General features: G+C 44.5%; 43 protein-coding genes (2 of these 43 running past the window's edge). 30 read left to right on the forward strand and 13 right to left on the reverse strand.

All coding sequences use genetic code 11. The features are described 5' to 3' along the window. The 4 genes from EL162_RS06105 to EL162_RS06120 form a co-directional block, all read left to right on the forward strand. Positions 1–477: the 3' portion of a hypothetical protein gene (locus tag EL162_RS06105; protein ID WP_126330823.1), read on the forward strand. 69 nt of this gene lie to the left of the window's left edge; only the last 477 of its 546 coding nucleotides appear in the window; its start codon lies beyond the left edge, outside the window; the stop codon is at positions 475–477. 4 nt (positions 478–481) lie between these two features. Further along, the gene (locus EL162_RS06110) at positions 482–787 is read left to right on the forward strand and encodes a hypothetical protein (protein ID WP_126330825.1); all 306 of its coding nucleotides are present in this window, start codon (positions 482–484) and stop codon (positions 785–787) included. Between the two features lie 481 nt (positions 788–1268). Next, the gene (gene glnA / locus EL162_RS06115) at positions 1269–2681 is read left to right on the forward strand and encodes a type I glutamate--ammonia ligase (RefSeq protein ID WP_126331690.1); all 1413 of its coding nucleotides are present in this window, start codon (positions 1269–1271) and stop codon (positions 2679–2681) included. A gap of 143 nt (positions 2682–2824) precedes the next feature. Next, positions 2825–4126: an FAD-dependent oxidoreductase gene (locus EL162_RS06120; RefSeq protein ID WP_126330827.1), complete on the forward strand. Its 1302-nt coding sequence runs from the start codon at positions 2825–2827 to the stop codon at positions 4124–4126. Between the two features lie 295 nt (positions 4127–4421). Here EL162_RS06120 and EL162_RS06125 read toward each other — a convergent pair whose 3' ends face one another. After that, the gene (locus tag EL162_RS06125) at positions 4422–5336 is read right to left on the reverse strand and encodes a LysO family transporter (protein ID WP_126330829.1); all 915 of its coding nucleotides are present in this window, start codon (positions 5334–5336) and stop codon (positions 4422–4424) included. Positions 5337–5631: 295 nt separating this feature from the next. Here EL162_RS06125 and rpiA point away from each other — a divergent pair, with 295 nt between their 5' ends. Beyond that, entirely contained in the window at positions 5632–6291 is a 660-nt protein-coding gene (gene rpiA, locus EL162_RS06130; RefSeq protein WP_126330831.1) for a ribose-5-phosphate isomerase RpiA, read from the forward strand. A 108-nt stretch (positions 6292–6399) separates the two neighbouring features. Here rpiA and EL162_RS06135 read toward each other — a convergent pair whose 3' ends face one another. The 3 genes from EL162_RS06135 to folE all read right to left on the reverse strand — a co-directional run bounded on the left by EL162_RS06135 (position 6400) and on the right by folE (position 10292). Continuing rightward, positions 6400–7800: an MFS transporter gene (locus EL162_RS06135; RefSeq protein WP_126330832.1), complete on the reverse strand. Its 1401-nt coding sequence runs from the start codon at positions 7798–7800 to the stop codon at positions 6400–6402. 187 nt (positions 7801–7987) lie between these two features. Next, on the reverse strand, positions 7988–9613 hold the full coding sequence (locus EL162_RS06140) for a phospholipase D family protein (protein WP_126330834.1): 1626 nt from the start codon (positions 9611–9613) through the stop codon (positions 7988–7990). Positions 9614–9686: 73 nt separating this feature from the next. Continuing rightward, complete coding sequence (gene folE / locus EL162_RS06145; RefSeq protein WP_126330836.1) at positions 9687–10292, reverse strand: GTP cyclohydrolase I FolE; 606 nt, start codon at positions 10290–10292, stop codon at positions 9687–9689. 257 nt (positions 10293–10549) lie between these two features. Here folE and EL162_RS06150 point away from each other — a divergent pair, with 257 nt between their 5' ends. The 5 genes from EL162_RS06150 (at position 10550) to EL162_RS06170 (ending at position 13673) form a co-directional block, all read left to right on the forward strand. Further along, the gene (locus EL162_RS06150; protein WP_126330838.1) at positions 10550–11371 is read left to right on the forward strand and encodes an enoyl-ACP reductase FabI; all 822 of its coding nucleotides are present in this window, start codon (positions 10550–10552) and stop codon (positions 11369–11371) included. A gap of 145 nt (positions 11372–11516) precedes the next feature. Beyond that, on the forward strand, positions 11517–12197 hold the full coding sequence (rpe, locus tag EL162_RS06155) for a ribulose-phosphate 3-epimerase (RefSeq protein ID WP_076555761.1): 681 nt from the start codon (positions 11517–11519) through the stop codon (positions 12195–12197). A 10-nt stretch (positions 12198–12207) separates the two neighbouring features. Further along, a complete protein-coding gene (locus EL162_RS06160) occupies positions 12208–12549 on the forward strand; it encodes a hypothetical protein (RefSeq protein WP_126330840.1) in 342 nt (113 codons plus the stop codon). After that, complete coding sequence (locus EL162_RS06165) at positions 12549–12851, forward strand: hypothetical protein (protein WP_076555760.1); 303 nt, start codon at positions 12549–12551, stop codon at positions 12849–12851. Before EL162_RS06160 ends, EL162_RS06165 begins: the two co-directional genes overlap by 1 nt. 186 nt (positions 12852–13037) lie before the next feature. Next, complete coding sequence (locus tag EL162_RS06170) at positions 13038–13673, forward strand: hypothetical protein (protein WP_227543386.1); 636 nt, start codon at positions 13038–13040, stop codon at positions 13671–13673. A 220-nt stretch (positions 13674–13893) separates the two neighbouring features. Here the strand turns inward: EL162_RS06170 and EL162_RS06175 are convergent, their stop codons facing one another. Next, complete coding sequence (locus EL162_RS06175; RefSeq protein ID WP_126330842.1) at positions 13894–14481, reverse strand: 5-formyltetrahydrofolate cyclo-ligase; 588 nt, start codon at positions 14479–14481, stop codon at positions 13894–13896. Positions 14482–14624: 143 nt separating this feature from the next. On the opposite strand from EL162_RS06175, the gene fumC reads away from it, so the two are divergent. The 3 genes from fumC to EL162_RS06190 all read left to right on the forward strand — a co-directional run bounded on the left by fumC (position 14625) and on the right by EL162_RS06190 (position 19602). Next, positions 14625–16013 carry a class II fumarate hydratase gene (gene fumC / locus EL162_RS06180; protein ID WP_126330844.1) on the forward strand — a complete coding sequence of 463 codons (1389 nt, stop codon included), beginning with the start codon at positions 14625–14627 and terminating at the stop codon, positions 16011–16013. Between the two features lie 97 nt (positions 16014–16110). Continuing rightward, on the forward strand, positions 16111–17880 hold the full coding sequence (gene cydD, locus EL162_RS06185; protein WP_126330846.1) for a thiol reductant ABC exporter subunit CydD: 1770 nt from the start codon (positions 16111–16113) through the stop codon (positions 17878–17880). Between the two features lie 9 nt (positions 17881–17889). After that, positions 17890–19602 carry an amino acid ABC transporter ATP-binding/permease protein gene (locus tag EL162_RS06190; RefSeq protein ID WP_126330848.1) on the forward strand — a complete coding sequence of 571 codons (1713 nt, stop codon included), beginning with the start codon at positions 17890–17892 and terminating at the stop codon, positions 19600–19602. Positions 19603–19854: 252 nt separating this feature from the next. Here EL162_RS06190 and EL162_RS06195 read toward each other — a convergent pair whose 3' ends face one another. After that, on the reverse strand, positions 19855–21030 hold the full coding sequence (locus tag EL162_RS06195) for a glycosyltransferase (RefSeq protein ID WP_126331692.1): 1176 nt from the start codon (positions 21028–21030) through the stop codon (positions 19855–19857). A gap of 6 nt (positions 21031–21036) precedes the next feature. After that, a complete protein-coding gene (locus tag EL162_RS06200; protein ID WP_126330850.1) occupies positions 21037–21525 on the reverse strand; it encodes a peroxiredoxin in 489 nt (162 codons plus the stop codon). A 244-nt stretch (positions 21526–21769) separates the two neighbouring features. On the opposite strand from EL162_RS06200, the gene EL162_RS06205 reads away from it, so the two are divergent. The 3 genes from EL162_RS06205 (at position 21770) to EL162_RS06215 (ending at position 24445) form a co-directional block, all read left to right on the forward strand. Then, positions 21770–23083, forward strand: coding sequence for an NCS2 family permease (locus EL162_RS06205; protein WP_126330852.1), 1314 nt, complete (start codon positions 21770–21772; stop codon positions 23081–23083). Positions 23084–23255: 172 nt separating this feature from the next. Further along, positions 23256–23828 (forward strand): hypothetical protein, encoded by a 573-nt coding sequence (locus EL162_RS06210; protein WP_126330854.1) that lies wholly within the window; start codon positions 23256–23258, stop codon positions 23826–23828. A gap of 65 nt (positions 23829–23893) precedes the next feature. Continuing rightward, on the forward strand, positions 23894–24445 hold the full coding sequence (locus tag EL162_RS06215; protein ID WP_126330856.1) for a hypothetical protein: 552 nt from the start codon (positions 23894–23896) through the stop codon (positions 24443–24445). A 34-nt stretch (positions 24446–24479) separates the two neighbouring features. Here the strand turns inward: EL162_RS06215 and EL162_RS06220 are convergent, their stop codons facing one another. Next, on the reverse strand, positions 24480–25073 hold the full coding sequence (locus EL162_RS06220) for a TetR/AcrR family transcriptional regulator (protein ID WP_126330858.1): 594 nt from the start codon (positions 25071–25073) through the stop codon (positions 24480–24482). A gap of 335 nt (positions 25074–25408) precedes the next feature. Here EL162_RS06220 and gpmI point away from each other — a divergent pair, with 335 nt between their 5' ends. Then, complete coding sequence (gene gpmI, locus EL162_RS06225) at positions 25409–26977, forward strand: 2,3-bisphosphoglycerate-independent phosphoglycerate mutase (RefSeq protein WP_126330860.1); 1569 nt, start codon at positions 25409–25411, stop codon at positions 26975–26977. A 74-nt stretch (positions 26978–27051) separates the two neighbouring features. Then, on the forward strand, positions 27052–28308 hold the full coding sequence (locus tag EL162_RS06230) for a S41 family peptidase (RefSeq protein WP_126330862.1): 1257 nt from the start codon (positions 27052–27054) through the stop codon (positions 28306–28308). 72 nt (positions 28309–28380) lie between these two features. Here EL162_RS06230 and EL162_RS06235 read toward each other — a convergent pair whose 3' ends face one another. Then, positions 28381–29022, reverse strand: coding sequence for a response regulator (locus EL162_RS06235; protein ID WP_076555747.1), 642 nt, complete (start codon positions 29020–29022; stop codon positions 28381–28383). A 217-nt stretch (positions 29023–29239) separates the two neighbouring features. Then, positions 29240–29506 carry a 30S ribosomal protein S20 gene (gene rpsT, locus EL162_RS06240; RefSeq protein ID WP_076555746.1) on the reverse strand — a complete coding sequence of 89 codons (267 nt, stop codon included), beginning with the start codon at positions 29504–29506 and terminating at the stop codon, positions 29240–29242. 284 nt (positions 29507–29790) lie between these two features. Here rpsT and EL162_RS06245 point away from each other — a divergent pair, with 284 nt between their 5' ends. From EL162_RS06245 to EL162_RS06260, 4 genes are all read left to right on the forward strand, one after another. Further along, a complete protein-coding gene (locus EL162_RS06245; RefSeq protein WP_126330864.1) occupies positions 29791–30501 on the forward strand; it encodes an NAD-dependent epimerase/dehydratase family protein in 711 nt (236 codons plus the stop codon). A 278-nt stretch (positions 30502–30779) separates the two neighbouring features. Beyond that, a complete protein-coding gene (gene gyrA, locus EL162_RS06250) occupies positions 30780–33458 on the forward strand; it encodes a DNA gyrase subunit A (protein ID WP_126330865.1) in 2679 nt (892 codons plus the stop codon). A gap of 92 nt (positions 33459–33550) precedes the next feature. Beyond that, entirely contained in the window at positions 33551–34234 is a 684-nt protein-coding gene (locus EL162_RS06255; protein ID WP_076555743.1) for a glutathione S-transferase family protein, read from the forward strand. Positions 34235–34262: 28 nt separating this feature from the next. Beyond that, positions 34263–34490 carry a hypothetical protein gene (locus EL162_RS06260; RefSeq protein ID WP_227543387.1) on the forward strand — a complete coding sequence of 76 codons (228 nt, stop codon included), beginning with the start codon at positions 34263–34265 and terminating at the stop codon, positions 34488–34490. A 152-nt stretch (positions 34491–34642) separates the two neighbouring features. Here the strand turns inward: EL162_RS06260 and dnaG are convergent, their stop codons facing one another. Then, on the reverse strand, positions 34643–36631 hold the full coding sequence (gene dnaG / locus EL162_RS06265) for a DNA primase (RefSeq protein WP_126330867.1): 1989 nt from the start codon (positions 36629–36631) through the stop codon (positions 34643–34645). A 91-nt stretch (positions 36632–36722) separates the two neighbouring features. Beyond that, positions 36723–37691 carry an outer membrane protein assembly factor BamD gene (locus EL162_RS06270; RefSeq protein ID WP_126330869.1) on the reverse strand — a complete coding sequence of 323 codons (969 nt, stop codon included), beginning with the start codon at positions 37689–37691 and terminating at the stop codon, positions 36723–36725. A 234-nt stretch (positions 37692–37925) separates the two neighbouring features. On the opposite strand from EL162_RS06270, the gene uvrB reads away from it, so the two are divergent. The 8 genes from uvrB (at position 37926) to EL162_RS06310 (ending at position 56738) form a co-directional block, all read left to right on the forward strand. Beyond that, entirely contained in the window at positions 37926–40037 is a 2112-nt protein-coding gene (gene uvrB / locus EL162_RS06275) for an excinuclease ABC subunit UvrB (RefSeq protein ID WP_126330871.1), read from the forward strand. A gap of 183 nt (positions 40038–40220) precedes the next feature. Further along, on the forward strand, positions 40221–40814 hold the full coding sequence (locus EL162_RS06280) for a uracil-DNA glycosylase family protein (protein WP_126330873.1): 594 nt from the start codon (positions 40221–40223) through the stop codon (positions 40812–40814). Between the two features lie 114 nt (positions 40815–40928). Beyond that, positions 40929–44840, forward strand: coding sequence for a UvrD-helicase domain-containing protein (locus EL162_RS06285; protein ID WP_126330875.1), 3912 nt, complete (start codon positions 40929–40931; stop codon positions 44838–44840). An 11-nt stretch (positions 44841–44851) separates the two neighbouring features. Further along, the gene (recD, locus tag EL162_RS06290) at positions 44852–46918 is read left to right on the forward strand and encodes an exodeoxyribonuclease V subunit alpha (protein ID WP_126330877.1); all 2067 of its coding nucleotides are present in this window, start codon (positions 44852–44854) and stop codon (positions 46916–46918) included. Between the two features lie 290 nt (positions 46919–47208). After that, entirely contained in the window at positions 47209–48615 is a 1407-nt protein-coding gene (locus tag EL162_RS06295; protein WP_126330879.1) for a restriction endonuclease subunit M, read from the forward strand. After that, the gene (locus tag EL162_RS06300; protein ID WP_126330881.1) at positions 48560–50515 is read left to right on the forward strand and encodes a site-specific DNA-methyltransferase; all 1956 of its coding nucleotides are present in this window, start codon (positions 48560–48562) and stop codon (positions 50513–50515) included. Before EL162_RS06295 ends, EL162_RS06300 begins: the two co-directional genes overlap by 56 nt. Continuing rightward, positions 50515–53892: a DEAD/DEAH box helicase family protein gene (locus EL162_RS06305; RefSeq protein WP_126330883.1), complete on the forward strand. Its 3378-nt coding sequence runs from the start codon at positions 50515–50517 to the stop codon at positions 53890–53892. Before EL162_RS06300 ends, EL162_RS06305 begins: the two co-directional genes overlap by 1 nt. Before the next feature lie 2 nt (positions 53893–53894). Then, positions 53895–56738, forward strand: a complete 2844-nt coding sequence (locus EL162_RS06310) for an SNF2-related protein (RefSeq protein ID WP_126330885.1) — start codon at positions 53895–53897, stop codon at positions 56736–56738. A gap of 151 nt (positions 56739–56889) precedes the next feature. On the opposite strand, the gene EL162_RS06315 is transcribed toward EL162_RS06310, so the two are convergent. Next, a protein-coding gene (locus tag EL162_RS06315) for a LysR family transcriptional regulator (RefSeq protein WP_126330887.1) crosses the window boundary here: on the reverse strand, positions 56890–57671 show its 3' portion. The gene runs 64 nt beyond the window's last position; 782 of the gene's 846 nt are visible here — the last part of the coding sequence; the start codon falls outside the window, past its right edge; its stop codon occupies positions 56890–56892.

Genomic DNA, 57671 nt, shown 5'->3' on the forward strand with positions numbered 1-57671 from the left:
GAAAAATCCCAAAAAACAGCCGAAAATGCACAAAAGAACAAGCAGTTTGGCGTGGCGGCAGAAGAGACAGTATTTGATGGGTGCTATACCATCGACAAAGACACACCTGCAACCATCAAGATTAGCCAGCAAAATGGCGGTTATGTCATGCAAATGAAAGAACCAAAAGGCAGTCAGGCAATTTGGGACAATCCTGAAAAGCTGGAAGTGTTGCCTCTGGCACAGGGCTGGCAATATTTTTCAACCAACAGCATTGATTTGTCATCAGCCGATGCAGCGGGTGATGTGATTGCACGGGCTGATAAGATGCTAATTTTGCTACAAACTCGCCAAGCCAGTGCCAATACCAATCCAATGCTTGACAGTCGCTATGTCGTATCGCTGATGGGTGCGGTCAATACCATCTACCAAGTGCCATGCGATGATACGCCTGTTGATTTGATAAACAATTTCCATAAAAATTCACAAAAGGGCTAGAACAATGGGATTTTTGGGCTATTTATTGATGGGTTCGGTGGTGTATGTTGTTGCATTTATGATAAATATCAAACTGCTCCGCCAAAAACGCCAAACAGGCAAAATAGACAGCATGACACACCCTGTGATGATAGCATATCTGCTTGGCTGCTTTGTGGTGATGCTTGGAGTGTCGATGTTATTGGGCAGATTTGTGCTGAATCATCAAGGCTTTGACTGGGCATTTATCGGTGTCAATAGTTTGGTGGCGACGGTGATTTTTTATTTTGGGCTAAATCCTGATACCAGTCAGATGGATTTGCCTGATTGAGTTGATTGATGGACTGACAGATTGGCAAAGGCCACCATCAAAGCAAAAGCGAAATCACACCACAAGCACCCAAAACTTTGCAAATTGCCATGTAAATGTAAAAAGGTGATGATTATCTGATTTATTCATTGGTTAAACTGATATAACCATTTTATTTACCAATAAATTAATATATTTAAAATAAACAATCATAATAAACTAAATAATAAAATTCACCTTATTTTATCATAGATATAAAAATATAATAAAATCAGTATTTTATGATAAAAATTTTCTATGCTAATGATATTATATTGATATATTGATGAATTTATTATTATTTATTATTTTTATTAATAATTGGTAAATGTGCGATTATCCAAGTTTACCTTTATCAAAAAAAGGCGTATCATGATAGGCATAAATTTGACAGTAGTGCGATTGAGCAAGTTTGCTTAATTTGCCGCTTAGGTTGATTGGTTTGTTAATATTTGGAGCGATGATGAGTAATAAATTGTTTGACTTAATTGAGTCGTCAGGTGCAAAATGGGTGGATTTTCGTTTTACTGATACGCATGGCAAGGAGCTGCATTTGACTTTTCCTGCCTCAAGCATTGATGAGGATACGCTCGAGGACGGTAAGATGTTTGATGGCTCATCAGTTGCAGGCTGGAAGGGCATCGAGGCTTCGGACATGATTTTGTTGCCTGATCCAGATTCAGCTTATTTGGATCCGTTTTTTGAATCCAGACCGACAGTGGTGGTATCTTGTGATGTTATCGAACCTGCCACTTTGCAAGGCTACGAAAAAGATCCGCGTTCCATCGCTCGCCGTGCCGAAACTTATCTTAAATCAACAGGAATTGGCGATACGGCATTTTTTGGCCCTGAGCCTGAATTTTTTGTATTTGACGAGGTAAAATGGGATATTGACCAGTCAGGTGCAAGAAATGTCATCGTTGCCGAAGCGGCTGCATGGTCAACCAACAAAGACTATCCATGGGGCAACAATGGTCAGCGTCCCCATGTCAAAGGTGCGTATGCAGTAACACCGCCTGTGGATCATTATCATGAAATGCGTGCAGTGATGTGCGATCGCCTTGAAGATATCATGGGCGAGGGGCGTGTTGAGGTGCATCATCACGAAGTTGCTTCAGGGCAGTTGGAGATTGGTGTGTCATTTAACACCTTAGTAAAAAAAGCCGACGAAGTGCAGCAGTTTAAGTATGTGATACAAAATGTTGCCAATCAATTTGGCAAAACTGCCACTTTTATGCCCAAGCCAATCGTTGGTGATAATGGCTCTGGTATGCATGTGCATATCTCTATCGCCAAAGACGGTGTTAATACTTTCTCTGGCGATGAATATGCAGGTCTATCAACCACTGCACTACATTTTATCGGTGGTGTCATCAAGCATGCTCGTGCATTAAACGCCATCACCAACCCAACTGTCAATAGCTACAAGCGACTTGTGCCACACTTTGAGGCACCGATCAAACTTGCGTATTCGGCATCAAACCGCTCGGCATCGATTCGTATTCCTCATGTCTCAAGCCCAAAAGCTGTGCGTATTGAGGTGCGTTTCCCTGACCCTGCAGCAAACCCATATTTGTGCTTTGCGGCATTGTTGATGGCGGGAATTGACGGTATCGAAAATAAAATCAATCCGGGCGAGGCAGCGGATAAAAACCTATATGATTTGCCACCTGAAGAAGAGGCACAAATTCCAACTGTCGCCGAAAATCTTGAGACAGCTCTAAATGCTCTAAAAGATGACCATGCGTTTTTGTTAAAAGGCGATGTGTTCAGCAAAGAGATGATTGATGCTTATATTGAGCTAAAAATGCAAGAAGTGCAAAAATTAAACGAAGCGGTGCATCCGTTGGAGTTTGATTTGTATTATCGCTGCTAATGCAGACAGTCTGTACCCCAAGCCTTGTGTTTGGGGTATTTTTTAAGATTTTTCTGCAAAATTTGCCAATTTCGGCTACAATGCAGCTTGTGGCAATGTTGATTGATCATTGCCAAATCATCATGAAAATTAAACCGATAAGTATGACAGACAGTATGCACACCAAGCCTAACATTGCAAAAGCAGCAACTTTACAAGCATCAGAACAGCTGTATGATGTCATCATCATTGGTGCAGGCGTGGTTGGCATGGTGGCTGCCATTGCATTGGTGCAGCGTGGCTATCAGGTACTGCTGCTGGACAATAAACCATTGCCAGATGAGGCGGCTTTACAGCAGCGACTTAGGGTACGAGATGCTCGTGTTTATGCAATGAATCGTGCCAGTATTGCATTATTAAAAACGCTGGGTGCTTGGCAGTTTATCAAACGCAAAGCTGACTTTGACAAAATGCAGGTCTGGGGTCGTGATGATTTTGGGGAGTTGATATTTTGTGATGATGATAAGCAAGGGCGTTGTCAGCCGCTTGGTTCGATGGTGGAACCATCTGTGCTTGATGAGGCATTGTGGCAGTGTGCCAAATTGGCAGATCGGCTTGATTTGGCATTTGCTGCAACGCTACTTGGTGATGGCATGGCGATTGATGAACGAAGCGATAGGGTGATTGTTCGCTATCAGCAGCATGGCACGCATAAGGTGGCACAGGCAAAGCTACTTTTGGGTGCTGATGGTCGGCATTCGCTGGTGCGTCAAGCGATGGCGGTGGGGGCGGCGACACTTGATTATCATCAAAAGGCGATTTGTTGTGCTATTTATACCGACAAACCGCATGATAATACAGCACGGCAGGTAATGCTGCCGACTGGTACACTTGCGATGTTGCCGATGGCACATTTGCCAACTGATGACAAAACAAATCGCTGGCATTCGGTTGTGTGGAGCTTGCCGACAGCGTTGGCGGATACTTATCTTGCCGAGTATCAGCGTGATGAATCATTGCTAAAAAATCGGCTGGCTCTTGCAAGCGGCTATGAACTGGGCATGGTGGCAAAACTTGAATCGCTGGCAAGTTTTCCACTGTCTGCACAAGCTGCCAAACGCTATTATAAAGGTCGGCTGGCACTGCTTGGCGATGCAGCACATGGCGTGCATCCATTGGCAGGGCAAGGGCTAAACTTGGGTTTGTCTGATGTGGCACAGTTTTTGACATTGGTGGACAAATATCATCACAAATCACCTCTGCACCCACAGCTGCTGCACGATTATCAGCGAGCGACAAAGAGCCATAATGAGCTGATGATGCACAGCTTTTCTTTGATTCATTTTGCCTACGCATCAGGCTTGGCTGATGTTGCCATGCTGCGTTATTTGCGTAGTGAATGCAGCCATCAGATTGCCAAAATGCCCTTTGTGATAAGGCAGTTTATCAAGCGAGCCAATCGCTAGCTGCAAAGCCAAGTTTCGGCAAAAGACAACACCACCTATGGATTTTGGCAGTTTTATCACAAGACGATTGGCAAAATTTTACGAGCTGGGTTTATGGCAGCAAGATGGAATATAAAAGCTGGACAATGTCAATCGTCATAGGTTTAATTAACTAAATAAATTATTAAGTTAATTATCAATATGTCAAGCCTTGAGCTTGTTATTGTGTGGCTTGTGTTTAACCATGCCTTTGTTGCCTGTGGGCTTACAATCAGGTATTTTGGCAGATGGTATCAGCCATATCGTGATGAAAAACTTAGCCAAATGAGCTAAAAAACACCATCAAAACAGGGGCGGCGACATTGGTAATAAAGCCAAAGCTGATGACCGTTGGCATAATGCGTGTACCACCTGCTTGCAAGATGGTTGGCAGGGCAAAATCAAGGCTGGTAACACCACCCAGTCCAATCGCCGCCGAAGCTGAATGACGCATCACCAGTGGAATAAAAATCAGGGCGATAATCTCGCGTGCCAGGTCATTTAGCAGGGCAACACTGCCCCAAATCGCCCCATAAGCGTCCGTGATGATTGTCCCTGACATTGAATACCAGCCATAGCCTGATGCCACTGCCAAGCCTTGCATTACGCCAACTTCATCAAACATTAAGGAAAAAATCGCACCGCTGATACTGGTAAAAATCATAAATATTGCACTGATTTGTAAGCCTAATTTATTAATCAATGCTTGCCGTAGGCTGATACCAGAGCTTTTTAGCCCAATACCGACCAAAAATAACAGCAGCATAAGCAGTACCGTGGTGGTCTTGTCAGGGGGTAGAAAATTTGCTGGTAAAACTCTACCCATGACAAAGCCCAGCACCAGACAGACAAGCTGAACCAGACTGCCGTGTAGGCTGATTTTTGGTTTGTTTGTAGGGTTTGTTGGGTTTTGGGCGTTGTGATGGGTGTGCAATTTGTCAAATATCACCAAGCTAATCAGTCCAGCACTGATGGTCAGCCCAATGAGTGCAAACAGATATTTGGCAATATCATCAACTTTTTTTGCCAAGTCATCAACCAGCCCAAGCTCGATGCCGATGACGATGAGAATAAGATACACCAAGCCGTTCAATGCCTGCTCGCTTGTTTTTGCCCATGATTTGGATATCGGCAGCATAAATCCAATAAACATTGGACTTAAAATCAGCAGCAGTGTTACTATCCCTTGCATAATGACTCCACAGTGGCTTGGTTGCTAAAAACGATATATTATAACACTTTTAAGCAAAAATACCACAATTTATGGCATTAATTTTGCCAAGATTGTGGCGAAGTTTGCCTATTTTGGCAATTGTTTTATCAAAATCATCACTTGGGGCAAAATACATTTGGATTTTTGTCCATTTTGGCGTAAAATTGACAGTTTGTGCTGCCAAATTTGACAGCAAAAATAAACCAAATCAATGAGCATAAGCTGGAATTGTCAGCGATGGCAGTTTGTGCTTTTAAGTCCAAAAAGGTGTGTTATGACAGATCCAAAACTTGCCCAAAAACAAGCCGCCGCCAAAGCTGCCCTTTCTTATATTGATGATGGGATTATTTTGGGCGTGGGGACGGGCAGTACGGTTAATTGTTTGATTGACTTGTTGCCACAGGTGCGTATCAAAGGGGCTATCGCAAGCTCTGAAATTACCGAGAGTCGCTTAAAGGCATTGGGCATTGAGATTTTTGATCTTAACCAAGTTGGCGAGCTGGATTTGTACATTGATGGGGCGGACGAAATCGATGCTCATGGCAATATGATCAAAGGTGGCGGCGGTGCGTTGACGCGTGAGAAAATTGTTGCTGCAGCTTGTAGGCGTTTTATTTGCATGGTTGATGACTCAAAAGTTGTCAGCAGTCTGGGCAAATTCCCTGTGGCGATTGAGGTTTTGCCGCAGGCTCGCTCTTATGTGGCACGCCAGCTGGTGAAATTGGGTGGCGAGCCTGTGTATCGTGAGGGCTTTGTTACTGATTATGGCAATGTTATTTTGGATACTTATGATTTGATTATTGATAATCCTGCCGAATTTGAGCAACGGTTAAATAACATTGTTGGTGTTGTTTGTAATGGTATTTTTGCCGCCCAGTCAGCAACACTGATGCTAAAAGCACACGAAGGTGGTGTGCAGACGGTGCAATTTTAGCAAGATTTTGTTTGGGCTGGCAAAGTGGATGCCGAGCGGTGTTGGTGATTGAATTGATGCCTTGTTAGCACAATCACCAACCGCCAAGTGGCAATAAATTTGGGTAATTTAACGCCACATATCCTCATCACTGCGTGGCAAATAATAAATATAAAAGCTAACAAACATCACAAGCAGCGATAGGGTGCTGATAAATATCACAGGGGCAAAGGAGAGATAAACCGTTGCCAAGCCAAGAACAAAGGGCAAAAATCCTGCAATGATGGCGATGGCAAAGTTTAGAATAACTGCAACGCTACTTAGGCGAATTTTGCGAGAAAATAACCGCACAATGACCGAAGGCATCGCCCCGATAATGCCTGACGCCACCCCAAAACTGGCAAAATACCAAAGTGGGTTATCGCCATCGGTACGCAGGTGATTAAATAATAGCACCGCTTGCAATGCCAAGAATAAACTGCCCAGTATCAAGACAACCCCTGCATTAAATCTATCAACCAACAGTCCAAAGACAACAGCACCCATCGCCATGCTGATGGCAATCACCAGATTGGCACGCCACAGCAGTGCTTCGGAGATGCCAAAACTTAGGTCGATTAATGAACTAAGCAAAGTTGGGGTGAATATCAGCAGGCTAATAATCGCAGCAGTGAGCGTGCTGGCAATGATTAGACCGATAAACATTGTTTTGGTAATGAGCTGGTGAAATAGCCAACTGGCAACTTGGCAGATGGTATCAAATGCCCAGCCGATACGCTTGGTTGTGGGTAATTTGGCGATGGTGAGAGCATCAGGGTGATGATTGGTTGCCAAATCAGACAACCGCACCGTGCTGATTGTGCTTGGTTGCTGATTTTTATTACCAACAAAGATGGGGCTTTCTTGTAGTTGGTTGATAAGAGGTAGCACAAGCAGGCTTGCCATGGCACCGCACAGCAATGCCACTCGCCAGCCGTAGCTGAACATCTGCTCATAGCTTAGCGTGCTATCAAGCCAGCTGATTAGCATAATGACGCACGGCATGGCAAGCACGCAACCTGCCAGCACACTGCCACAGCCCAGCCCCAGATTGCGTGTGGGCAATCGCTCGGTGATATACACCCAGACGGTAGGCATGATGGCAGCAGTGGCGATGCTTTGGGCAAGTCGCACCACAACAAACAGTATCGCTGCAAGCCAGCCAATATTGGCATAAGTGGGCAAAATAGCCATCAGTACCGTAGTTGCTATCAAGGCAAGCAGGCTTGGCTTAAGTATCGCTTGCCGTCCATGATGATCGCCATAACACCCAATCAGCAATCCTGCCAGTGGTCTTAGCACATATCCTGCTGCAAGTAATACGAATAATTGTCCATACGCCAGCCACGACTCTTGGCTATTGCCAAAAAATACAGGCAGTAGCAACTCTGATAAATACAATACAATGGCAAAATTAAAAAACTCGGTAGCCAAAATCAGGCTGGTGATGCAGATGGCTTGCAGATGCTGACGGGTCAGTTGTGTTGGCATGGCATTCTTCCATTATCAAACCGCTTACAAAACAAGAAAGCATCGTGCAATGTTTGGAGGTTGGTAAAATTGATAAATTGTTATTATTGTACCTGAAAGTTTACAAAAAAACAGCATTTTTTATACAATATTTCTTATTCATTGGTAAATATTGCAACAATCAACTCCAAGCTGATATATTGCCACATTATAATAGCCAATCAATCGGCAATAGGCTTGCGATATTGATAATCACACGGTCTTTGCGATCCATATTTGGCTCGCTGTCATAGATAACTGCTTTGCCGTTTTCGATGGTGTGCCATTGAATATCACCTGTATCAGACAGCTTTAATTCATAGGCTTGATTGGCAAGCGTGCCGTTATTGGATAGGGCGTTGTGCAGTTGCTTGGCAAGTTTTGGGTCTTGGATTAATACGCCAAGCTCGGTGTTGATATTTGCTGAGCGAGGATCGACATTGTATGAGCCGATAAATACTTTGTCATCATCGACCGCAAATGCTTTGGCGTGTAGACTGGTGGTGCTTTGTTCTCGTGTACGCCAAAAACGATTTTCGTTTTCTTCGACACTTTGGGCGGTGGATTTGATTTCAAACAATCGCACGCCAGCAGCCAGCAGCTGTTTTCGCCAATGAGCATAGCCTGCATGGACAATACCAACATCGGTGGCATCAAACGAATTGGTCAAAATCGTAACTTGCACGCCCATTTTGGCAAGTTTGGTCAAAGTGTCAACGCCTTGTTTGGTTGGCACAAAATACGAGGAAATGATACTAAGCTGGCTGTTTGGTTGCCCCAGCCTGCGTTGTAATTTGCTCACCAAAAAATCATCAAGACTTGCCTGATTGCTTAGTTTTTTGACATCGTCAGCCAACAAATCAATCGTTGTCCAAAAAAACGGCACTTGCTTATCCAGTAGTTTTTGTCCAATGGTAGAGTTTTGCATGGCATGGCGATAAGTGCGTAAGATGCGTTCGCTTTCGGCGACGGTTTTTGATTGCTGAATGTCATCAATCACGCTTGGCTTGACAATATCCGTAAAGCTTTGTTGGTCATCACGAACCAAAGTCTCAATATCAAATGACAGTGGCGATGACCAATAGCTCTCAAAACTATCGGTAATGCGACCGACCACTTCGCCAACCAGCATGACATCAAGGTCGGCAAAGTTATTCTCGGGGGCATTGTTGAGATATTCATTGCCAATGTTGCGACCGCCAATGACACTGATTTTGTTGTCAAAAGTCATGCTTTTGTTGTGCATTCGCTTATTGCTGCGGGCAGGGTGTGCTAGGTAGTTGATGCTTCTTAGTTTGCGATAGGGCAATGGATTCATCAGACGCACGGCAATGTTTGGGTGCTTGGCAAAACGCACAAGCAGCTGATCTAGATCGCTTGAGCTATTAAAATCATCAAGCAGCAATCGGATAATCACCCCTCGCTGTGCCGCCTCCCAGAGGTCTTTTAGCATGAGCTGGCCTGCCTCATCGTTATGCCAAATGTAGTATTGTACATCGATGGTTTGGCTGGATAAATTTGTCAAAGTGCTGCGAGAGGCAAAGGCATTGGCACCTGTGGCAATCGGATAATAGCCTGACAAATTGGGATAGTATTGGCTTTGTTCATTGATGGCGGTAATTAAATTGCCCACGCCACCGCCTTGCTTGATTAGTTGATGCCGCTTTTGGGCTTGGCTGGTAAGCAGCTGGCTTTTTGGCAAATGTGGTGATTTTGGCAGACTGGCACACCCTGCCAATAGGGCAACAATCAGCACGGTGGCAATATTTGCCAACAATCGGCGATAATGAACCATATTTAATCCACCCAAAATACAATGCGTGCAGCGTACGGCAAATTTGGCACAATTATAATACAATAAGCCAGTCTTAGCCAAAGGCAGGTTTGCGGCGTGGCAGAGCCTCCAAAAATTCTTGGCGTGCTTGGGTGTTTTGTGCAAATTCACCAAGCATACTGGTGGTGCGTGTGGTTGATTGTTGTTTGCCAACGCCACGCATCATCATGCACATATGGCTTGCGTCCATGACGACAGCAACGCCGCGACAACCTGTCAAAGATTCGATGGCGGTGGCGATTTGCTTGGTAAGATTTTCTTGGATTTGTAGGCGGCGAGCATACATATCGACAATGCGTGCAACTTTGGACAGTCCTAAAACCTTGCCATTGGGCAAATAGCCAACATGAGCCACGCCATAAAACGGCAACAGATGATGTTCGCACAATGAATAAAATTCGATATTTTGCACCAAAACCAGCTCTGGATTGTCCGAATCAAAGATGGCATCATTGGCAACCGTTGCCAAATCTTGATGATAACCGCGTGTCAGATAGCCAAATGCTTTGGCAGCACGCATGGGTGTATCAAGCAGTCCATCGCGTGTCAGATCTTCGCCTGCCTTGGCGATAATCTGGGCATAATGCTCTGCCACAGCGTTATAATCAGGGATAAAATTTGCAGTATCAGAATTTGACATGGCTTTCACAAAATAAAATAAAATTACAAAAAAGCTATAGCTTAGCATAAATTTGGATTTTATAAAGCAAAATCGGCAAATTTATTTGATTTTTCGATGATTTTGGACAAATTAGCAGTGTTTGTGGCAATCAGGCAGGCTTTGCTGTTGTTTGCCATGCCAAATATTTGACTGGGTTTACATTTGTACCAGATTTTGTCGCACAATTTTATTTTCCGTGTTATAATGCCCAAAACTTTCTTACAAAAGGACAGATTATGCTACTTAAAGGTCAGCGTTTTTTGGTAACTGGCATTGCCAGTAAATTATCCATCGCTTGGGCAATTGCTGAGAGCTTGCACCGCGAGGGTGCTGAGCTGATTTTGACTTATCCGAATGACAAAATCAAAAAACGAGTTGAAATGGCAGCCGAGGCATTTAACGCAACTGCTGTCATTGAGTGCGATGTGGCATCTGATGCCTCAATCGATGCGTGTTTTGCCGAAGTTGCTAAGCACTGGGGCGATGGCGAAAATCGCGGACTAAACGGCATCGTACACGCCATCGGCTTTGCTCCTGCCGACCAGTTGGACGGCGATTTTACCAACGCTACCACGCGTGAGGGCAGTCAAATCGCCCACGATATTTCAAGCTATAGCTTTGTGGCACTTGCCAAGGCAGGTCGTGAACTGCTGGCAGCCAGACAAGGTTCGTTATTGACCTTGACTTATGAGGGCAGTATTTCGGTGTTGCCAAATTATAATGTCATGGGCATGGCAAAGGCAAGTCTTGAGGCATCGGTGCGTTATTTGGCATCGTCATTGGGCGGTGAGGGTATCCGTGTCAATGCCATCAGTGCAGGGCCGATTCGTACGCTGGCAGCCAGTGGTATCAAGTCATTCCGCCGTATGCTTGATGTCAGCGAAAAAATCGCTCCACTGCAACGCAATGTCAGCCAAGAAGAAGTTGGCAATGCGGCATTGTTTTTGTTGTCGCCATGGGCAAGTGGTGTAACAGGTGAGATTTTGTTTGTTGATGCAGGGTTTAACACCGTTGCCATCAGCGAGCAAATCATGGCAATGGCAGCAGACGAAGAATAAGCTGTGATTTTATAAACCACAAAAACCAAACTTGCTAAGCTGGGTTTGGTTTTTTTTGTGGAAGCTACTAAGCGTGTTTTTGCTTTTCGTTTGTTGGCTTTTTTGATATGATAATGGCAATTATGTGTTAATATTGGAAATGATGATGACAAAGCCTTTTTTGATTGCTCCTTCTATTTTGTCGGCGGATTTTGCACGCTTGGGCGAAGAGGTACAAGCGGTACTTGATGCTGGTGCTGATGTGGTGCATTTTGATGTGATGGATAATCACTATGTGCCAAACTTAAGTTTTGGCCCGATGGTTTGCCAAGCACTAAAAAACTACGGCATCACAGCACCGATTGATGTGCATTTGATGGTTTCGCCTGTTGATGGCATGATTGAGAGTTTTATTCAGGCGGGGGCGGATATCATTACTTTTCACCCTGAGGCAACACAGCACATTGATCGCAGCTTGCAATTGATAAAAGATGGCGGTGCCAAATGTGGCTTGGTGTTTAACCCTGCAACACCGCTGCATTATTTGGATCATACCATTGATAAAATTGATCAGATTTTGATCATGAGCGTAAACCCAGGGTTTGGCGGTCAAAAATTCATCGAAAGCACCTTGCCAAAGCTGCGTGCGGTGCGTCAGCGTATCAATGACAGTGGCAGAGATATCCGCTTGGAGATTGATGGTGGGGTTAATGTGGATAATATTGCCGCCATTGCCGAAGCGGGGGCGGATATGTTTGTGGCAGGTTCAGCGATTTTTAATCAGCCCGATTATCGTGCTGTGATTGATGCGATGCGTAACAGACTTGCTGCATTTGCCAGCAAATAAGGGGATTGCTATGAATCATGATACTCAGCGAACAAATCCGCCAGCCAAGCAAGGGGGAGCTATTGGTGTTGTGCCGATGGTGTTTAGTGTTGGTTTGTGCCTTGCGACGATTGTCTTGAGTGCGGCAGGATTTGGCTTTCGGTTGATGTTTGGCGATCCGCCAGAGCAGGTATTTAGACAGGCTGCTGTGATTGTGCCTGCATTTGTCGTGGTATTGCCGATGATGGTTTGGCTTGGTAGCATTGGGCTAAATAAGCTGGGCAAGGCACACATTCACCCACGCAACGCATGGACTTTGGGCTGGTTATTATCCACGGTTGCGTTATTGTCCATCATGGGGGTATATAGCTGATGCTGGATAAACTAATTCCTGATGCCATCACCCCTGATGGCATTCCCAAGGGCTTAATTTTGTTGCTTGTGGTCGCTTGCTTGCTGATTGGCTTGGCAGGACTGCGTTATGGTGGCTGGGAGGGCTGGCTGCATACTTTTGAGAATTGGCTCATCTGTCTGATTATTATCCCTGCTTGTACCGCCTTGGTTGCCGCACCGTTAAAATGGCGTGATGACAGCTTTGATATAAAGATGGCTTATTATCTGGGTATGTTTGTGGCGTTATTATTTATGATTGCCAAGCTGCGATACTGGCGGTGATATTCTTTGGACAAACAAACCTTGAAAAATTATAAAACAATGCCATAAAGACCGTATATGGGCTTGCCCCAATCTTAAAATCACAAGCACCATGTGGCAGACAACCATCATTGAACAAGTGGTTGTTTTGTATTGGTTAAAAATGCCACAGGTGCCAGCTGATTGCTCAAATATAAAAGTAGGTTTATGATGACGGATTTGACTTCTTCGACCATTAGCGATGCTGTTGAAAATTGGCAAGAGATGAGCAGTGATGAGTGTTTGGCATTTTTAGAGCAGCTTGAGCAGCTTGAGCTGGATCTTGACAGGGCGTTTGAGCTTGTGCTAGAGCTGATGTCCAAAGAAATTGACAACAGTCGCAATGATGTCATGAAGGCACTGTGGGATAAGGCTGCCAATCTAAGACATGCTCAAATACAGGCCAATCCAAAGGCAAATCGCCTGATGAAATCGTATCGAGAGCTAAAGGAGAGATTGCAGCAGATGACAAACAAGCAAGACAAGCCCAAGAGCGATACACAAGAGGACATGGAGGCGACCAAAGATACTGCCAAATCCAAACCAGTTTTTGGTGAGTTTCAGCAAGAGGCATTGCTTGAGTTTATGGAAGAAGAGTCAGGTGCGATGATTTTGCGAGAGGTGGGCAAAAGCGACCCATTGGTAAGCATTGAATTTTCTGAACAGGTCAAAGATATGCTGGGGGGTGATGTACATTTGGTCGCTCAGGCGATGATTCATGCTGCCATTAGTAGTGTGGTGCAGCGTCAGGCGAATTTTTGGCACGCACATATTTATGATGAAGAGCCAGTGCATTATAGCTAAGAGTATTTGCTATAGAAGATTTGGATTTGCCCTTGATGTGATTGATTGCATCAAGGGTTTTTTGATTGTAATCGATATGGGAAGATTTGACCAAAATAACCGTTATGGAGAGATTGATACATATGCTATGGTAAGGTTATCGGCACTGGAGTGTCAAGGTAGGTTTGGTGTATTATTTTAATAAATATTGTATTTTTATTAAATATACATGGTAATTTTATTAATTAATACGAATAAACCTTCGCTCGGTAATGATAATATCCATGCTTTTGTCCCATGCTTGTCTGGGTAGGCTATCCACCAGCTGAAAGTCATAGCACCAAGCGATTTTTAGGCAATTGGGTGCATGGGCAAAAGTGCGGTCATAATATCCACCACCCATGCCCAGCCGCAGGCCTGTCTTGTCAATGGCGACAGCAGGGCAAATGATGGCGTGCATTCGTCTGGCATCAATCTTGTGGGTGGTGGGTTCTGCCATACCCAGATGGTGCCGTCTTAGCGGTGTTTTTGCCAGTGGTTGATAAATGGGAGCAAAGCGAAGTGGCTCGCCGTGCCGTGTGATGGGCAAAAAGCCCTGATGGCCATAGCGTTGGCAAAACTTTGCCAATGGCTCGGTGGGCATCTCGCCAAAACTGTCCAAATAAAAAGCAATGTTGGCATTATTTGGCAGTACAGAAAATAGCTTGGGCAAAAAACGACTCGCCAAAGAGGCACAGTGTTGCCTTGTGGCAGCGTCCAACAATCGCCGTTTTTGTCGCATGAATTTGCGGTAATCGGCGGCCAGAAGCAAGGGGGCTGATTGCGTCATATTTATGATAATGATTATTATTAACTATTGAAATTGATTGTGCATTGTGTTATGCTGACTGTGATTAGCCTATCATAAATTTGCTATTTTACCAACCATAATGTCATGATTGTGATAAAAATTAACTTAATAAAGGGGTCGTTATGACAACACGCATAGAACGAGACACCATGGGTGAGATTGCCGTACCTGCCGAAGCGTACTGGGGAGCACAAACAGAACGCAGTCGCCAGAACTTTAAGATTGGTGGCGAGACTCTGCCTGCTCCATTGATTACTGCAATGGCATTGGTCAAAAAAGCTGCCGCACTTAGCAATGCTCAATTGGGTCGCTTGCCCAAAGACAAAGCGGAGCTGATTGTGCAAGCCTGTGATGAGATACTTGCAGGCAAGTTACAGGGGCAGTTTCCGCTGGTGGTATGGCAGACAGGTTCAGGCACGCAGTCAAACATGAATATCAACGAAGTTATCGCCAATCGTGCCAATGAGCTGGCAGGTTCGCCCAAAGGTAGCTATCAGCCGATTCACCCCAATGATCATGTCAATCATGCACAATCAACCAATGACAGCTTCCCAACCGCCATTCGTGTTGCTGCTGTTTGTGAGATTAAGCAAAAACTGCTGCCAGCTGTCAGTCGGCTTAAAGATACTTTGCAGCAAAAAAGCGATGAGTTTGCTGATATTATCAAAATCGGACGCACGCACCTGCAAGATGCAACACCTTTGACGCTGGGGCAGGAATTTAGCGGCTATGTGTCTCAGCTGGATTATGCACGGAAGCGTATTGAGCAAGCACTGGAGGGCTTGTATCAATTGCCTTTGGGTGGTACGGCTGTCGGCACAGGGCTAAATAGCCACCCAGATTATGCCAAGACTGCCGCCTCTACATTGGCGGATTTGACAGGCTTTGACTTTGTTACTGCACCCAATAAATTTGAGGCATTGGCAGCACGAGATGCCGAAGTTTTTGCCTCTGGGGCATTAAAGACGCTGGCAGTTAGCCTAAATAAAATTGCCAATGACATTCGCTGGCTGGCGTCTGGCCCTCGTTGTGGCTTGGGCGAGCTGTATATTCCCGAAAATGAGCCGGGTTCGTCTATTATGCCTGGCAAGGTTAATCCAACCCAGTGCGAGGCGATGACCATGGTGGTTGCACAGGTAATTGGCAATGATACCACGATAGCACTGTCGGGTGCGTCAGGCAACTTTGAGCTAAATGTCTATATGCCTGTGATTGGCTATAATTTGTTACAATCAATCCGTCTGCTTGCCGATGCGGTGGCGAGCTTTGATGAGCATTGTGCGGTGGGCATCTTGCCAAATCATGAAAAGATTAACTACTATCTTCAGCATTCTTTGATGTTGGTTACTGCATTAAATCGCCATATTGGTTATGAAAATGCAGCAAAAGTTGCCAAAACTGCCTATCAGAACAACCAATCGCTAAAACAAACTGCTGCTCAGCTTGGTTTATTGACCGAGCAGCAATTTGATGAGATTGTCAAACCTGAACAAATGATTGCTCCAAACTAGCTCTCTTGTTAGCACCGCCAAATTTGGCGGTGTTTTCGGTTGAAAAAAAGCCACAATTTGGCGATAATAGCATATTATCCTCAAAAATTATCAACCTATGTCCCCATCAGATACCACCGCACAAGTTGCCAACAAAGCTGCAACCTCAAAAACAAAGCGACGAGGCCGCTCTCAGGCTGATATTGCTGCCAATAATTTTTTAAAATCCGCCTTTGGGCCTGTCAAACGCTCGTTGCACCTTGCGTGGCTGTGTGATGTCGCCTCTGTTGTTTTATTGATGGTGCAGGCGTGGGTTTTGTCGTTGATTTTTGACAGGTGGCTGGCTGCGTTTATCCCATCGGCATCTTTGCAGTGGCAAGAGGCTGCTGTTTGGATGCCGACTTGGCTGTGCGTGGCAGTGCTGGCATTGGCAATGCTGCTTAAAGTGGCAGTGGGCTATCTGCGTGATGTGATATTGACTCAGGCAGGTATGCAGGTGGTAACTCAGGTGCGTGCCGATTTGCTCAATCGGCTTGGTGATATGGGGGTGGCGAGACGATTTTTTGGTTCTGATGGCGTCATTGCCAATAAAATCATCGATGAGCCTGAGCATTTGTTTGGCTATGCACGCTTTGCGGTGCAAAAAAACACTGCGGTCAGCACCCCGATTTTGTTGGCGATTTTTATTGCATTTTTTAGCCCAATGGCTGCGATGATTTTGCTGGCAACCGCACCGCTTGTGCCGATTTTTATGGTGATTATTGGCACGGCAACCTCGCGTAAGAGCCGTGAGCAGATGGACGCAATGGCACAGCTTGGTGGCAGGTTCTTAGATTGGATTCGTGGGGTGAATACGCTGTCTCGCTTGTCTGCGGTGGATATTGCCGTGGCAGATATTGATAACAGTGCCGAAACTTATCGTAAAAAAACCATGTCGGTGCTAAAAATTGCTTTTTTAAACAGTGCCGTGCTTGAGTTTTTGTCCGCCTTGTCGATAGCATTGGTGGCGGTGTATTTGGGTTTTGGCTTGATTGGTATTTTGCCTTGGCAACCAAATGTGCTGATAACCAGCTATAGCACGGCATTGCTGATTTTGCTGTTGGTACCAGAATTTTATGCACCGCTTCGCCGATTGGGTGCGGAGTATCATGTCAAGGGGCAGGCGATGGCGGCGGCCAAAGCGATGATGGACATGATGAATTTTCAAAGTGTACAAGCAGGTAAGCAGCAGGTGGACTTGGTGGGTGCGGCAGGCTTTCGCTTGACAAAAGTGGCAGCATTTGGTGATGATGGTCGCATTCGCCTATCGCCAACAACACTGGAATTTATAGCAGGCAAGACGACTTTATTGCAAGGCGAAAGTGGTGCTGGCAAGTCCAGTTTGTTGCAGATTCTGCTTGGCTTTGGGCAACATACGGGCGATATTGAGATTTATGATGAACACCAAAGTTATGCTTATCATCAGCTGGATTTGGCATATTTGCGTCATCAATTTGGCTATCTTGCCCAAACGCCTGCCTTGCTGCCCATTAGCATTGCTGACAATCTACGCCTAGCCAAGCAAAACGCAACCGATGCTGAGCTTATCACAGTGCTAAAAGCCGTCGGCCTGTGGTCGCTGATTGATAAGCTGCCTGATGGCTTGGCAACGCAATTATCAGAGCGTGGCGGTGGTCTGTCTGGCGGTCAGGCACATCGGCTTGCCATTGCCCAGTTGTTGCTCCAAGATACCAAAATCTGGCTGCTTGATGAGCCAACAGAGCATTTGGACTTAGCAACTTCACAAGAGATTTGTGCATTATTGCACCGCTTAGCTACAAATAAAACGGTAATTTGGATCAGCCATGAGCAAACAACAGCCGCTTTTGATGCGGTTTGTCGGCTGTAGGGGTGTTATATGAAAAAACGACCACCATTTTTATTACGCACACTCATCGCTGATCAATGCTGGATGTGGGCTGTATCGTGGCTACTTGGACTACTTACCGTATGGTCTGTGTTGGGGCTGTCGATGGTCTCTGGCTGGTTTGTTACTATGTCGGCAGTATCGGGGCTGTTGTTGGTCGGCAATCATGCGTTTAATTATATGATGCCAGCTGCCATCATTCGTATGTTTGCCATCATTCGTACACTGTCTCGCTATGGTGATTTGATGGTTGCTCACCATGCAGTTTTTGGTCTGTTAAAGTCGCTGCGTATGAAGTTCTTTCGCACTTGGGCAAACCTTCCTTTGTCTTTGCGTAGCCTACAGGGGCATTCCAGTAGCCAAAAAATGCACCGATTGGTTAAAGATATTGATATTTTAAATGAATTTATTCTAAAGTTTATCAGCCCATGGGTGATGACTATCGGTGCGGTGGCAATGGTGGCGGTGGTAGTGTGGTGGTTTTTGCCCACGCTGTGGTGGGTGCTTTTGGTGATTGTGGTATCAATGCTGGTGGCTGTGGTTGCAATTAAACTTAGCATGGCTTTGGCACGCCAAGAAAACCATCTATCAGAACAACGCAAAACCAAACTGCTTGATACCTTGCCAGCACTGACCTCGTTATTGATTTGGCAAAAATGGGACGATCAAATTGCACACATACAGCAGCTGGACGATGATTATGCTGCCTTAATGCTAAAGACGCACAAGTTACGCCGTCTCAGTATGCTATTAATTGGGCTATACATGATGGTGGCTGTGCTATTGCTTTTGTGGGGGCTTGGTCAGCAATTATTCACCATGCCTGCGGTGCCGTTTGCACTGGATACGCTCAATGATTATGGCAAATTCAGCCCAGCGATTGCATTGGCGATATTGCTTGGTTTTTTTGGTTTGGCGGAATTTATCCAAAACTTGGTCGCAGAGCCACTGGCTTTGGGTCGCAGTCAAATGGCAAGGGATAATCTAAATCAGTTGCTTGTCGAGCAACCACAAGCAACACGCACCCCTGTGCAAATGCTTGGCATAACCAGACCTACCATGATACTAAAAAACGCCACTGTTAAAACCCCCAAAGCCATCATGGCTACAAGCAACCTAAATGCCGTCATCGGCTGTGATAAACCATGCCTAGTCATCGGTGCCTCAGGTGCTGGCAAATCAACCTTGTTGCAGACATTGGCGGGTGAATATCCACTGATTGCAGGCGAGATGATATTTCAGGGCGAGCTGGGCAAGAGTGATTGGCAGTCGGTTGAGTTTGGGGGGCAGTTGGGATTTTTGGGTCAGACGGTGGATATATTTGATCAGACGCTGGCGGATAATTTGCGACTGGGCAAGCCTTGTGCCAGTGATGATGAACTGTATGCAGTGCTTGATAAGGTCGGACTGTTGCCATGGTTGCACGCCCAGCCACAGGGATTGGCGACGCGACTGGGTGAATATGGCATGGCAATCTCTGGCGGTCAAGCACGGCGTATTGCATTGGCACGCTTGCTTTTGGCACCAAAGGCGGTGCTGCTGCTAGATGAGCCGTTTGCAGGTCTGGATAGTGCCACGCGTCAGGTGGTTTGGGAGAGTTTGCTTTTGGCACAAAAATCAGGCGATATTGGGCTTTTGCTGATTGCCACACACCAAAGATGGCAACAAATGGGCGATGTGTCAATTTTGACGGTCGGTGATTGATTTGTGGGATATTGCCCTCGTTGCCATTGGCTTGTAATTTGCTAATTGTTTGATTTACAAAGAAATTTTGTGATAAAATGGTGATTTTGGTTAAATTTAATTTATTATCTTATAAATTTTAATTAACAATTCTTATACGCACCTGTGTAAAAATATCACCATAGCCAAGTACTACATTTAACTTTGGCAAATTGTTATGCTGGCACAGTAAAATCCAATTTTAGCATTAATTCCTGATATTATTAAATTAAACTAAAAAATCTGACATGGTGTGGCGGCATCGCTTGTTGATTGGTGCAGTCTGCGATAGACAGCGATGGTCTGCCCAACCATCTGATCGATAACATAATCATGCGTCATGGCAGGGCGAATTGGGTTGGCCAGCAGAAATTTGACCGTCTTGCACAGAGCTTGAGCAGTTTGCTCTTTTATCAAGCCTTGCGGATACAAATCGCCCAAAATGTCAGCAAATGCCCCCTTTGCCCAACCGATAATTGGCGTTCCAAGATGGATTGCCTGCAGGGCGGTCATGCCGATGCTCTCTGGGCGGTTTGCCAGTGCCAAAACCAGATTTGCCGATGATAGCCATTCACGCATATCAGGTGGATTTTTGCCAACAAAAGTAACTCGCTGACTAAGCCCCAATGCATGAAGTCGTTGTATAAATTCTTCATATGCCACGCAGTGATGGCTGCGATTATTGGGATCATCATCCATGACGATGGCATGAATGTTGGGGAATTTTTCTTGTAGATTTCCTAAAATATCAATCAGCCATTCTTGACCATATTCTGCACCAATGGGCGTAGGAAAAACCAGCCATTTTTTATGCTCAAGCTCAGCGAATTGAGCAAAGGTTTGCTGTAGCCAATGCACCGATGAATGGTGGCGGTAGGGATATTTGCGAATATCAACGCCACGAGATACACATTCTAATTGGGGGAGTTTGTGCGGTTTTTCTGATTTTATTTTTGCAAAAATCTTATCAAAATGCTTTTTGATACTGCTTGAGGCAGCGATAAGAACATCGGCATCAAATAGGGCTTTTGAATAAGAATTGAGCGGATAAAAACCGTACAAACTGGCGACAATCTTTGGTCTGTTGGCGGCAGGATAAGGACGCAATGCCCAGTGCAGCACCCAAGCAGGGGTGCGTGAATGAACATGGATTACATCGGGTTTGTGCTGTTTGATGATTTGTCTGAGTGAGAAAATATGCACCAAAGCCCACCAGCTTTTTTTTGGCATGGGCAGGCGATGATAAATAGCACCGTCTCGTGTCAGCCGCACCACCAGATCGCTATCTTCGTCAGCACAGCCAATGATAATCGACTCATCTGAGGACTTGATAAGAGCGTGCGAGATTGCATAAATGCCTCGCTCGGCTTCATCATGCTTGAGCGATGAGGATAATTGCAGGACTTTCATTGTCAATTAGACGGCTTGATTTTTTAGAAAATCTAACAAAAATTCGGCATGATCTTTTGCCTTAACATTACGAAAACTGCCAATCATTTTGCCAGTATTGTCATAAACAAAAGTTGAACGCACCACGCCCAAATACACCTTGCCATACATCATTTTTTCTTTGATGACATCGTAGTGATGGCATAATTTTTCTTCTGTATCGCTGATAAGGTCGATGCTTAGCTGTTTTTTGTTGATGAAATTTTGGTGTGATTTGACGCCATCTCGTGATACGCCGATAATGCGATAACCCAAAGCGGTAAAGTCATCAAGCGACTGGCTAAAATCCACCGCCTGCACGCTGCACCCTTGCGTATTGTCTTTTGGATAAAAGTACAAAATCAAGCCATGATTGGCGGTGTCGCTTAGGCGGATTTGGCTGGTTGTACCATCGGCTTGTACCAAATCTACTGCAAAATCTGGCAATGCAATCGCTTCGTTGCTGTTTTTTGACATGGAGAAATTCCTATCGTTGTGATCTGTGGCTATTTTACCAAAAAATACAGAAAAATCACCCCAAATGGCAATTTTTGCTGAATTCTTGCACAAAATTGGCAAAATTTTACCCATGTGCAAATTTTTGTTTGGCTTAATTGTCTGCTTTGCGTTAAAATTAGCCATTTTCTGGCCGTTTGACCATGTTGATTCGGCTGTTTTGCTAACATGATACGCTGACTGCGGTTGGTAATTTGGGTATTTTATGTCTTTGTATTCTTATTTTAAACTTCATGAAAGAGGGTCGAATCCTCGCCAAGAGCTAATTGCAGGCTTGACGACTTTTTTGGCGATGGTGTATTCGGTGATTGTTGTGCCAAATATGCTATCGCAGGCAGGGTTTGATGCAGAGTCGGTATTTGTGGCGACTTGCTTGGTGTCAGGTCTTGGCTCGATTTTGATTGGGCTGTGGGCAAATGTACCGATGGCGATTGGCTGTGCGATTTCGCTGACGGCGTTCACGGCGTTTAGCTTGGTGCTGGGGCAGGGCGTGAGCGTGCCTGTGGCATTGGGGGCGATTTTTTTGATGGGGGTGGTCTTTAGTGTGATTTCCATCACAGGGGTGCGTGCGTGGATTTTGCGAAATTTGCCATCAAGCATCGCACACGGTGCTGGCATTGGCATTGGGCTGTTTTTGCTATTGATTGCTGCCAATGGCGTGGGGCTGGTGGTAAAAAATGACGCAGGTCTGCCTGTGATGATGGGTGAGTTTGTCTCTTTGCCCGTGCTGTTGTCGCTGCTTGGACTGGCGGTGATTATCGGGCTTGAAAAATTGCGTATCAAGGGCAGTATTTTGTGGGTGATTATCGCCATCACACTGATTGGTCTGGTGATAGACCCTGCGGTAAAATCAGATGGTACGCTGTTAAAAATGCCAAGTTTTGGTGAGAATTCGCTGTTTTTGCAATTGGACATTGTCGGAGCGTTAAATGCAGCAATCCTGCCTGTGGTGTTTGCTTTGGTTATGACGGCAATTTTTGATGCCACAGGGACAATTCGAGCGGTGGCAGGGCAGGCTGAGCTGCTTGATAAGGACGGTCAAATCATCGGCGGTGGCCGTGCTTTGACTTCAGACTCGCTTTCCAGTGTGTTTTCGGGAATCTTTGGCACAGCACCGGCGGCGGTGTATATTGAATCGGCCGCTGGTACGGCAGTTGGTGGCAAGACGGGCTTGACAGCAGTTGTGGTTGGTGTGTTGTTTCTGTTGATGGTGTTTTTTCAGCCGCTGGCTTTTTTGGTGCCAAGCTATGCCACTGCACCTGCCTTGATGTATGTGGGCTTATTGATGCTTAGCAATGTCGCTAGGCTTGATTTTGACGATTTTGTCGGTGCGATGAGTGGTTTGATTTGTGCGGTATTTATTGTGCTGACGGCAAATATCGTTACAGGCATTATGCTGGGCTTTGCCTCGCTGGTCGTTGGTCGTGTGGTGGCAGGCGAGTTTGGCAAACTTAATATCGGCACGGTATTGATTGCACTGGTGCTGGTGGCATTTTATGCACTTGGCTATGCGATATAAGTGATGCCTTGCAAGTTAAGACCCTATTGTTGCATAACAGTAGGGTTTTTGTTATTATCAGCAATGCTTGGTGTGTTAATTTATTAAGATTTTATAGATGGTGCTTGTGATGTTGGTTTGGTGGTTGTGGGTGAAATTGCACACTGCACTTATCATGATAAAGGAGAAAAATATGAATAAATTCAATAAATTACTATCTGCTGTTATCTTGGCGGTAGTCAGCAATGTTGCACAGGCGGCAGACTGGACGCCTGTATTTAGTCAGTGGAATAGTGGCTGTCCAGCACCTTGGAGTGAAGATTTTAAATGGCGAGAAAAAGTATTATACAACATCCAGTCTGTTGCCCAAATTGGCAATTATCAAGGTGTTCCACAACCCTATCGTGATGATTTATTGCCTGCTTATATTGCTTCTACCCATGAGGAGGTTTTGGATTATTTCATTATTCCAATGCGAAATGCAACTTTTGTTGGCTTGCCAATCAAGAGTTATACATTTTTAGCGGATGCTAGTGTTGGATTTTTTTACAGGGGGCTGAATTTTGGACGAATTGATAGATTGAATGTCGTTAAGATTTTACGAGCTTTTGGTGGTACAGTTGCTTGGGAGGGATTGCTAGCTGACTTCTATACTGGTACAGGAGGGCTGTCGCAGGATTTTGGAGATGATGTAGGGAAATTGTACTTGTATACCAATGACAAGGATGAAACAATCCTTCAGTGCTGGAGATGGTCAACTGACTGATATTTTACATCTAGCAATGAATGGTATTATAGCCACGAAAGCATCTTATAAAAATTAGGAAAAGCATGAATAAAGTCAATAAATTACTATCGACTGCCATCTTGGTGGTAGCCAGTAATGTCGCACAAGCTGCTGATTGGACGCCTGTATTTAGTCAGTGGCAGCGTGATTGCTTGACGCCACATAAGGTACAGACAGCCATCGAAAAATCCGCCACAGCAGGTCGCTTTGTTACCACATCGGTGGCAAAATCTGCCAAAAATGGCGTGTATCGCCACCTGCCACGAGCCTACCGCCGAGATTTATTGCCCGCCTATCGTGAATCTGTGGTGTATGATGGCACGATTAAAGATAGGCATGGTTTTGTGGTCATTCCGCTAAAAAATGCCACTTTTGCCAATGTCAAAATCAAGAGTTTTGCGTTTTATAACAATAACTTAATCAGACACTATCGGCTAAATTTTGGCAAGATAGATGAGCCAGCCAAACAGCGAATTTACCACGCTTTTGCCCAAGATACCATGACGAATCAGTCGATTGATGCCGATGTTGCCAGCGTGCAGATAAATCAGTCAGGCGAGCTGGTTGTGCTGTGTACCGTGCCGCTGTCTGGCTAGGCTTTGCTGGGCGTGGCGACTGGTGTGGACTTGGTTAGAGTAGCCCAAGTAGCTCATGATAGATGGCAATAAGGTGCTGTTTGTCGTGGGCTTTGTTGTTGTCAAGCCAAGCACCGTCAATGGCGTAGCCAATGGCGATATGCCTTGGTTCACCATCTGTTGCGGCAAACTGTCGCTGTTTTTGCGATAACCATGCCTGCCACTTTGTCTGTAGTAGAGCGTCAGCACTGATGGCACGAATCAGACCTGACCAGTCGCTGCCAATGCCGATTGTCTCATCGGTGAACGCAACTTGCAGATAGGCTTTGGTGAATTTACCACTGCTGGCATCATTGTCATTGATTTTTGCCATGATGGCGGTGTTTAGCTGGGCGATAAAAAGCTCAATTACTGCAATTAGTAAGTCATCTTTGTTCTTAAAATGATGAAATAATCCGCCTTTACTCACCCCTGCCAAGTCGGCGACTTTTTGCATTGACAGATTGCCAATGCCTTCTTGCACCATCAAATTTTTGGCAGCCATAATCAATGCGTGTCGCAGCTGTTCTGGATTATTTTTGCGTTTGTTTGTTTGGGGCTGGGGGTTGTTTGGCGTTGTGTCTGTGTCAAATGACAATAAGTCGGTCATCATCTCACCCTTAAACTGTTTGGTGGCGTGTTGCTGATTGTGATAAATTGTAGGTTTATTTTATCAATCACGATGGCGGTTTTATTATTTATATAAATTAACTATTTATTAATATATAAAAATAAATAAGCATAAAAATTACCATCATCATTGACAGAATTGCAAATAAAACCAACTGGTCGGTATTTTATAAAATTTGTCAGCACTTGGCAAGCGTATTTGATAATTTGGGCAAAATATCACAACAAAGCATCTGGCAGTTAGCTGTCAGTTTTGAAAAATTGTGGTACAATGACGGTGAGAGATTTTATTTTCCTTAGCAAAAAAGGTGTGGCATGACTGACAAAAAAATTCCCCATGTACTGATGATTTTGGACGGCATTGGTCATCGTGAAGACCCTAGAGATAATGCTGTGTTGGCGGCTGCTACGCCGAATTTGGACGCTTTGACAGCCAGCTGTCCGCATGGGTTGATTTCAGGTTCGGGGCTTGATGTTGGCTTACCTGATGGACAGTTTGGCAATTCAGAAGTTGGGCATATGAACCTTGGGGCTGGCCGTATCTTGTTTCAGGATTCAACCCGCATTATGAATGACATCGCCAGTGGTGGATTTTTTGCCAATACTGTACTGACTGATGCCATCAATACCACAATTAATAACGAAGGGGCGGTGCATATTTTGGGCTTGTTGTCTGATGGCGGTGTTCATGCACACATTGACCATATTCAGGCGGCGGCAAGGTTGGCGTTGGCACAGGGGGCGTTGCAGGTATTTGTGCATGCTTTTTTGGATGGGCGTGATACACCACCACAGTCAGCCAAGCAATACATTACACAGATCGAGGCGGCGCTTGATGAACTTAATGCGGAGTTTGACGGCACTGCCAAAATCGCCAGTGTGATAGGTCGTTTTTATGCGATGGATCGTGATAAACGCTGGGATCGTGTGCAGGCGTGCTATGAGTTATTGACCGAAGCCAAAGCGGTGCGTACCGCCACAAGTGCATTACAGGCAGTTGATTTGGCTTATGCTGCCGAGCAGACAGATGAGTTTGTGCAGGCGACCATCATTGATGACAATGGCGTGATTTGTGATAATGATGGCGTGATTTTTATGAATTTCCGTGCCGATAGAGCAAGAGAGCTGAGTTTGGCTTTTGTTGATCCGTCATTTGCAGGATTTGTGCGTCATATCAACCCTGAACTGTCGGCTTTTGTGATGCTGACCAAATATTCTGATGAGCTGGCAGATAACCCAAAAACCAGCATTGCCTACGAGCCAACCAGTCTAAGCAATACGCTGGGCGAATATCTACAAAATCTTGGCAAAACCCAGCTACGCATTGCCGAAACTGAGAAATATGCCCATGTTACCTTTTTCTTTAGTGGCGGTCGCGAAGAGCTGTATGAGGGCGAGGAGCGGATTTTGGTCAATAGCCCCAATGTTGCCACTTATGATTTAAAGCCTGAGATGAGTGCTTTTGAGGTTACTGATAAATTAACAGCAGCCATCGATTCTGGCAAATACGATGTATTGATTATGAATTATGCCAATGGCGATATGGTTGGCCATTCGGGTGTTTTTGAGGCAGCAGTAAAAGCCGTGGAGGCGGTTGACAGCTGTATTGGCAGGGTGGCTGAGCATGTAAGGGCTGCAGGTGGTCATTTGCTCATCACTGCCGATCATGGCAACTGCGAACAGATGCAGGACTATGAAAGTGGGCAGGTGCATACACAGCACACCACCGAGCCTGTGCCGTTTATTTATGTTGGTGATAAGCCATTGGCGGTGCGTGATGGCGGTAGATTGTGCGATGTCGCCCCAACCATCTTGCACTTGATGGGGCTGGATAAGCCAGAGCAGATGACTGGCGAGAGCTTGCTTGTTGAACATGCTTCATAAGTCAATTGTCTTTGTCATCAGTGCCTATAATTGGCGTTATTATAAAACTGAACAAAATCAAAGGGTTGTTTGATATGAAGCCAACCATACTGATAACAGCGGTAGCGATGGGATTTGCCATGACAGCAAGTGCAAATACAGCTTCATCGCCAGTGATTTTGCCGACTGCTTCTGGTGAGCCAGAATCATCATTGCAGGTATTGGATGCCGAGCCAAATCAGCTGTACGGCATCAGTGGCTTGCACGCTGGTCGTGTGCCGCTAAATACCATCAGCCCTTTGACGCTCAAAACCTTTGTGCAGGCGGTGGATTTGATGCGGCGAGAATATGTTGAGCCTGTTGATGATGAATTATTATTCCAGCAAGCAATGCGAGGTATGCTAACAGGCATCGATCGCAATGCTGAATTTCTTGATGAGACGGCATTTGCCAACCTTAACTCATTCACCACGGGCAATGTGGCAGGCGTTGGTCTAAAAGCCACATACAAACCCAGCGAGGCTCATTGGGTGGTTGATGAGGTTGCTGCCGATTCACCTGCCAAGGCGGCAGGCATTGCTGTGGGTGATTATTTGCATCAGATTGGCGACATTAAACTCAATCAATCCCAGAGTGATAATGATATTATCCAGTTGCTAAATGGCATTGCAGGCACCAGTGTTGATGTTACTTATTCGCGTGCAGGGCGGTCAAAGCAGACCAGTAATTTGTTACGCAACCAAATGCAAAAAAGCACCATTGAGGTTTTGACCCAAAACAACATTGCCATCATCAAATTGCCAGTTTTTCAGAATAACACGCGTCAAGAGATTGTTGATCGCTTGCAATTGATTAGCACACCGATACAAGGCGTGGTAATTGATTTGCGTAATAATCCTGGCGGGGTGCTTGATGCTGCGGTGGAGGTGGCATCATTATTCATGCGAAAAAAGGTCGTAACCCAAGTGCAAAATCGCACAGGCATTGAGCGTGTGCTGGAGACGCAAGGGTCGCCAATTTTGGAATCCATGCCTGTGATTATTCTACAAAACCGCTATTCGGCATCAGCAGCCGAAGTGCTATCGAGCAGTTTGCAGACGCATGGCAGGGCGTTAATTGTCGGTGAGACTAGTTATGGCAAAGGCTCGGTGCAATCAATCGTGCCAATTGGCCGCAATCAAGGCATTAAGCTGACCACGGCACGCTATTTAACACCAAAAGGTGGCAAGATTGACAAAATCGGCGTTGTGCCAGATGTGTCATTTGAGCCTGTTATAAGTGATGAAGCTGGCGATGAGTGGTTGCAGCTTAGCCTAAATCTCATGGAGCAAGCCAAAGCGAGTAATCAGTAATCGATAGCCTTGTTTGCCAATGACAGATTGCAAAATGCACAAGTGGCATTGGCGTGGTGATTTGACTTAAGCTCATTGAGCCTGCACCAATCCATGCCGTATGGCAAGATGCGTAAGCTTAACATCGCTATCAACACCGAGCTTTTCAAAAATACGATAGCGGTAAGTATTGACAGTTTTGGCACTGACAAATAACTGATCGGCAATCTGCTGAGTGCTTTGGCAATTTACCACCATCATCGCCACCTGCTTTTCTCGTTCGGAGAGTGTATCAAAAGGGGAGTGGCTTTGTTCGCCCAATACCACTTCAGCCAGTTGTTCGGCAACATCGTGGCTAAAATAACGCGAGCCTGCATGAACCTTTTTGATGGCACGAATCATTTCGTCAAGTGGCGTGCCTTTGGTAATGTAGCCATTGACACCTGCCTTTAATAGCATGGACGGATAGGGCTGGGAGGAGATGCCAGAGATTGCCAAAATTTTAATATTGGCATCAAATTGCTTGATGCGGCGAGTTGCTTCAATGCCATCAATATTGGGCATATTGACATCAAGCAGCACCACATCAATGGGTATTTTGCGGACTTGTAGCACAGCACTGTCGCCATCGGCCGCCTCGCCAACCACCTCAATATCAGGGTCGTCATCTAGCATGCGAGCAATGCCCATACGCACCAAATCATGATCGTCAGCAATCAAAACTTTAATACTCATTGCAATCCTTGTTGTCAAGCCAAAATTGTGGCGTAATTTGCTACTATAAACACACTGCCTTGCAAACAATATTGTCTGCTCTTTTGAATAATTAGCACGCCATGATTTATTCATTATACACAGCGATTATTAATATTTTCTAAAAATAATCTGTTGTATATCGGCGTATCACAAAAAAGAACCCAAGCGATAAACTTGGGTTCTTGCATGGGTCAAATTAGCCCTTTAGTGCTTTGATGGCAGCATTTAGGCGGCTCTTATGGCGAGCAGCTTTGTTTTTGTGAATGATGCCTTTGTCAGCCATGCGATCGATAACTGGCACAGCTTTGTTGTAGGCTTCGGTTGCCAATTCGTATGATTTTGCCTCGATGGCAGCATTAACGCGTTTGATAAAAGTACGCACCATCGAACGCTGAGAAGCGTTGTGTTGGCGACGCTTGGTGTTTTGACGAGCACGCTTACGAGCTTGTGCAGAGTTTGCCATGATAAATCCTTAAAAGTTTAAGTATTAAAATAAAAAAGTGGGTGTAATACGCTTGAGGATAGCGTACGGCTTGGACAATTAACAACATATCTTACCAAAATCTTGCACAACTCTCAATATATAAATTGAGCCATCGTGCAAATTTTCTTGATAAATGCGTAAAATTTTTACAAATTGGCAGTGTTGTGCTTATTTTCACAAAAATCTGTGCTAAAATATTAGTTTTTATTGGTCTTATTGACAAATATTGGGTCAAGTGCCAAACAAAAAGGAAAGCGGCATTGATGAAAACAAAGGCAATTTTGATTGGTAGCTCTGGGCGTGTCGGACAGGCATTGGCACAGCAGTTGGCGGTGTTGTACGAAACGGTGATTTTGATTACCCGCACGCAGCCTCGTGCCATCAGTGCTAATATGCAAGTGTATCATGTGGCGGATTTTCGCTCATTGGCAACCACCATTGAGGCGATGGCAATCGGTGCTGATACGGATGCTTTTAGTTGTCTTGGGGTGTCGCATACACAGGTGGCAAGCTCTGATGAATTTTATCAGGTGAATGTTCTTTATAATCTAGAATTTGCCAAAGCGTGCAAAAAAAAGGGCGTAACGCAGTTTTATTTTTTGTCAAAAGATGGCACCGATGCACCCAACCAAAATGACGAGTTGATTGCCAAGGCTGATGTGGAATATTATTTACGCACCTTAAGTTTTGATACTTTGGCAATTTTTCGCTTAAGTGGACTAACCCAAGCCAAGCAGGCTTTTGCACTAAAAAATGCTGCCAAAATGGGCGTAAATGCCCTAAAAAATAGCTTATCGCTACTCAATTTTAAGAAAAAACGCCCATTGAGTCCCGAGCAGGTGGCACAGTGCATGGCACTTTCTGCCTATGAGCATAATCATCAGCCGTCATTACGCACCCCAAATCAGGCAACCATCATCACCCATGAGCAGATGCTCAAAAGTGTAACAAAATCCGCCAAAGCACCAAAATAATCTTCATAATATTATTTATCATAAACAAATCAACCATGCCTGATGTCTATTCGGCATGGGTTTGCTTATTTTGTCAATGAATTGTACAAACTTTGTGCAAATTGCCATAATGTTGTTGGCAAACGGCACAAACTGCATCGATTTTGATACAAAATTTGCCCATTTTGTGCTAAAATAATGCGTTATTTTGTTAATGAACAATCTTGATAAGTGATGATTTGCAAATCTGAACTTGGTGGCAGATTTGCTGATTATTGCATTTTTAACAAGGATTTTTTATGAGTGATTCGGTCAGCCCCATTGGCATTGTCGATGAATTAAAGCGGTCATATCTGGACTATGCAATGAGCGTCATCGTCTCGCGTGCTTTGCCCGATGTGCGTGATGGTCTAAAGCCTGTGCATCGCCGCATTTTGTACGCCATGCATGAGCTGGGCAATGACTACAATAAAAAATACCTAAAATCTGCCCGTGTGGTGGGTGATGTTATCGGTAAATATCACCCGCATGGTGATACCGCCGTGTATGATGCCATCGTGCGTATGGCACAGGATTTTAGTTTGCGGTATATGTTGGTCAATGGTCAGGGTAACTTTGGCTCAATGGATGGCGACCCACCAGCAGCAATGCGTTATACCGAAATGAAAATGCAGAAACTCACGCACAGGATGCTTGCTGACCTTGATAAGGATACGGTGGATTGGGAGGACAACTACGATGGCTCGATGAAAATGCCAAGTGTGTTGCCTGCACGGATTCCCAATTTGCTGGTCAATGGTGCAGCAGGGATTGCCGTCGGTATGGCAACCAACATGGCACCGCACAACCTAACAGAGGTGCTAAACGCCTGCCTTGCTTATGCAGACAATCCAAATATCTCAACCGATGAGCTGATTACGCATATCTCGGGCCCAGATTTTCCGACGGGCGGTATTATCTATGGCAGAAGTGGCATTGTTGATGCGTATCGCACAGGTAAGGGTCGTTTGCATATTCGTGGTCGTTATCACATTGAGCCGATGGGTGAAAGCGGTGCCAATAAAGACCGTGAACGCATTGTTTTTACCGAAATTCCCTACCAAGTCAATAAAGCAAATCTTATCAAGCATATCGCTGATTTGGTGAATGCCAAAAAGATTGAGGGTATTACCGAGATTCGTGATGAGTCTGACAAAGAGGGCGTGCGTGTTGCGATTGATTTACGCCGTGGCGAAAATGCCGAAGTAATGGTAAATAATCTATTTAGCCAAACACCGCTTGAAACCAGCTTTAGTATCAACATGGTGGCACTGGATAATGGTCAGCCTAAGTTGATGACGCTAAAAGATTTGGTAGCAGCATTTATCCGCCATCGTCAAGAGGTGGTAACACGCCGCACGATTTTTGAGCTAAACAAAGCCTTGGTGCGTGGTCATTTGTTAGAAGGGCTGGCGATTGCTTTGGCGAACATTGATGAAGTTTTGGAGCTTATCAAAAACTCTGCCAACCGCAGTCAGGCACGGGATAATTTGTTGGCTCGCACTTGGCAGTCTGCTGGGGTGGTGGCGATGCTTGAGGCGGCTGGTGCGGACTCAATCCGACCCGAGATTATTGACGGTGAGGATTTGAATGCACCGTACGGCTTGATTGATGGTAAGACACGCTATCGTTTGTCGCCAGATCAGGTAAATGCCATCTTGGATATGCAGCTGCATCGCCTAACTGGTCTGGAGCAAGACAAATTAACTGGTGAATACCAAGAGATTTTGGGCGAAATTGCTCGTCTTAATCGCATTTTGAATGATTTTGAAGTGCTGATGGGTGTGGTGCGTGGCGAGCTTGTTGAGATTCGTGATGAGTTTGGCGATGAACGCAGAACAGACATTGTTGATGCTCGCCATGATTTTAACCGAGAGGATTTAATCCCTGAACAAACCGTCGTGCTGACAGTCTCTCGCACAGGCTATGCCAAAACGCAACCGATCAGCGATTACCAAGCCCAAAAACGAGGTGGCAAAGGTCGTTCGGCAACCGCCATGAAAGAAGACGATGTGATTGAGCATTTGTTGGTTACCAGCACCCATGCACATATCATGTGCTTTACCAATACAGGGCGTGTGTTTGGCTTGCGTGGATTTGAGATTCCGCTGGCAAGTCGCGGCTCAAAAGGCCGTCCTTTGGTTAATCTTATCAACCTAGAGCCAGAAGAGTCGGTAACGGCGATTTTGCCTGTGGCGGATTTAAAAGACGAACAAAGTTTTGTATTTTTTGCAACAGCATCAGGCACAGTAAAACGAGTGGCATTATCGCAATTTGCCAATTTGCGTGCCAATGGTTTGCGTGCCATTGATTTGGCAGAAGGTGATACGCTTATCGGCGTGGCGATTACCGATGGCGAACAAGAAATTATGCTGTTTAGCAATGAAGGTAAAGCAATCCGCTTTAAAGAAAACAGCATTCGCACCATGAGCCGTATCGCCAAAGGTGTGCGTGGTATGCGTGTGAACCTGCTGGCAGGTGTTGATGATGAAGAGCCTATCGATGACGATACCGATGACGCCGATGATGGTTTTGCCGTTAGCCGTGTGGTATCGTTGGTGGTGGTGCCAGCATCAGGTGAGATTTTGTGTGCTTGTGAAAACGGTTTTGGCAAACGCACAGCAATTGAAGATTATCCAACCAAAGGCCGTGGCGGCAAGGGTGTGATTGCTATCAAAACTTCTGAACGCAACGGTCAGCTGGTCAAGGCGGTGGCGGTAACAGGTGAGGAAGATGTTATCTTAATCTCTGATAAAGGTACATTGGTGCGTACGCCTGTGGCTCAAATCGCAATCGCTGGACGCAACGCACAAGGCGTGAAGCTGATTCGCATCATGGACGAAGAGGTGCTTGTCGGCATGGCTTGTGTTGAGCATGAAGATGAAGAATCTGCCGATGAGAGCATTGAACCATCTGATAATGAGACTGCGGTGGAATAACTGGACAAGCCCAAGCTGATGATGTTTGGGCTTGTTTATTGGGCAAACTGCCAGTGTTGCTACTCAACTTAACTGGCGTTAAGGTGGTGTGTATGTTGCATTTATACCATTTGAAAAATTCTCGATCGTTTCGCGTTGTGTGGCTGCTTGAGGAATTAAAACTGCATTATCCGATAGATTATCAGCTGCACACCATAGATAGAGACAGCAAAACTTTGCTGGCACCTGAGTCATTGACCGAGATTCACCCAATGGGCAAAGCTCCGATTTTGCTTGATGACACCTTAGCAGTCGGTGAGCAGAGCATGGCAGAGTCGGCAGCAATTATTGAATATTTACTAACAAATTATGATACAAAAATGCAATTTCGCCCCAGTGAGGCTAAGCTGTGGCGTGATTATGTGTATTGGTTGCATTTTGCCGAAGGAACGCTGATGCCACCGTTGGTGATGGGGCTGATTTTACGAAAATCTGTCAAAAAATCCCCATGGTTTGTCAAGCCTGTGGCAAAAAAATTCACCACCGCCATCAATCATGCAGTTTTGGCAAAAAATATCACCAAAGCACTCGCAATGATAGAGACAACGCTTGATAAACAACCGTGGCTGGCGGAGCGGTTTAGTGCAGCGGATATTCAGATGTATTTGGCGGTATACGGTGCCAAACTTGCCAATAAAATAACCAGCAACCATCCAAATATCCAAGCATGGCTTGTCCGCTGTGAGCAAAGAGCAGCCTTTGTGCGTGCCAAAGAGCTGGCGGGTGAGCCATTATAATCATATTGTGCAATGAATCAATTAAACCATGTCTACCAATAATCAACCAGTTATACAATCAAGCAGCAATACCTTAATACGCCGTGTGGCTACCAAGATATTGGTGCTTTTGTTATGCATAATGAGCTTTGTTGCAGGGTTTTTGGCACATCAGTCTCGGCAGATGAATTATTGCAAATCACTCAATCAAGAGCCTGTTGGTCAAGATGGTGTGATTGTATGCCAGCCAAGCCAATCCGCCAAAGTATCGCCATAGACTTACTGACTTGCTTGTGGGCGTTTGTAACTTTTGCTTTTTTGCCATGAATGTGCCAGTAAAATGCCCATCAAGCCAGTCTTAATCCTGCCTATTGCATTCATGCCAAAACCGCATCATGCCAGAGTAGCTCCGTAGGGTTTGGCGACTGGTTATTTTGTCAAAATCTCTGCCAAAGGTGCTTTGTTGTGCAGGGCGTCCCAGTGGTTTAGTGCTTGCAGGCGGCGTTTATAGATTTCACTCAAAAGCAGGCTGCGGCTATTTTTTTGCTGTTCATTTTTTAGCCAATCTTGAATCGCATTACATAAAATCTCAAAAAATAGCGGCCTGTTATCTTGCACTTTTTGGGTGATTTTGGTTTGGGTGAAATGCTGCCAATGCGTGGTCAGTTGTTGCTTGGTTTCATCACTCATGGCAGCGATAATGAAGTAAGCTCGCTGATTGGCATCAACTGTATCATCATAAACCAGCTCGTCAGGTAGGGCTTGTATGGTGGCGATGATTTCGCTCAGCATTGGGCTGGCAAGATTTTGCCAAGAGGGCAGTTCTGGTGGTGTGATTGCTTGATTTGTCAGCCGCTCCGACAGTGCCAGATGGGCTGTATCCATACCAGAGTTTGTGATGATATATGCCAAAGGGTCGGGCGTGAGCAGGGCTGGGTTGTGCAGCAGGTACAACCCTATCTCGCTGATGGTATCTGTGGCATCGTGCGTATAATCAATCACATCAACCGTGGAGCTTGGATAGCGGTTATTGCCCAGTGCTTTGATTTTTTGGTAGATATCACTGCTAAGCCACCATTTTAGGCTTGAGCCTTTGGGGAGTTGCTCGGTCAATTCACGTAGTGCCGCCATGGCATGAGCCTTTGATTCAGGGCGTGTCAGATCGTACTGGCTCGCCAAGACGCTGTATAGGTATGCCGATAAGCTAAGTGCCTTGTCAATGGCTTGACGCATGGCTTCTGCACCATGTGCCTGAATATAAGTGTCAGGGTCGTGATTGTCTGGCAGGATTAAAAAACGCAGTTCTTTGTCATCATACAAGATGGGAGCTGCCACCTCAAGCGTTCGCCATGCAGCACGCTGACCTGCATTATCACCATCAAAGCACAGGGTCAATTTGGGATTGTAGCGTAGCAGTCGTTCGATTTGTTTTTGATTGACTGCCGTTCCCATTGGAGCAACCGCCCCATAGATACCAGCTTGGTACAAGCTGATGACATCCATGTATCCCTCAACGACCAAATAATCACTGGCTTTTTGCTTGCGAGCTTCATAAAGCCCATATAAAATGTGCTGTTTTTGAAACACAGGCGACTCGCTGGAGTTGATGTACTTTGGCATTTCATCGCCCAAACTACGACCTGCAAAACCAATCACCCGACCCTGATTGTCTCTGATGGGAAAAATAACGCGATGCCTTAATAGGTCAAATGTGCGTCCATCGGTCTTGGATTGACGCACCAGACCCAGTATCTGCAAGCCCTCAAGGTCTTGGGGAAAAACCTGCTCAAGATGTTGCCAGCCTTCTGGTGCATAGCCCAAGCCAAAGGCAGTAATGGTCTGCTCGCTTAACCCTCGGTCAAGAAAATACTGCTTGGCAGCTGGAGTGCTGTGTAGCATAAATTGATAATACTGACAAATACTGTCAAGTAGGCTGTATAAATCACCCTGTGCTTGTTCTTGGGCAGGGGGCTGATTAGGCTGCCAATCTGTCGCTATAACAGTCGGTTTGTGATTGCTATCCTGTAGACTGGTATCGTCAAAATGGTGATGAGCTGCAGGATAAGGCTTTGCACCTTCGCTTTTTATTATTTTTTTATATTTTAGTTTTTTTTGATAATTATCGTCTTTTGGCAGCTCAATGCCTGTTTGTTCGGACAGATATGTTACCGCTTCAATAAAGCTAAATCGTTCAAAATCCTTTAAAAAACCAATGGCATTGCCTTTGGCATGACAACCAAAGCAGTAGTATAAATTGGTCTCGGGATTAACATAAAAAGAAGGGGTTTTTTCGCCATGAAAAGGGCAACACCCCTTAAATTCACGACCTGCTGGCTTTAAGGTGGTATGTTTGCCAATCATGCCAACCAAATCTGCTTGGCTGTTTAGCTGCTCAAGAAGTATCTCTGGTATTTGCATGGTTGTCTTTGTCGTGGTACGCCTTGGTCGCTTTGATGATATCAAAATTGGCACTTAACAATCGGTTGGGTGATTGTTAAGTGCTGGTTAATTATTGATTGTTGCGATTTGGTAGGGTCAAGCTATTTGCTTGCTCAATCACTTGCGTGCGAGTTTGCCCATTGTATTGACCTTGATAGCCATCTGTTTTATTGTTTGCTCGACCCAGCTTGCCAAAGCTGACAGCAGAGAGCAGTTTTTGACCGCGAGTTTTTGCTTGCGTATCGCTCAAACGCACCGAGCCATCTTGGTTTAGATACTCTGGATAATTGATTTTTAACAAGGTTTTGTATTGGTTGGCGGTTTCTGTCAAGCCAAGGTTGTCATTGGCATATGCCAAGATGGCAATTGCTTCTGGCACACCAGTTGAAGTTGGGTAGTATTGAAACACCCATTTGGCACGGTTGGCGGCAGCAACCAGTGCATCTCGCTTAACATACCAGCGTGCAGCGACCAGTTCATTTTCGGCAAATTCATTATAAATAGCAATCATGCGTTGGGCAGCATCACCAGCATAGACACTGTTTGGATAATTGTTAAGTAAATTTTGAAAATCCTGAAATGCCAAACGCAAATAAGTGGTATCACGCTGTGCTTGGTCTAGATTAAATAAGCGTGAGGCTTTTGGGGCACCGCCCATGTTGGTCACGCCTTGTACATACAGGGCATAATCTACCGACTGGCTGGTCGGATATAGGCGGATAAATTCAGCAGTGCTGGCAGTTACTGCCTCAAAATCATTGGCTTGATATTGTGCATAAATCAAGTCAAGCAAGGCTTGTTCGGCATATCGTCCTGTGGGGTAAAAGGTGCGAATATTGTTGAGAGCATCGATGGCTTCTCGGTTATAGCCCTTATCAAGTGCAGTGGTGGCTTCTTGATAATAGGCGGCATCGCTTTTTTCGGCAGTTGCAATGGTTTCTGGTTTTTTATCCAGCATTTTGCCGATACTGGTACAGCCACTGATGGCCAAAGTGCTGACAGTCATGGCGACCAGTAGGTTTTTGTGCGTTGTTTTCATGATAAATACTCGATGTTATTTTTAAATAAACTTTTGGCTAGTTTAGCATGTTTTTTGGACTAAGACAACGCAACACGCATGATTTACTGACGACTTGACTGATAGCGGTGCCAAACGGGTAAGCGTTTGTTTATTGTCCAAATATCAGGCATTGCTTTGATAGATTTGTCATATCGTGGTTTAAAATTCTTATCAAGACCCTATATAGATGAGATAATAGCCACAGGAGCGACCATGAGACAGCCAGCCACACGCAGCCAAATCCAGACCAATCAGCTTGCCAAACAGCTACAAGACGAAGCCCAATTGACAGGGGTAAATGTATCAGGCACACAAATCGGCAGTCAGGCATTTCAGATGGTAACGGAGTTTGAACCATCGGGTGATCAGCCGACTGCCATCGCAAGCCTTGTTCGGGGGGTGGAGCAGGGTATGCATGGTCAGTTATTGCTTGGGGTTACTGGCTCTGGCAAGACCTACACAATGGCAAAGGTCATCGCCGAGTGCGGACGACCTGCGATTATCATGGCTCATAACAAAACTTTGGCAGCTCAGCTGTATGGCGAGTTTAAGGCGTTTTTTCCGCATAATGCCGTGGAGTATTTTGTCAGCTATTATGACTATTATCAGCCAGAAGCCTATGTGCCAGCCAGCGATACTTTTATCGAAAAAGACAGTGCGATTAACGATCATATTGACCAGATGCGATTGTCTGCTACTCGTGCGTTGCTTGAGCGGCGTGATGCGATTATTATTGCATCGGTATCGGCAATTTATGGCTTGGGCGACCCCGAAAGCTACCTAAAAATGCTGCTGCATCTGGTGGTGGGTGATAAAGTGGATCGTACCGCCATTATTAAGCGGTTGGTGGAGCTGCAATATGAACGCAATGAGCTGGATTTTGGGCGTGGTACTTATCGCATTCGTGGCGAGACTTTGGATATTTATCCTGCCGAGAGCGAAAGCCTTGCGGTGCGTGTGGCGATGTTTGATGACGAAGTGGAGAAAATCACTTGGTTTGACCCTTTGACAGGAAAAACCATCAAATCTGTACCACGCATTACCATTTATCCAAAATCGCACTATGTTACACCAAAAGACAGATTAACCGTGGCAGCTGAGACCATCAAGGCTGAGCTTGCCGAGCGATTGGAATATTTTCGCAGTCATGACAAATTGATAGAGGCACAGCGTATCAAAGAACGCACTCAGCATGATTTGGAAATGATTCAGCAGTTGGGCTATTGTAACGGTATTGAGAATTATTCTCGTCATCTGTCGGGCAGACCTGCAGGCGAGGCACCGCCAACTTTGTTTGACTACATTCCGCCTGACGCTTTGTTGTTTATTGACGAAAGCCATGTTACTGTGCCACAGATTGGAGCGATGTACAAGGGTGACAGAAGTCGCAAAGAGACGCTGGTAAATTATGGCTTTCGTTTGCCATCTGCATTGGACAATCGTCCGATGAAATTTGCCGAATGGGAGCGTATCGCTCCTTCTACCATCTATGTATCGGCAACGCCTGCCCAGTATGAACTCGAAAACAGCGAACAAGTGGTAGAGCAGGTGGTGCGGCCAACAGGGCTTGTCGATCCTGTGCTGGAGATACGCCCTGTATTGACGCAGGTAGATGATGTGCTGGGCGAAATTAATGCCCGAAAAGCAGTAGATGAGCGGGTGCTGATTACGGTTTTGACCAAACGCATGGCGGAGGATTTGACCAGTTATTTAAAGGAATACGGCATCAAAGTCGCTTATTTGCACAGTGATATTGACACTGTTGAACGGATGAAAATTATCCATGAATTACGCACAGGCGTGCATGATGTGCTGGTGGGGATTAACCTGTTGCGTGAGGGCTTGGATATGCCAGAGGTTTCTTTGGTGGCGATTTTTGATGCAGACAAGGAGGGTTTTTTACGCTCGGAGCGGTCGCTGATTCAGACCATTGGGCGTGCCGCTCGCCATGTCAATGGCAAAGCCATTCTATATGCCGATAGCATTACGCCAAGTATGCACAAGGCGATGGAAGAAACCGAACGCCGCCGAGCCAAGCAAATCGCCTACAATACCGAGCATGGCATCACGCCAAAATCCGCCACGCGTCAAATCACCGACAAGATTGACACGGGTGATGATGACAATACCGAAGTGGTGCAGATTGTTCTATCTAAGGCATTGCAAGGTGTGGACGAGAGCATTTTGCACTCACCGAAGCTGCTTGCCAAAGAAATTGCTCGTCTTGAAAAACAAATGCAGGCACTATCACGAGAGCTAAAATTTGAAGAAGCGATGAAAGTGCGTGATACGATGCTTGCATTGAAAGAGTTGTTGGTGAAATAGCAGGTGTGGTTTTTAAATTTTACACCAAAAGGTGTGATGATTTTTATTATGGTAACTTTGCTTTTTTAGCAAATGGGGATTTTTGTATAAATAAAGAATTGGTTGATGGCAAAATGCAACTCTGCTCAGATCAATTGCCATATTTGTAAACATTGCTTTTGTCAAAAGAACTGGTTTTGTAATATGAGTGCTATTGAAACCCACCCATTACCCCCATTTATTCCACCCAATGCCAAGGTGCTGATTTTGGGCAGTTTTCCGCCACCAAAGCTGCGTTGGAAAATGAACTTTTATTATCCGAATTTTAACAATGATTTTTGGCGGATTGTGGGTTTGGTATTTTTTGCCAATCAAGACAAATTCATTGATAAGCATAACAAAACATTTATCCAAGATGATATTGAAGATTTTCTAATAAATTATGGTATTGCCATCAGTGATACCGCTTATCAAATCAAACGCTTGCACAACAATGCTTCGGATAAATTTCTTGAAATTATCACACCGATGGATATCGCAGCGATTTTGGAAAAATTACCCAATTGCACCAGTATCATCACTACAGGCGAAAAGGCTACACAGATTCTATGTGAAACCTATGCTACAGCACCGCCAAAAGTTGGGCAATCGGTGGATTTAAAAATCCATCAAAAGCCCATCACTTTATACCGTCTGCCATCATCATCACGGGCTTATCCTTTACGCCTTGAGTACAAAGCGGAGAGTTATCGGCAGGCGTTTGCTGCAATTGGGCTGTTGTTGGATATGAGATGTTAGTTTGCTTTGGTGATGAATTTTGTTGAGGAATTTGCTACAATAATTCATCAATTTTGGCAGGTTTAATGATATCATGTATCATCATCGCCACTTGCCCCATATCAAGAAATCATCATGTCAAACGCCAGCTTATCCTCGTCCCAAAATACCAAAAATCCCACAGGCATTGCCGCCATTGACTGCAGTCTTGAGCAGGCGTATTTGATTGAGGCTTCGGCTGGTACGGGCAAGACTTGGACGCTGACGGGAATTATTTTGCGATTATTAATCGAGAAACGATACCCGCCCGAGCGGATTATTGCAACAACCTTTACCCGTGCGGCAGCGGCCGAAATGCAGGAGCGTATCAGCGAGCGGTTGCATGGTTTTTATGCTCTGCTGCGTTGGCTACAGTCAATGCAAGCACAAAAGCCAGCATGGTTTGGGCTGCAAGACAAAAGCGAAATTTTTGATGATATTATCAATCAGGCAAGGCTGGCAGGGTATGACTCTGACGATCCTATCAATGTGCATTTGTTGCAATTTATTCTTAATCAGCCTATTAATTATTTAGCAGAAGTTATCAATAGAACTTCATTATTATTAACCACACTTGATAAATTATTTGTCGGAACGCTAGACAGTCTTGCCCAAAAATGGCTAAAGGAATTTGCAGCACAAATTGGTCATCAGAGCGATCTTGAGATGCTTACTGATGCAGGCGATAGGGTCTTTGCCTTGGTGCATGATGGACTGCGTGCCGAAGAAATTAGGCTAAAAAATAACAATCCTGAAATTTATCAATTACTTAAGAAAAATTCACCCAAATTTTTTGGCAATATTGATGGCATTGCCAATATGGCAAATCAGGCGATGAATTTCTTTGGTTCGCCGATTGATACACTGCCACACGCACCGAGCATGGCGGAGATACAAGACCATCTAAACGAGATTTTGGCGACTGATTTTTCGGGTTTTGAGCCGTATTTTCAGCAGGAATATCGCAGGGAAAATGGCATCAAGTTGGCATTGACATTTTCCAAATCGTTAAACTTGTTGCCAGAGTTGGTCGATTTGGCACGGGTGCATGGCGTTGATTTTATTCATCATCTCAATGAAAATCAGCAAAAATTTCAACAAAAAACTCTAGAAGTTGGCAGGGGTCAATGGGATATTTTTACAAAAAAAGCAAGCGATCAGCAGGTGCAGGCATTTTTGCAGTTGCCGCTGGAGCGTTTGCAGCAGCTGTGTGGTTTTGCTGAGTTTCTTGACAATTGTGTTAAGCAGCATCAGGCTGTTATTGCGATAAATATCATTAATAAGGTTCGTGATAATATTGCAGGCTTGATGGAAAGTGTCGGGCAGACGACATTTACCTTGCAGATGGTGCGACTTAATGCGGCATTAAAAAACAACCCTGCGTTGGCACGCCATATCCGTCATCATTATCCTGTGGCACTGATTGATGAATCGCAAGATATTAATGGTTTGCAGGCGGAATTGATTCGTCTGATTTATCTGGACGAACTGCTCAATTATCAAAAAAATCTTCATCGTTATCAGCAGGTAGGTGGTGATAAACCGAAGTTGCCTCGTGGTTTTTTGTTGTTGGTTGGCGACCCCAAACAGGCGATTTATCGGTTCCGTGGTGGCGATGTTGCCAATTATAATTTTATCAAGAATTTTGGCAAATCAACCAGTGGTGAACCGCTGATTAATCAGTCTTTGGTGCTTGATGTTAATCGCCGCTCAAATGCCAAATTAATCTCGGCACTTAATACATGGTTTGTTGATAATGGCGGCGTAGGCGTGGAAAATCATGCCAATCTGGGCGAGGGTATTTTTTATCGTACGATTAACGCTCACCAACAAACGCAAGCATTAAGCTGGCAAAATACCAAAAGCGATGCTGTGCTTGGCAGTACGCCCGTCAGCATTTTGCATTTTGATCATGTCAGTGAAGATGAGCGGTCTTATCAAGATTATGCCATCGCCGCTCACATTAACTATATATTACAAAGCCAGCATACCATCTCGGGTCGTGCCATTAACCCTAGTGATATTGCTGTGTTGTCTTATACCACAGCGGCTCTGATGCCCATCGCTCAGGCTTTGACGCAATTGGGTATTAATTGCGTCAGCCCAAGAGATGAAAATGTCTTTACAACCCAAGCGGCTGCCGATGTTTTGGCATTGTTGCAAGCGGTTGTGTATCAAAATCGTCAAGAATATCTTGCCAATTGGCTGGTGTCTGACATTGTTGGCTTGACGCTGGATGAGGCGATGGCGATACTGTCAGACGACAAATCTACCACACATACAACTGCCAAAATCAAGCTGGCAAGTTATCTTAGACGCATTTGGGATAAGTGGCAAAAATCAGGATTGGCAAGTGCGTTGGGCTATGCTTTGCAACATACACCAATTGATATTGCATCACAATCATCACAAGCCAATCCATCGCTGTGGCTATCAGCAGCTGGTCTGGGTGAGCGATATTTGGCAGATTTGGAACGGGTGGTTGAGCTGTGTGGCAATGAGAGTGTTGCAACCAATCCGCTTGTGTTTATCAAATGGTATCATCAACAGATGCACAAAGAGGCAAATGAGGACAATAAACGCAGTAATTTGCTGGGCGAGTCTGGTGTGCATTTGATGACTGTGCATAAATCCAAGGGGCTTGAGTTTGCCATCGTGTATGTGCTGGGTCTGGGTAAGGGATTGAACAGCAGAATGCCGTTACAACTTTATGCATATAGCGATGAGCAGTATCAGCGTCGTCTGTCGGCGACGGCAAATAAGTATGGCGATGATAATTATTATGCCGAACTTGACGACAAAGAACAAATTGACGAAAAAAGACGGCTTGGTTATGTGGCTCTCACCCGAGCGTCCGAGCAGCTGTATGTGGTGGCGACAGATGCACACGCAGCGACAAAATTGGCACAAAGACCGATTTTTCAGTGGCTTGAAAATACCAATGATAAGGCACTTAGCTTGGCTTGTCGCCTTGATGGGCAGGTTGGCTGGATTAAGATGGAGGATGTGCCACTGCTTGACACACGGTATGAGCAGCACATTGACAAGCTAGAACCCAAGGCTTATGTGCCATGGTCGCAGATAATGCACAAAAATACCTTCATCGCCGAGCATAAAACCAGCTTTACGGCATTAATCACTAGGCTGGATAGTCAGCAGTTGGCACCTGACGATAGGCACAGTGATAGGCTTGGTGAGTTGATGACCGATGAGGCACTGACGGACGGTACCGAGATTCGTGCTGATTTTATCAAAGGGGCGGTGGCAGGTGAATTTTTGCACAAAGTATTGCAATATCTGCCGACGGACGAGATGGGCGTGATAGATATGGCGAGGGCGTATGAGCGAATCGCAGCGGTGGTGGCAGAGCAGGGCAGGCGGCTTGGTTTGCCAGAAAAATATCTACAACCCAATGAGGATGCCACAGCTTACTGTGAACATCGGCAGTTGGTTGCGTGGCTTTATGATATTGCTTGGGCGAAGTTTGCCGCTTCGCATACGGCATTGGCAGAGCTTGCCAGAGTTCAGCAGCTGCGAGAGCTGGGCTTTGTGATGGGGCTTGGCGAGCAATTTTCTGTTGCTTTGATAAATGAAGTTTTTGCCAAATATAGCGACAAAAGTTTGATATTGCTTGATGATGGTTATACCGATGTATGCTACCGTTATTTGCGTGGCGAGATTGACTTGGTATATGAGTCGGCAGGCAAGTTTTATGTGGTGGATTATAAATCAAACTATCTGGGCGATGGCATTGATGATTACACCAGTGCCAATCTTGAGCAGGCAATGAATCGGGCGGGTTATTGGCTACAGGCGGCGATTTATCAGGTTGCTCTGCATCGTTTATTAAAAGTTCGCATCGCTGATTATGATGGCAACGAGGCACGCTATTTGGGGGGTGTGGAATATGTGTTTTTGCGTGGCATTTATCCGCACGATACAGTGGCAGGACGCTTGTTGTGGCAACCACCGCTTGAGCTGATTATTGAGCTTGACCGTATTTTATAATGGAATAAATCATGACCATATACACCACCGCCATTGGAAATTATGTCAGCCAGCGAGTTGCTGATAATCGCCAATGGTATGAATCAAAAAATATGCTAGATGGGGCGACCGATTTGCCAAAATCGGCAGAAGTTCTGTATCATCTGCTGCAATATGCGTTGTTTTTGCTGATTAATGATGGGCATACGGTGATGGTGCTTGGCGTTTCATCTGATGATAAATTTGCGTTGGCAAATCATCTGCCAAAGTGGCAAATTACCTGCCTAAGCCCTGTGCTTGACAGGCTACAGCAGGCAGCAGGCGAGGTGGTGGATTTTGCCGATATATTCTGCACCATACAAAATGCCAGTCATTCAGAATCAAAGACCGACTGGTCGGTATTGATTGCTAGACTTAAGCATCGTTATATGGCAAGTTTGAACAAAAACACCCACAATCATGCACAGATTAGCCATCTGTTGGCAGTGTTTGAGCTGCTCTTGCGTGCGTTTTTTGTGATGAATAAAATCCGAAGCTTGCCAGATTTGGTCAAAACTTTGCAATCTAATCTTTTTTTTGCTGATATCATCAAAGTACAACAAACGACTTCGGCGGCGTTATTGTGCTTACAGCCACCGATTGATTATGTGTATCAGCACGAGATTTTGTGGCTATGGACGCATCGTGCTTATCAGGCAGAGATGCTGCTGATGAGACATATTATCCGACTGGCTGGGGCGAATGTGCCGCAGTTTTCGCTGGACATACCTGACGGTATTAATGATAAGCAGCGTGCAGCGATGGCGATGATTGGCAATCAGGCATTTAGCATTATCACAGGGGGGCCGGGTACGGGCAAGACATTCACGGTGGCACAGATTGTCATCGCACTGGCTAGGCAGCAAATGCCTGTCAGGCTGTCTTTGGTAGCACCAACGGGCAAGGCGGCACAGCGAATGGGTGAGTCATTACAAGCAGCCATGCCTGATGATGTGGAATTGCAATTGCCAGAGCCAAAAACCATTCACCGCCTGCTCGGTATCGGCACCAATGGTCAGGCTAGGTATCATGCTGATAATCCACTGCCACAGGACATGATTATCATCGATGAGGCATCAATGCTGGGCGTGGAGCTGGCCAATCAGCTTTTTGCTGCCATTGCTACAGGGTGCCGTGTGATTTTGCTGGGCGATGCCAATCAGTTGGCGGCGGTTGATGCTGGTGCGGTGCTGGCGGATTTATGCCGTATTGACAGCTTGGGTGATTTGCGTGTGCATTTGGACGAGTCAAGGCGATTTGATGGCAAATCTGGCGTTGGTAGATTGGCAACGCTTATCAATCAGCAATCGTATGACAACAAGGTATTTTTGGCATTTACCCAGTTGCACCAAGCCTGTCATGATGTGGCATATACCGACATTGAGGCTTTTGTTGAGCCGTCATCGTGCTATGATCAGCTGGCACAGCCTTATCAGGATTTTTTTGCGGCAACTTATGCTTCTCGCTTTGAGTTTGCAAAATTATCCGATGATAAAATACCAGAATTTATTAATAATCTATTTAATATTTTGAATAAATATCGTATCTTGTGTGCCGCTCACAAAGGGGATTTTGGTGATGAAAAAATTAATGAATATTTAACCAAAATTCACAAAAAATACCAAAAAATGCCCACCTCTTTGTCTGATTGGTATCATGGGCGTGTGGTGATGATTAATAAGAATTTGTATGAGTTTGGCTTGTTTAATGGTGATGTTGGTATTTGTTTGTACGCACGCACGGGCTTGACGGTGTATTTTGAGGGAGAGTCGCTGCGTGCAGTGCCAGCACAGCTCATCAGCGATGCGGTGGTAACGACTGCCTATGCCATCACGGTGCATAAATCACAAGGTTCAGAATGGCAGCAGGTGGCGGTGGTGTTTGATGAGAATAATGCACGGCTTTTGTCCAAAGAGTTATTCTACACGGCGGTTACGCGTGCCAAATCACAGGTGCAAATTTTTAGCACTGCTGATGCCATCGCGCAGGCGATGACAACGCCAACCATTCGCCAAACAGGCTTGGCAAAAACAGCAGAAATCATCACGCAGGTGGGTTAGTTGATTCATAAATGCTGCATGATTTTTCTATCCAAGTTTATAGAGTCAGATTTTTGTTTATCTTAAGTATTATTTAAGCATAAAAGCTGTTATGGCTTGATAAGCTCATACGAACGGTTTTGATTTTGGGTTTTGTAGAGAATTTATGATAATTTTGCAAAATTGCCATGATAATGGGTTATTGGATTGTTGCAACTGGGCCATTGATTTGTGATTTGCTACAATTTACAAAAACAAGTACAATAACCTCCACCCCCCCCCATTTTTTCGTTTGCTAATATAGGTTTTTTATGTCCCAACTTACCGAACTTACCCACAAACTCAAAGAAATTTTCCAAATCAACCGTGCCGATTTGGATTTTGGCATTTATCGCATTTTAAATACCCGTAGCCAAGAAATTGAACACTATTTGAGCGAAACTTTGCCACGAACTGTCAGACAGGCTTTTGGTGAAAACCAAAGTGAGCAGCTTTCAGGCTGGAAAAACGAATTAGCCACATTGCAAAAAACATTGACAGATGCAGGCGTTCCGCTTGAAAGCAGTACCAAATATCAAGAACTGCAAAACAAAATTGAATACGCCAAAAAAGGCAGTGCCGAACACGAAGCGGCAGTTTATCGCCATCTTTTAACTTTTTTCAGCCGTTATTACGAAGAGGGAGATTTTATCAGTCAACGCCGTTATAAAGGCGACACTTATGCCGTGCCGTATGCAGGCGAAGAAGTGTTGCTGCACTGGGCGAATAAAGACCAATACTACACCAAATCGGGCGAGAATTTCAGCAACTACCGTTTTACATTGGCAGACGGTCGTGCGGTATTTTTTCGTTTAAACAGTGCCGACATTGCCAAAGACAACCGCAAAGACAACGATGCCAAACGGTTATTCACACTGGCTACCGCTCAAACCATTGAGCGTGAAAATGAAGATGGCGAAACTGAAATTATTGACATTGAACCCATTAGCCAAAGCGAAGATGGCAACACCTTAACCATTTTGTTTGATTACAAACCGTTTGAAAAATCAGCCAAACAAGAAAAAATCCTAGAAAAAGACTTACAAACCTTGTTGGTGCACGATTTATTGCAAACCACATGGAGTGCATTAGCCGAGCGTAAGCCCACCGAAAAAAATCCCAACCGCACCTTATTAGAAAAACATTTATCCGACTATACACAAAAAAATACTGCCGATTATTTTATTCACAAAGATTTGGGCGGATTTTTACGCCGTGAATTGGATTTTTATATCAAAAATGAAATGATGAATCTGGACGATGTGCAATCTGCCCAAACATTTGCCCATATTGAAGCCAATCTACGCCTAATCCAAACCTTACGCAGCATTGCTTTGGAGGTTATTGATTTTTTGGCACAACTGGAAAATTTCCAGAAAAAACTGTGGCTAAAAAAGAAATTTGTGGCGGGCTGTCATTATTTGATTACCTTAAATCATATTTTTTCCTGTTATAACGACAGTCATATCACGAATGAAGATAAACAAAAAGAACAAGAGGACAAGCAAAGACACAAAAAGCTTATCGATGGATTATTCGAACAGATTGCCAATAACAGTAAGCAACTTACACAATGGCAAACCTTATTTAATGTGCCGTCTGCGAATGCACAAGCATTTTTAAATGCTCAAAAAGCAAGCATCGCGGGGGGGGGGGTGGAACCCTTTAGATTCAAATAGTTATGATGATTTACAATATCTTGTTGTGGATACATCACTCTTTTCTGCCGAATTCCAATCCGCTGTAATTTCTGCACTCTCAAGCTCACTTAGCGACTTTGATAGCCATATCAACGGCACGCTGATTCATTCGGATAACTTCCAAGCCCTAAATTTATTGCAAGCCCGTTATCGTGAACAGGTGAAATGTATTTATATTGACCCGCCGTATAACACGGGTGGAGATGGGTTTATTTATAAAGATGGGTATCAAAAATCCAGTTGGCTTTCATTAATTAAACAGACTACCATTTTTTCTAAAAAAATACTAAATCCGTATAGTTCATTTTTTGCAATGAATATTGATAAAAGGCAGTTATTTGATGGAAAAATTTTATTAGATGAAGGCTTATCTCAATTATCTTTTGTTAATGCAATCGTAAATGTAAATAATCCTAAAGGGCGTTCAGACCAAAAACACTTACCTACCGCACATGATAATATTCTTTTATATGCAACAGATGGAGCTATTAGTTATGGTTGGCAACCACAAAATAAAGTATTGAAAAGATATAACAAGCTAGATACTAATGGAAAATATAGAGAAATTGATTTAAGAAAAACTGGCGATAACGATTTAGCAACAGATAGACCTAAAATGGCTTATTCATTTGCTTATAATCAAGAAAATGAACATTTATTACCGATTGAATTGGGAGATTTAATCCCACAAGGGTATATTGAAATTATTCCAATGAAAACATCTGAAATAAAAGGGCGTTGGCGCTGGGAATACAAAACTGCAAAAGAAAATATCAGTCGATTAATTGCTAAATTTCAACCAAATAAACAGCAATGGACTGTCTTTGAAAAAGATTATTTAGGTAATGATGAAAAAGTTCTTCCAACAAGTGTTTGGGACGAGAAACCATTTAATAGCGAACGAGGTACGGAAATTTTTGTCAATCTAGGTTTTGAAAAAGAGTTATTTCCAAGACCTAAACCTGTTGGTTTATTAGAGCATTTATTGGAACATTTAATAGATAAAAACTCTTTAGTCCTAGACTACTTCGCAGGTTCAGGCACCACCGCTCATGCCGTGATTAACCTAAACCGTGAAGATAACGGCAACCGTCAATATATCCTTGTAGAACAAGGCGAATATTTTGATACGGTACTCAAACCGCGTGTGCAAAAAGTGATTTTTTCCAAAGAATACAAAGATGGCAAACCTGTACCGTCCGACAAGGTTTCAGGCAGCCTGAACGGCGTACCGCAAATCGTTAAAGTACTAAAACTTGAAAGCTACGAAGATACGCTGAATAACCTTGAACTTCACCGTAGCAATTTATTTGACAGGCTGCAAGAGCAAGCACAACACGATTATCTGCTCCACTATATGCTCAATATTGAAAGCCGTGATAGCTTGCTGAATGTGTCGCATTTTGCCAAGCCGTTTGATTATGGCTTAAATATCAGCACCACCAGTGCAGGGGCGTATGAATGGCAAAAAGTGGATTTGGTGGAAACCTTTAATTATCTGATTGGTGCAAGGGTGATTGGTATAGATGATAAGCGGATTGAAAAAGGTTTTGTGGCGGTTGAATGCCGTTTGCCAAACCAAAGTGGCGATGACAAAACATTAATTATTTGGCGTGATTGTGAAAAATGGAATTATGATAATTTGTATTCAGAAGAAGAGTTTGGTCGTAATTTTCGAGGTTGCAAAACAACATTATTCGGCATAATGAATTTTAATCCTAAACATTCTAAAAATCTTAACGATAACGATTATGTTCAAGTTTATATCAATGGCGACCATACGCTAGAAACGGTGTGGGACGGCGAACAAAGCGGCAGCCTGAAAATCCGTAGCATTGAAGCGGAATTTTTGGCATTGATGTTTGCAGGGGACGAATAATGGCAAAAGCACCTAGAAACAGTCAATTCCATTTTGATGAGCATTTGATTTTAAACCGTTGGCTGCTGTCCTTATTTCACAAAACATCGCTGCCTGAATTAAAAGCGGTGTTAGAAAGCGTGGAGCAGGAACATGATTTTGTTGCCAATGACGGACACAGTTATTTTTATCATCGCTTGACCAATGTGCTGTTTTTTGACCATGAAAACTTGCTTTGCCCGCAGGATTTGGCGGCTTACGATGTGCGTTTGGTGCAGTATTGGCGACAAATTACCATAAAGCGTAATCAACAAAGCGGACATGAATTGCGTCCGAAATATTTTCAGTATTTGTCGCTGTTGTTTACCGAGATTTATTTGGATTGGTATTTTAACAAAAAATCGCAATTGCAAGCAAAACTCAATGAGCAATTGGTCAAATATGCCGAAGAGATGGGCAAAGACGCACAAGCATTTGAAAATTACCGCTTGAATGATTTGAACAAAATTGCCTTTTGGAATGCCACAGGTTCGGGCAAAACGCTGCTGATGCATGTCAATATTTTGCAGTATTTGCATTATTTTAAAGCAGGCAAGTCAGCCAAGCCTGATAAGATAATTGTACTTACACCCAACGAAGGCTTGAGCCGTCAGCATAAAGAAGAGCTTGAGTTATCGGGATTTTCTGCCAGTTTTTTTGATAAAAACACTATGGCACAAACGGCTTTTAATTTTAGTGTTGATGAAGTGGGCATTGGACTCGGCATTGAAATTATTGATGTCAATAAACTTGCCGACAAATCAGGCGATAAAACCGTGTCGGTAGAAGCCTTTGAGGGCAATAATTTGGTGCTGGTGGACGAAGGGCATCGTGGCACAAGTGGCGAACAGTGGCTGTTACGCCGTGAAGCTTTGGTAAAAGGCGGTTTTGCCTTTGAATATTCGGCAACTTTGGGGCAGGCGGTGGCAGGTGGCAAAACCATTGCCAAACAAGTGGAAGAAAAACAAAAAGCCAAAGCCAAATTGTTATTTAACAAAGGCTCACTGAAAGGTTTATCGGAAGATGATTTAGCCAAATTAACGCTTGATGAGCTGGAAATGGCAAAAGTCCGCACCACGGCGGTGCTGGAAATTTATGCCAAATCGGTGCTGTTTGATTATTCTTATAAGCATTTTTATAACGATGGTTACGGTAAAGAAAGTCTGATTTTAAATATTCAAAAACAAGGATTTGACGAGCATTTGCCTGTGTATTTTGTGGCAGGATTGCTGTCGTTTTATCAGCAGCTTTATTTGTTTGAACAGCATAAAGCACAATTGGCGGATTGGAATATTGAAAAGCCGCTCATGGTGTTTGTCGGTAATAAAGTGGCGGACGATAACAGCGATATTCTCACCGTGGTGCGACAGCTTGCCTTTTTTGTGAACGAGCCGCAAACGGTGCAAAAATGGCTCAAAGATTTGTTGTTGGACAATGCCCAGCTGTTAAATGACAAAAATCAGCATATTTTTAAAGGGCGGTTTGTGCCTTTGCTTGCATTTGTGGACGATGTGCAGGGCTTGTACCTAGATATGCTTCGTAAAATTTTTGGAGCAACGCACGCAAGCCGTTTGCGTTTGATGCATTTAAAAAAATCAGACGGGGAGCTGGCGTTGTCGCTTGGCGAACATGGCACAAAATTTGGTGTGATTAATATTGGCGATGCGTCAGGTTTGCTAAAAACTGCACAAGAAAATTTTGCCGATGAGTTTGATGCGGTCAGTGGTGAATTTGATGGCGGTTTGTTTGCCGAAATCAATCACGAAAAATCGCCTGTGAATATTTTGATTGGTTCGCGTAAGTTTACCGAAGGCTGGTCAAGCTGGCGTGTTTCTACGATGGGCTTATTGAATATGGGCAGGGGTGAAGGCAGTCAGATTATTCAGCTTTTTGGGCGTGGCGTGCGGTTAAAGGGCAAAGATTGGTCGCTCAAACGCTCTGTGCCGACTATCCGTCCCAAAGGCGTATTTTTGGAAAAATTAGAAACGCTCAATATTTTTGGTATCAATGCCGATTATATGGAGGTGTTCCGTGGGTATCTTGCCGATGAAGACATTGCCACCAGCGATGAAATGCTGACGCTGGATTTTCCTGTACAAAAACGCTTGCCCAGCGTGAAGCTGAAAACATTAAAACTCAAAGAAGAAGTCAAAGGCAACCGCAAGCTGTCGTTTAAACGGGAAGAAAAACAAATTTATCTGTTTGAAATTCCTAAAAAATGGCAGAATAAAATCAAAAAGATTGAAATCAGTTTAGATCGTTATCCAAAAGTGCAAAGTATTGCCAGCAAAGGCAACGCCATCACCCCAACACAAAACGAACAGCGTTATGAAGCCAAACTCAATACGGCGTTGTTTGATTTTTTTGATTGGGACAAAATCTATCTGACCATCAGCCAGTTTAAGCATCAGCAAACTTGGTATAACTTACGCTTGGACAAAGACAAATTGCGTCAATTTGCCGAAACAAGCGATTGGTATCGTCTGTATATGCCCAAATCGGCTTTGGCGGTGGACAGTTTTGCCCAAATTATGTTGCAACAAGAGATTTTGACTGATTTGTTGCTTGAATATATAAAAGCCTTTTATCACCGCTTAAAAGCTGCCTACGAAGGGAAGTTTTATGAAGTAGTGGAAGTTACTGAAGACAACGGCTCTATGCTGGATAAATACCAATTTAGCCTGCCTGATAATGATAAAGGTAATGAAATCAAACAACGATTAGAAGCCTTGGCAGATGGCATTGGTGAGTTTGGCAATGGCGTAAAACCTGTTTATGGCGGCGATAAAGGCTTGCAAATGCTGTGTTTGGACGGGCATTTGTATGCACCGATTTTTGCCTGCCTAGAGCGAGCCGATTTGCCGTTTAGTATTCAACCACTTGCCATTGGCGATGAAAGCGAATGGCGTTTGATTGGCGATTTGGTTCATGCCAAAGAAAGTGGCAAATTGACTGAATGGACGCACGGCAAGGATTTGTATTTATTGCGTAATGCGTCCAATAAATCCAAAGGTTTGGGTTTTGCTTTGGCGGGCAATTTCTATCCTGACTTTTTGCTGTGGCTGGTGGACAATCAAACAGGCAAACAATGGCTGTCGCTGATTGACCCAAAAGGCATTCGCAATATGAATTTAGACCATGCCAAATTTGGTCTGCACCAAGAATTGCAAAAGCTGGCAAGTAGGTTAAATATTACCACGCCGATTTTATCTGCCTTTATTTTATCCATTACCAAGCAAGCCGATTTAATCAATGCAAGTCATATCACCACGCAAGAATTGACCGATAACCATATTTTGTTTATTGATAACAATCAAGTGTATTTAAAAAAAATGTTTAATATGATATTGGAAGGATAGATATGCCGTTTACCGCACATCAAGCCAAGTATTTTGCCCATGAAATTTTGTGTCGTTCCAACCAAGGCGTTGAGCGGATTAGTCAAGGCTTGTTCAATGCCAAAGTGGATTTAAATCCCCATCAGATTGATGCAGCGTTGTTTGCACTCAAAAATCCGCTTGGGCGTGGTGTGTTGCTTGCCGATGAAGTGGGTTTGGGCAAAACGGTGGAGGCAGGTCTCGTGCTTTGCCAGCTTTGGGCAGAACGCAAACGCCGTCTGCTTGTGGTCTGCCCTGCGGTATTGCGTAAACAATGGGCAAACGAGCTGGCTGAAAAATTTGCCTTGCCGTGCATTATTTTGGATAACACCATTTTAAAACAAGATTATCACGGCAATTTGCTGAATTTTTTGCGTGAGAATGTTGCCAAACAAGTCATCATTATTTCTTATCAATATGCCAGCAAATTGGCGGATTTTTTGGCAGGCGAGCTGTGGGATTGCGTGGTGATTGATGAGGCACATAAATTGCGTAATGCCCACCGTGCCAGCAACAAAATGGGGCAAACATTACGCACGGCATTTCATGGACGAAAAAAATTATTGCTAACGGCTACGCCATTACAAAACAGTTTGATGGAATTGTATGGCTTATCTACTTTATTGGACGAACATTTATTTGGTGATGAAAAAGTATTCCGCCGTGAGTTTATTCGCGACAGTAATACAGATGAATTAAAAGATCGTTTAAAAAGTGTGGTGAAACGCACCTTGCGTCAAGATGTGTCGGAATATATCAGCTATACCAAACGCCACGCCATTACGCAAAATTTCTATCCTACCGATGAAGAACAGGCTTTGTATCAAGCGGTATCGGATTTTATCGCCCAAGAGCACAGTTTGGCTTTGCCAAAGCGACAGCGTCATTTGATTGGCTTGATTTTGCGTAAACTTTTGGCATCTAGCCCTTATGCAGTGGCTGATACTTTAAATATCATCTTAAAACGCCTGTACGCCCTAAAGCAGCAGACAGTGCAAGATGATTTGCTTGCCCAATTAAGTGAAAATGAAACCGATTTAGCTGATGAATTAAGCGAAGATTGGGAGGAGGGCAACCATGAAGACACGCAGCCTGAAAATCATATACCCAATTTAAATCAAGAAATCAGCCAAATTGAAGGTTTTATTGAGCAAATCCGCCAATTAAGCAATGACAGCAAAGCTGATGCGTTGTTAATTGCGTTGCAAACAGGTTTTGCCAAAATGGCGGAATACGGTGCAGCCCAAAAAGCGATTATTTTTACCGAAAGTGTGCGGACACAAGCTTATTTGCATGATTTTCTAATAAACAATGGTTATGCCGATAAAGTGGTGAGTTTTTCAGGCAGTAATCATCATGCGGATGCCAAACACATTTATCAAACATGGCTTGCTGATAAAAACAATGCCGAACGCATCACGGGTTCACCACAAGTGGATATGCGTACAGCGTTGATTGACCGTTTTAAACACCATGCCCAAATCATGATTGCCACCGAGGCGGCTGCCGAAGGGGTGAATTTGCAATTTTGTTCGCTGCTGATTAACTACGATTTGCCGTGGAATCCGCAGCGTGTGGAACAGCGGATTGGGCGTTGTCATCGTTATGGACAACAATTTGATGTGGTTGTGATTAACTTTTTAAATCAAAGAAACGAAGCCGACCAACGAGTTTTGGAATTGCTTGGCGAGAAATTTAAATTGTTTGACGGCGTGTTTGGTGCATCCGATGAAATTTTGGGTCGCATTGAAAATGGTTTGGACTTTGAAAAACGCATTGCTCATATTTATGATAGTTGCCGCAGCCCTGAAGAAATCAAACAAGCCTTTGATGATTTGCAAAAAGAAATGGAAACACAAATCCAAGAAGCTATACAGACGGCAAATTCGGCACTGCTTGATCATTTTGACGAAGATGTCCACGAGCGTTTGAAATTTCAACTTTCCCAAAGTAAGCAATTGTTGGACAAAACCAGCCGTTATTTTTGGCAGGTCAGTCAATTTGCCTTGCAAGATTACGCCCATTTTGATGAAACGCAAAAATCGTTTTATCTACACCAATCACCGATGAAAACCGTCAAAACAGGGCATTATCAATTGCAGAAAAAAGAGCAACAACGGGGGCAAGATTACCGCCTGAATCACCCTTTGGGTGAATGGTGCTTGGATTATTGTAAGCAAGTGAATACGCCCATTGCTCATTTGCTGTTTGATTACAGCCAGCATCTGACTAAATTGTCGGTATTGGCACAGCATTTGGGTCAGTCGGGTTGGCTGTGGATTGATAAATTGGGCTTTTATGGCGAAAACCAAACCGAGGAACAGCTTGTATTCACCGCACGAACCGACACAGGGGAATGGCTAGATGAAGATTTTTGCCGTAAATTGCTGGGTGTATCGGCACAAATTTTGCCTAATTTGGTTGATTTGCCTGATGATTTGTCCGCCAATGCCACACAAGCCATTAATGGCATGACCGCTAAACATACCGAAACGCAAACCGTTTTGCTCAAACAAGAAAGCGATCGTTTGGATAAATGGGCAGAGGATAAAATCAAAGCTGCACAAGAAGCCATTGATGAAGTCAGTGATAAAATCAAGCAAGTGAAGCGTGAAAAAAATCAAGCCAGTAATTTAGATCAATTGGCTGATTTTGAAAAACAATTGCAGAATTTGGAGAAAAAACGCCGACAATTGCGTAGCAGTATTTTTGATGCGGAAGACGAAATTAATGAAAAGCGAGATGAGTTGTTTAATAGCATCAAAGAGCAATTAAAACAACAAAGTAAGGTTAAGCATTTGTTTGCGGTGCGTTGGGAGATTTGCTAGCTTGATTAATTTTGTGATTTTTGGTCAAATTTGGTAAGCCTGTTGCATGGTGTAGCAGATAAGAATTGCCAAGATTGGGATTGGTTGCCGTTAAGCAGTACAAACGGCACGATTTACAAAATTTTAAAAAATCACACCGCTTGTAAATTTGTCACTCACAAACCGCCAAAAACGCCTGCACCAAACTGGACGGGTGGCGTTGCGATAAATACAGCAAATGCACAGGGTAGGCAGGTTTGGCGAAATCTGTCAGCACTTCCGCCAAGCCGTGTTCGGCGATGAGCTGATCGGCAAAATAATCCGAAAGCATCACAAAGGCTTGTCCTTTTTTGGCGAAATGGGCGAGAGCGTGGCTGTCGTTGGAAGCCAAAATCGGTTGAATTTTGACCGCTTGTTCGGCAAATTGCCAATGATGTTCACGCTGTCCATTTTTTGCCCACGCCGCACACGGCAGATTTGCCAAATCTTTGGGGTGTTGGGGCGTGCCAACTTTCGCCAATAAATTGGGGTGGGCGATGATTTTATTGCCGATATTACCGAATTTTTTGGCGATGACGCTGTCGGTGTGCAATTCGCCCGCTCGCACCGCAATATCAATGCCGTCCTCAATCAAATCCACCACGCGGTCGGTGATTTGGCAATGCACCTGCACATCAGGGTAGCGTGCCTGAAACAGGGCGATTTTGTCCCACAAAGGGTTGAACCCCGAAAAGGTTGAAATCCGCAACACGCCACTCAACCGTGCAGACTGAAACAGATTTTCCGCTTGGGCGAGCTGGTCAATGCTCAAATAAACCTGCTCATAAAGCTGCTGCCCAGCCATTGTCGGCTTTGCCCCTTTTTTGGAACGGTCAAGCAGTTGCGTGTTTAACGCTTGTTCCAGCTCGCCCAAACGGCGGCTGATGGTGGCAATCGGCACGCCCAATTTCTCAC

Origin of the sequence: Moraxella cuniculi, from assembly GCF_900637105.1 — a bacterium.
Lineage (GTDB): Bacteria > Pseudomonadota > Gammaproteobacteria > Pseudomonadales > Moraxellaceae > Moraxella > Moraxella cuniculi.

Excerpts from the sequence above, each read along its gene's own strand:
- EL162_RS06110 (WP_126330825.1), top strand. The coding sequence starts at position 482 with ATGGGATTTTTGGGCTATTTATTGATGGGTTCGGTGGTGTATGTTGTT.
- glnA (WP_126331690.1), top strand. The coding sequence starts at position 1,269 with ATGAGTAATAAATTGTTTGACTTAATTGAGTCGTCAGGTGCAAAATGG.
- EL162_RS06120 (WP_126330827.1), top strand. The coding sequence starts at position 2,825 with ATGACAGACAGTATGCACACCAAGCCTAACATTGCAAAAGCAGCAACT.
- EL162_RS06125 (WP_126330829.1), bottom strand. The coding sequence starts at position 5,336 with ATGCAAGGGATAGTAACACTGCTGCTGATTTTAAGTCCAATGTTTATT.
- rpiA (WP_126330831.1), top strand. The coding sequence starts at position 5,632 with ATGACAGATCCAAAACTTGCCCAAAAACAAGCCGCCGCCAAAGCTGCC.
- EL162_RS06135 (WP_126330832.1), bottom strand. The coding sequence starts at position 7,800 with ATGCCAACACAACTGACCCGTCAGCATCTGCAAGCCATCTGCATCACC.
- EL162_RS06140 (WP_126330834.1), bottom strand. The coding sequence starts at position 9,613 with ATGGTTCATTATCGCCGATTGTTGGCAAATATTGCCACCGTGCTGATT.
- folE (WP_126330836.1), bottom strand. The coding sequence starts at position 10,292 with ATGTCAAATTCTGATACTGCAAATTTTATCCCTGATTATAACGCTGTG.
- EL162_RS06150 (WP_126330838.1), top strand. The coding sequence starts at position 10,550 with ATGCTACTTAAAGGTCAGCGTTTTTTGGTAACTGGCATTGCCAGTAAA.
- rpe (WP_076555761.1), top strand. The coding sequence starts at position 11,517 with ATGACAAAGCCTTTTTTGATTGCTCCTTCTATTTTGTCGGCGGATTTT.
- EL162_RS06160 (WP_126330840.1), top strand. The coding sequence starts at position 12,208 with ATGAATCATGATACTCAGCGAACAAATCCGCCAGCCAAGCAAGGGGGA.
- EL162_RS06165 (WP_076555760.1), top strand. The coding sequence starts at position 12,549 with ATGCTGGATAAACTAATTCCTGATGCCATCACCCCTGATGGCATTCCC.
- EL162_RS06170 (WP_227543386.1), top strand. The coding sequence starts at position 13,038 with ATGATGACGGATTTGACTTCTTCGACCATTAGCGATGCTGTTGAAAAT.
- EL162_RS06175 (WP_126330842.1), bottom strand. The coding sequence starts at position 14,481 with ATGACGCAATCAGCCCCCTTGCTTCTGGCCGCCGATTACCGCAAATTC.
- fumC (WP_126330844.1), top strand. The coding sequence starts at position 14,625 with ATGACAACACGCATAGAACGAGACACCATGGGTGAGATTGCCGTACCT.
- cydD (WP_126330846.1), top strand. The coding sequence starts at position 16,111 with ATGTCCCCATCAGATACCACCGCACAAGTTGCCAACAAAGCTGCAACC.
- EL162_RS06190 (WP_126330848.1), top strand. The coding sequence starts at position 17,890 with ATGAAAAAACGACCACCATTTTTATTACGCACACTCATCGCTGATCAA.
- EL162_RS06195 (WP_126331692.1), bottom strand. The coding sequence starts at position 21,030 with ATGAAAGTCCTGCAATTATCCTCATCGCTCAAGCATGATGAAGCCGAG.
- EL162_RS06200 (WP_126330850.1), bottom strand. The coding sequence starts at position 21,525 with ATGTCAAAAAACAGCAACGAAGCGATTGCATTGCCAGATTTTGCAGTA.
- EL162_RS06205 (WP_126330852.1), top strand. The coding sequence starts at position 21,770 with ATGTCTTTGTATTCTTATTTTAAACTTCATGAAAGAGGGTCGAATCCT.
- EL162_RS06210 (WP_126330854.1), top strand. The coding sequence starts at position 23,256 with ATGAATAAATTCAATAAATTACTATCTGCTGTTATCTTGGCGGTAGTC.
- EL162_RS06215 (WP_126330856.1), top strand. The coding sequence starts at position 23,894 with ATGAATAAAGTCAATAAATTACTATCGACTGCCATCTTGGTGGTAGCC.
- EL162_RS06220 (WP_126330858.1), bottom strand. The coding sequence starts at position 25,073 with ATGACCGACTTATTGTCATTTGACACAGACACAACGCCAAACAACCCC.
- gpmI (WP_126330860.1), top strand. The coding sequence starts at position 25,409 with ATGACTGACAAAAAAATTCCCCATGTACTGATGATTTTGGACGGCATT.
- EL162_RS06230 (WP_126330862.1), top strand. The coding sequence starts at position 27,052 with ATGAAGCCAACCATACTGATAACAGCGGTAGCGATGGGATTTGCCATG.
- EL162_RS06235 (WP_076555747.1), bottom strand. The coding sequence starts at position 29,022 with ATGAGTATTAAAGTTTTGATTGCTGACGATCATGATTTGGTGCGTATG.
- rpsT (WP_076555746.1), bottom strand. The coding sequence starts at position 29,506 with ATGGCAAACTCTGCACAAGCTCGTAAGCGTGCTCGTCAAAACACCAAG.
- EL162_RS06245 (WP_126330864.1), top strand. The coding sequence starts at position 29,791 with ATGAAAACAAAGGCAATTTTGATTGGTAGCTCTGGGCGTGTCGGACAG.
- gyrA (WP_126330865.1), top strand. The coding sequence starts at position 30,780 with ATGAGTGATTCGGTCAGCCCCATTGGCATTGTCGATGAATTAAAGCGG.
- EL162_RS06255 (WP_076555743.1), top strand. The coding sequence starts at position 33,551 with ATGTTGCATTTATACCATTTGAAAAATTCTCGATCGTTTCGCGTTGTG.
- EL162_RS06260 (WP_227543387.1), top strand. The coding sequence starts at position 34,263 with ATGTCTACCAATAATCAACCAGTTATACAATCAAGCAGCAATACCTTA.
- dnaG (WP_126330867.1), bottom strand. The coding sequence starts at position 36,631 with ATGCAAATACCAGAGATACTTCTTGAGCAGCTAAACAGCCAAGCAGAT.
- EL162_RS06270 (WP_126330869.1), bottom strand. The coding sequence starts at position 37,691 with ATGAAAACAACGCACAAAAACCTACTGGTCGCCATGACTGTCAGCACT.
- uvrB (WP_126330871.1), top strand. The coding sequence starts at position 37,926 with ATGAGACAGCCAGCCACACGCAGCCAAATCCAGACCAATCAGCTTGCC.
- EL162_RS06280 (WP_126330873.1), top strand. The coding sequence starts at position 40,221 with ATGAGTGCTATTGAAACCCACCCATTACCCCCATTTATTCCACCCAAT.
- EL162_RS06285 (WP_126330875.1), top strand. The coding sequence starts at position 40,929 with ATGTCAAACGCCAGCTTATCCTCGTCCCAAAATACCAAAAATCCCACA.
- recD (WP_126330877.1), top strand. The coding sequence starts at position 44,852 with ATGACCATATACACCACCGCCATTGGAAATTATGTCAGCCAGCGAGTT.
- EL162_RS06295 (WP_126330879.1), top strand. The coding sequence starts at position 47,209 with ATGTCCCAACTTACCGAACTTACCCACAAACTCAAAGAAATTTTCCAA.
- EL162_RS06300 (WP_126330881.1), top strand. The coding sequence starts at position 48,560 with ATGCTCAAAAAGCAAGCATCGCGGGGGGGGGGGTGGAACCCTTTAGAT.
- EL162_RS06305 (WP_126330883.1), top strand. The coding sequence starts at position 50,515 with ATGGCAAAAGCACCTAGAAACAGTCAATTCCATTTTGATGAGCATTTG.
- EL162_RS06310 (WP_126330885.1), top strand. The coding sequence starts at position 53,895 with ATGCCGTTTACCGCACATCAAGCCAAGTATTTTGCCCATGAAATTTTG.